51 protein-coding genes, 1 tRNA gene and 2 pseudogenes (1 of these 54 cut by a window edge) are annotated in these 56849 nt (G+C 62.8%); 32 read left to right on the top strand and 22 right to left on the bottom strand.

The annotated features are described in order from the left end of the window. Together AC1ROX_RS20165 and AC1ROX_RS20160 are read right to left on the bottom strand one after the other, a co-directional pair. A protein-coding gene (locus tag AC1ROX_RS20165) for a zinc-binding dehydrogenase (protein WP_493128402.1) crosses the window boundary here: on the bottom strand, positions 1-569 show its 5' portion. 403 nt of this gene lie to the left of the window's left edge; only the first 569 of its 972 coding nucleotides appear in the window; its start codon is at positions 567-569; its stop codon lies beyond the left edge, outside the window. A 59-nt stretch (positions 570-628) separates the two neighbouring features. After that, positions 629-2170 (bottom strand): AMP-binding protein, encoded by a 1542-nt coding sequence (locus tag AC1ROX_RS20160; protein WP_493128400.1) that lies wholly within the window; start codon positions 2168-2170, stop codon positions 629-631. A 201-nt stretch (positions 2171-2371) separates the two neighbouring features. On the opposite strand from AC1ROX_RS20160, the gene AC1ROX_RS20155 reads away from it, so the two are divergent. Continuing rightward, a complete protein-coding gene (locus tag AC1ROX_RS20155) occupies positions 2372-3202 on the top strand; it encodes an alpha/beta fold hydrolase (RefSeq protein ID WP_493128398.1) in 831 nt (276 codons plus the stop codon). Between the two features lie 70 nt (positions 3203-3272). Here AC1ROX_RS20155 and AC1ROX_RS20150 read toward each other — a convergent pair whose 3' ends face one another. Continuing rightward, positions 3273-3977 (bottom strand): carbonic anhydrase, encoded by a 705-nt coding sequence (locus AC1ROX_RS20150; protein WP_493128396.1) that lies wholly within the window; start codon positions 3975-3977, stop codon positions 3273-3275. Between the two features lie 104 nt (positions 3978-4081). On the opposite strand from AC1ROX_RS20150, the gene AC1ROX_RS20145 reads away from it, so the two are divergent. The 3 genes from AC1ROX_RS20145 to AC1ROX_RS20135 are packed head-to-tail and all read left to right on the top strand — an operon-like array spanning position 4082 to position 6967. Continuing rightward, positions 4082-4858, top strand: a complete 777-nt coding sequence (locus AC1ROX_RS20145; RefSeq protein ID WP_493128394.1) for an SDR family NAD(P)-dependent oxidoreductase — start codon at positions 4082-4084, stop codon at positions 4856-4858. Positions 4859-4887: 29 nt separating this feature from the next. After that, positions 4888-5361, top strand: a complete 474-nt coding sequence (locus AC1ROX_RS20140; RefSeq protein WP_493128392.1) for a hypothetical protein — start codon at positions 4888-4890, stop codon at positions 5359-5361. 1 nt (position 5362) lies between these two features. Then, positions 5363-6967 carry a GMC family oxidoreductase gene (locus AC1ROX_RS20135; RefSeq protein ID WP_493128390.1) on the top strand — a complete coding sequence of 535 codons (1605 nt, stop codon included), beginning with the start codon at positions 5363-5365 and terminating at the stop codon, positions 6965-6967. 104 nt (positions 6968-7071) lie between these two features. On the opposite strand, the gene AC1ROX_RS20130 is transcribed toward AC1ROX_RS20135, so the two are convergent. Next, positions 7072-7536 carry an Lrp/AsnC family transcriptional regulator gene (locus AC1ROX_RS20130; protein ID WP_493128388.1) on the bottom strand — a complete coding sequence of 155 codons (465 nt, stop codon included), beginning with the start codon at positions 7534-7536 and terminating at the stop codon, positions 7072-7074. A 163-nt stretch (positions 7537-7699) separates the two neighbouring features. On the opposite strand from AC1ROX_RS20130, the gene AC1ROX_RS20125 reads away from it, so the two are divergent. From AC1ROX_RS20125 to AC1ROX_RS20115, 3 genes are read left to right on the top strand one after another with little or no spacing between them, the layout of a single operon-like run. Further along, on the top strand, positions 7700-8713 hold the full coding sequence (locus AC1ROX_RS20125) for a 1-aminocyclopropane-1-carboxylate deaminase (RefSeq protein WP_493128386.1): 1014 nt from the start codon (positions 7700-7702) through the stop codon (positions 8711-8713). Between the two features lie 6 nt (positions 8714-8719). Then, positions 8720-9025, top strand: coding sequence for a hypothetical protein (locus AC1ROX_RS20120; protein ID WP_493128384.1), 306 nt, complete (start codon positions 8720-8722; stop codon positions 9023-9025). Between the two features lie 22 nt (positions 9026-9047). Beyond that, positions 9048-10022 (top strand): succinylglutamate desuccinylase/aspartoacylase family protein, encoded by a 975-nt coding sequence (locus AC1ROX_RS20115; RefSeq protein ID WP_493128382.1) that lies wholly within the window; start codon positions 9048-9050, stop codon positions 10020-10022. A gap of 16 nt (positions 10023-10038) precedes the next feature. Here AC1ROX_RS20115 and AC1ROX_RS20110 read toward each other — a convergent pair whose 3' ends face one another. Beyond that, entirely contained in the window at positions 10039-10410 is a 372-nt protein-coding gene (locus tag AC1ROX_RS20110) for a hypothetical protein (RefSeq protein ID WP_493128380.1), read from the bottom strand. 219 nt (positions 10411-10629) lie between these two features. On the opposite strand from AC1ROX_RS20110, the gene AC1ROX_RS20105 reads away from it, so the two are divergent. Then, entirely contained in the window at positions 10630-12324 is a 1695-nt protein-coding gene (locus AC1ROX_RS20105; protein WP_493128378.1) for a patatin-like phospholipase family protein, read from the top strand. 24 nt (positions 12325-12348) lie between these two features. Here the strand turns inward: AC1ROX_RS20105 and AC1ROX_RS20100 are convergent, their stop codons facing one another. After that, complete coding sequence (locus tag AC1ROX_RS20100) at positions 12349-13719, bottom strand: tetratricopeptide repeat protein (RefSeq protein ID WP_493128376.1); 1371 nt, start codon at positions 13717-13719, stop codon at positions 12349-12351. 124 nt (positions 13720-13843) lie between these two features. Between AC1ROX_RS20100 and AC1ROX_RS20095 the strand changes: the two genes are divergently transcribed. The 6 genes from AC1ROX_RS20095 (at position 13844) to AC1ROX_RS20070 (ending at position 19567) form a co-directional block, all read left to right on the top strand. Next, on the top strand, positions 13844-14488 hold the full coding sequence (locus tag AC1ROX_RS20095) for a TetR/AcrR family transcriptional regulator (protein ID WP_493128374.1): 645 nt from the start codon (positions 13844-13846) through the stop codon (positions 14486-14488). A 93-nt stretch (positions 14489-14581) separates the two neighbouring features. Further along, entirely contained in the window at positions 14582-15820 is a 1239-nt protein-coding gene (locus tag AC1ROX_RS20090; RefSeq protein WP_493128372.1) for a branched-chain amino acid ABC transporter substrate-binding protein, read from the top strand. Positions 15821-15887: 67 nt separating this feature from the next. Continuing rightward, positions 15888-16835: a branched-chain amino acid ABC transporter permease gene (locus AC1ROX_RS20085; RefSeq protein ID WP_493128370.1), complete on the top strand. Its 948-nt coding sequence runs from the start codon at positions 15888-15890 to the stop codon at positions 16833-16835. Continuing rightward, on the top strand, positions 16832-18109 hold the full coding sequence (locus tag AC1ROX_RS20080; RefSeq protein WP_493128368.1) for a branched-chain amino acid ABC transporter permease: 1278 nt from the start codon (positions 16832-16834) through the stop codon (positions 18107-18109). Before AC1ROX_RS20085 ends, AC1ROX_RS20080 begins: the two co-directional genes overlap by 4 nt. Continuing rightward, positions 18106-18858: an ABC transporter ATP-binding protein gene (locus AC1ROX_RS20075; protein ID WP_493128366.1), complete on the top strand. Its 753-nt coding sequence runs from the start codon at positions 18106-18108 to the stop codon at positions 18856-18858. The genes AC1ROX_RS20080 and AC1ROX_RS20075 overlap by 4 nt, the downstream gene beginning before the upstream one ends. Before the next feature lie 13 nt (positions 18859-18871). Next, positions 18872-19567 (top strand): ABC transporter ATP-binding protein, encoded by a 696-nt coding sequence (locus AC1ROX_RS20070; protein ID WP_493128761.1) that lies wholly within the window; start codon positions 18872-18874, stop codon positions 19565-19567. A 10-nt stretch (positions 19568-19577) separates the two neighbouring features. Here the strand turns inward: AC1ROX_RS20070 and AC1ROX_RS20065 are convergent, their stop codons facing one another. Genes AC1ROX_RS20065 through AC1ROX_RS20050 form a run of 4 tightly spaced genes read right to left on the bottom strand, consistent with a single transcriptional unit; the run spans position 19578 to position 24644 of the window. Continuing rightward, positions 19578-21176 (bottom strand): ABC transporter ATP-binding protein, encoded by a 1599-nt coding sequence (locus tag AC1ROX_RS20065; protein WP_493128364.1) that lies wholly within the window; start codon positions 21174-21176, stop codon positions 19578-19580. Between the two features lie 10 nt (positions 21177-21186). Then, positions 21187-22032 carry an ABC transporter permease gene (locus AC1ROX_RS20060; RefSeq protein ID WP_493128362.1) on the bottom strand — a complete coding sequence of 282 codons (846 nt, stop codon included), beginning with the start codon at positions 22030-22032 and terminating at the stop codon, positions 21187-21189. Further along, positions 22029-23012 carry an ABC transporter permease gene (locus tag AC1ROX_RS20055; protein WP_493128360.1) on the bottom strand — a complete coding sequence of 328 codons (984 nt, stop codon included), beginning with the start codon at positions 23010-23012 and terminating at the stop codon, positions 22029-22031. The genes AC1ROX_RS20060 and AC1ROX_RS20055 overlap by 4 nt, the downstream gene beginning before the upstream one ends. A gap of 9 nt (positions 23013-23021) precedes the next feature. Continuing rightward, positions 23022-24644, bottom strand: coding sequence for an ABC transporter substrate-binding protein (locus AC1ROX_RS20050; protein ID WP_493128358.1), 1623 nt, complete (start codon positions 24642-24644; stop codon positions 23022-23024). A gap of 261 nt (positions 24645-24905) precedes the next feature. Between AC1ROX_RS20050 and AC1ROX_RS20045 the strand changes: the two genes are divergently transcribed. Continuing rightward, positions 24906-25352, top strand: coding sequence for a GNAT family N-acetyltransferase (locus tag AC1ROX_RS20045; RefSeq protein WP_493128356.1), 447 nt, complete (start codon positions 24906-24908; stop codon positions 25350-25352). Positions 25353-25386: 34 nt separating this feature from the next. Beyond that, complete coding sequence (locus tag AC1ROX_RS20040; protein WP_493128354.1) at positions 25387-26550, top strand: MFS transporter; 1164 nt, start codon at positions 25387-25389, stop codon at positions 26548-26550. Here AC1ROX_RS20040 and AC1ROX_RS20035 read toward each other — a convergent pair. Next, positions 26547-27119 carry a hypothetical protein gene (locus AC1ROX_RS20035; protein WP_493128352.1) on the bottom strand — a complete coding sequence of 191 codons (573 nt, stop codon included), beginning with the start codon at positions 27117-27119 and terminating at the stop codon, positions 26547-26549. The genes AC1ROX_RS20040 and AC1ROX_RS20035 overlap by 4 nt on opposite strands. Before the next feature lie 80 nt (positions 27120-27199). Beyond that, a pseudogene (locus AC1ROX_RS20030) lies at positions 27200-27462 on the bottom strand (GMC oxidoreductase); the annotation flags it as partial. A gap of 206 nt (positions 27463-27668) precedes the next feature. Here AC1ROX_RS20030 and AC1ROX_RS20025 point away from each other — a divergent pair. After that, positions 27669-30977 carry an AAA domain-containing protein gene (locus AC1ROX_RS20025; protein ID WP_493128350.1) on the top strand — a complete coding sequence of 1103 codons (3309 nt, stop codon included), beginning with the start codon at positions 27669-27671 and terminating at the stop codon, positions 30975-30977. Here AC1ROX_RS20025 and AC1ROX_RS20020 read toward each other — a convergent pair. Beyond that, positions 30974-32602, bottom strand: a complete 1629-nt coding sequence (locus tag AC1ROX_RS20020; RefSeq protein WP_493128348.1) for a GMC family oxidoreductase — start codon at positions 32600-32602, stop codon at positions 30974-30976. The two genes, AC1ROX_RS20025 and AC1ROX_RS20020, sit on opposite strands and share 4 nt — an antisense overlap. Positions 32603-32779: 177 nt before the next feature. On the opposite strand from AC1ROX_RS20020, the pseudogene AC1ROX_RS20015 reads away from it, so the two are divergent. The 5 genes and pseudogenes from AC1ROX_RS20015 to AC1ROX_RS19995 all read left to right on the top strand — a co-directional run bounded on the left by AC1ROX_RS20015 (position 32780) and on the right by AC1ROX_RS19995 (position 37482). Beyond that, a pseudogene (locus AC1ROX_RS20015) lies at positions 32780-33159 on the top strand (nuclear transport factor 2 family protein). Positions 33160-33162: 3 nt separating this feature from the next. Then, positions 33163-33777, top strand: a complete 615-nt coding sequence (locus tag AC1ROX_RS20010) for a DNA-3-methyladenine glycosylase (protein WP_493128346.1) — start codon at positions 33163-33165, stop codon at positions 33775-33777. Between the two features lie 80 nt (positions 33778-33857). After that, on the top strand, positions 33858-35630 hold the full coding sequence (locus AC1ROX_RS20005; RefSeq protein ID WP_493128344.1) for a M14 family metallopeptidase: 1773 nt from the start codon (positions 33858-33860) through the stop codon (positions 35628-35630). Between the two features lie 31 nt (positions 35631-35661). Beyond that, positions 35662-36948, top strand: coding sequence for an OprD family outer membrane porin (locus AC1ROX_RS20000; RefSeq protein WP_493128342.1), 1287 nt, complete (start codon positions 35662-35664; stop codon positions 36946-36948). 60 nt (positions 36949-37008) lie between these two features. Then, the gene (locus AC1ROX_RS19995; protein WP_493128340.1) at positions 37009-37482 is read left to right on the top strand and encodes a hypothetical protein; all 474 of its coding nucleotides are present in this window, start codon (positions 37009-37011) and stop codon (positions 37480-37482) included. 6 nt (positions 37483-37488) lie between these two features. Here AC1ROX_RS19995 and AC1ROX_RS19990 read toward each other — a convergent pair whose 3' ends face one another. From AC1ROX_RS19990 to AC1ROX_RS19980, 3 genes are all read right to left on the bottom strand, one after another. Next, positions 37489-38385 (bottom strand): oxygenase MpaB family protein, encoded by an 897-nt coding sequence (locus tag AC1ROX_RS19990; RefSeq protein ID WP_493128338.1) that lies wholly within the window; start codon positions 38383-38385, stop codon positions 37489-37491. A 20-nt stretch (positions 38386-38405) separates the two neighbouring features. Then, positions 38406-39365: an alpha/beta hydrolase gene (locus AC1ROX_RS19985; protein ID WP_493128337.1), complete on the bottom strand. Its 960-nt coding sequence runs from the start codon at positions 39363-39365 to the stop codon at positions 38406-38408. A gap of 81 nt (positions 39366-39446) precedes the next feature. After that, positions 39447-40373 (bottom strand): AEC family transporter, encoded by a 927-nt coding sequence (locus tag AC1ROX_RS19980; protein ID WP_493128335.1) that lies wholly within the window; start codon positions 40371-40373, stop codon positions 39447-39449. A gap of 83 nt (positions 40374-40456) precedes the next feature. Between AC1ROX_RS19980 and AC1ROX_RS19975 the strand changes: the two genes are divergently transcribed. After that, on the top strand, positions 40457-41416 hold the full coding sequence (locus tag AC1ROX_RS19975) for a LysR family transcriptional regulator (protein ID WP_493128334.1): 960 nt from the start codon (positions 40457-40459) through the stop codon (positions 41414-41416). Here the strand turns inward: AC1ROX_RS19975 and AC1ROX_RS19970 are convergent. After that, positions 41337-41654 (bottom strand): ATP-binding protein, encoded by a 318-nt coding sequence (locus AC1ROX_RS19970; protein WP_493128332.1) that lies wholly within the window; start codon positions 41652-41654, stop codon positions 41337-41339. The two genes, AC1ROX_RS19975 and AC1ROX_RS19970, sit on opposite strands and share 80 nt — an antisense overlap. A gap of 131 nt (positions 41655-41785) precedes the next feature. Here AC1ROX_RS19970 and AC1ROX_RS19965 point away from each other — a divergent pair, with 131 nt between their 5' ends. Both AC1ROX_RS19965 and AC1ROX_RS19960 read left to right on the top strand, forming a co-directional pair. After that, positions 41786-43861, top strand: coding sequence for a DUF4114 domain-containing protein (locus AC1ROX_RS19965; protein ID WP_493128330.1), 2076 nt, complete (start codon positions 41786-41788; stop codon positions 43859-43861). Between the two features lie 307 nt (positions 43862-44168). Next, the gene (locus AC1ROX_RS19960; RefSeq protein ID WP_493128328.1) at positions 44169-45392 is read left to right on the top strand and encodes a tyrosine-type recombinase/integrase; all 1224 of its coding nucleotides are present in this window, start codon (positions 44169-44171) and stop codon (positions 45390-45392) included. Between the two features lie 11 nt (positions 45393-45403). Here the strand turns inward: AC1ROX_RS19960 and AC1ROX_RS19955 are convergent, their stop codons facing one another. Both AC1ROX_RS19955 and AC1ROX_RS19950 read right to left on the bottom strand, forming a co-directional pair. Then, the gene (locus tag AC1ROX_RS19955) at positions 45404-46147 is read right to left on the bottom strand and encodes a hypothetical protein (RefSeq protein WP_493128326.1); all 744 of its coding nucleotides are present in this window, start codon (positions 46145-46147) and stop codon (positions 45404-45406) included. Positions 46148-46172: 25 nt separating this feature from the next. Further along, positions 46173-46703, bottom strand: coding sequence for a hypothetical protein (locus AC1ROX_RS19950; RefSeq protein WP_493128325.1), 531 nt, complete (start codon positions 46701-46703; stop codon positions 46173-46175). Positions 46704-46839: 136 nt separating this feature from the next. On the opposite strand from AC1ROX_RS19950, the gene AC1ROX_RS19945 reads away from it, so the two are divergent. From AC1ROX_RS19945 to AC1ROX_RS19930, 4 genes are all read left to right on the top strand, one after another. Continuing rightward, positions 46840-48099, top strand: a complete 1260-nt coding sequence (locus tag AC1ROX_RS19945) for a site-specific integrase (protein WP_493128323.1) — start codon at positions 46840-46842, stop codon at positions 48097-48099. A 53-nt stretch (positions 48100-48152) separates the two neighbouring features. Then, positions 48153-48237 (top strand) — tRNA-Leu (locus tag AC1ROX_RS19940). 86 nt (positions 48238-48323) lie between these two features. After that, positions 48324-51311, top strand: a complete 2988-nt coding sequence (locus AC1ROX_RS19935) for a TrlF family AAA-like ATPase (RefSeq protein ID WP_493128321.1) — start codon at positions 48324-48326, stop codon at positions 51309-51311. A gap of 32 nt (positions 51312-51343) precedes the next feature. Further along, positions 51344-52288: a S1 family peptidase gene (locus tag AC1ROX_RS19930; RefSeq protein ID WP_493128319.1), complete on the top strand. Its 945-nt coding sequence runs from the start codon at positions 51344-51346 to the stop codon at positions 52286-52288. Positions 52289-52384: 96 nt separating this feature from the next. On the opposite strand, the gene AC1ROX_RS19925 is transcribed toward AC1ROX_RS19930, so the two are convergent. Next, positions 52385-53122: a reverse transcriptase domain-containing protein gene (locus AC1ROX_RS19925; protein WP_493128317.1), complete on the bottom strand. Its 738-nt coding sequence runs from the start codon at positions 53120-53122 to the stop codon at positions 52385-52387. After that, positions 53082-53240 (bottom strand): hypothetical protein, encoded by a 159-nt coding sequence (locus tag AC1ROX_RS19920; protein ID WP_493128315.1) that lies wholly within the window; start codon positions 53238-53240, stop codon positions 53082-53084. The genes AC1ROX_RS19925 and AC1ROX_RS19920 overlap by 41 nt, the downstream gene beginning before the upstream one ends. A 646-nt stretch (positions 53241-53886) precedes the next feature. Between AC1ROX_RS19920 and AC1ROX_RS19915 the strand changes: the two genes are divergently transcribed. Then, positions 53887-54534, top strand: a complete 648-nt coding sequence (locus AC1ROX_RS19915; RefSeq protein ID WP_493128313.1) for a hypothetical protein — start codon at positions 53887-53889, stop codon at positions 54532-54534. Here AC1ROX_RS19915 and AC1ROX_RS19910 read toward each other — a convergent pair. Continuing rightward, complete coding sequence (locus tag AC1ROX_RS19910) at positions 54531-55157, bottom strand: hypothetical protein (protein WP_493128311.1); 627 nt, start codon at positions 55155-55157, stop codon at positions 54531-54533. The genes AC1ROX_RS19915 and AC1ROX_RS19910 overlap by 4 nt on opposite strands. Before the next feature lie 443 nt (positions 55158-55600). Here AC1ROX_RS19910 and AC1ROX_RS19905 point away from each other — a divergent pair, with 443 nt between their 5' ends. Both AC1ROX_RS19905 and AC1ROX_RS19900 read left to right on the top strand, forming a co-directional pair. Next, on the top strand, positions 55601-56251 hold the full coding sequence (locus AC1ROX_RS19905; protein WP_493128309.1) for a tyrosine-type recombinase/integrase: 651 nt from the start codon (positions 55601-55603) through the stop codon (positions 56249-56251). A gap of 329 nt (positions 56252-56580) precedes the next feature. Then, on the top strand, positions 56581-56796 hold the full coding sequence (locus AC1ROX_RS19900) for a hypothetical protein (RefSeq protein ID WP_493128307.1): 216 nt from the start codon (positions 56581-56583) through the stop codon (positions 56794-56796). Positions 56797-56849 lie beyond the last annotated feature (53 nt).

Here is a 56849-nt window from a genome sequence, read left to right as displayed (position 1 = left end):
CGCGTGTCGATGGCGACGTCGCAGCCGAACTCGCCGAGCCGCGCGCGGCGGGCGTCGTTGGTCGAGCTGCCGAGTACCACCGAGGCGCCCATGAACTTGGCGATCTGCATGCCCAGCAGGCCGACGCCCGAGCTGGCGCCCTGGATCAGCACCGTCTCGCCCTTCTTGAGGCGGCCGGCGCCGACCAGCGCATTGTGCATGGTCTGCACGGCAACCGGCATGCAGGCGGCCTGCTCGTAGCTCATGTTGTTGGCCGGAATCTTGTGCGCGCGGCCGGCGTCGGTGAGCGCATACTCGGCGAAGCCGCCGGCCGCCGAGCTCATGATCCTGTCGCCCGGCTTGAAGTCCTTGACGTCGGGACCGACCGCCTCGACCTCGCCGGCGCATTCCAGACCCACGATCGTGCCGGGGCCGCCGATGCGGCCGTGCGCATGGCCCGAGGCGACGGCAAGGTCGGCGCGGTTGAGCGATGCCGCCTTCACCTTGATCAGGATCTCGTTGCCCTTGGGCGCGGGCTTGGGGGCGTCGGTGTACTGGACGCCCTTCTCGGTGACGACGGCTGCCTTCATGGTGATCTCCCTAAAACTGTTGGACCACCCTTAGCACATCGGCAGAGGGCGGCGACCGTCTACGCGATCCTGCCGGCCATGCCCTGCCAGTAGCGGTCGCGCAGCAGGCGCTTGTAGAGCTTGCCGGTCGGGTGGCGCGGCAGCTCGGCTTCGAAGTCGACGCTGCGCGGGCACTTGAGGGGCGAGAGGTGCTGCTTGCAGTAGGCGATCAGCTCCTCGGCCAGCGCCGGACCGGCGTCGGCCATGTCGCGCGGCTGCACGACGGCCTTCACTTCCTCGCCGAAGTCGGCGTTGGGTACGCCGAACACGGCGCAGTCCATCACCTTGGGGTGGTTGATCAGCAGGTTCTCGCATTCCTGCGGGTAGATGTTGACCCCGCCGGAGATGATCATGAAGGCCTTGCGGTCGGTGAGGTGCAGGAAGCCGTCGGCATCTACGTAACCCACGTCGCCCAGCGTGCTCCATCCCTTGGGGTGGCGCGACTCGGCGGTCTTCTTCGGATCGTTGTGGTATTCGAACTGCCGCCCCTCGGCGAAGTACACCGTGCCGGGCTCGCCCGTGGGCAGCTCGTTGCCTTCATCGTCGCAGATCTTGAGCTTGCCGACGACGGGCCGGCCGACCGTGCCCTTGTGCGCCATCCATTCCTGGGAATTGCACATGGTGAGGCCGTTGCCTTCGGTGCCGCCGTAATATTCCCAGACGATCGGCCCCCACCACTCGATCATCGCTTCCTTGGTCGGGATGGGGCAGGGCGCGGCAGCGTGGATCGCGCATTTCAGCGACGAGACGTCGTACTGTGCCCGCACTTCTTCGGGCAGCTTGAGGAAGCGCACGAACATGGTCGGCACGACCTGGGTGTGCGTGATCCTGTGCTTCTGGATCAGCGACAGATAGTCCTCGGCGTCGAACTGCTCCATGATCACCGTGGTACCGCCCAGCCGCATGACGCTCATGTTGAAGCGCAGCGGAGCCGCATGATAGAGCGGCGCCGGCGACAAATAGACGGTGTTGCTGTCGATGCCGTAGAGCTTGCGGCTGATCGCCAGCAAGGGATTGTCGAAGTCGATAGGCTGCTTCTCGACGACCGGCATCACGCCCTTGGGCCGTCCCGTCGTTCCCGACGAATAGAGCATGTCGTGGCCCGCCGTCTCGTCGGCGATCGGCGTCGCGGGAAAGCGCGCGACCGCTTCCTCCCAGGACTCGTAGCCCGGGATCGTGCCGCCGATCATGAAGCGGTGCGGGGCACCCTTCATCAGCGGCGCCAGCTCGGCGGCCTTGTCGGCCAGATACTTCGAGGTGACGAACAGCCGGGCGCCGCAATCGGTCACGATGTAGTCGACCTCGGCGGCGGTGAGACGCGAGCTGATGGCGGTGTAGATCAGGCCCGAACGCTGGGCGCCCCAGCAGATCTCGAAGAAGCGCGGGTTGTTCTCGAGGAAGATCGCGACATGGTCGCCGGCCTTGAGGCCGAGCGAGCGGAAGAGTTGCGCGATGCGGTTGGACTGCTCGTCGAGCTGTCGATAGGTCACCGTCGCGCCGCTGCCGGCCATGATGTAGGCAGGCTTGTCGGGATGGGTGCGAGCGTGATGGTAAGGATGCATGGCGGCGCATAAGAGCGGACCGTAAGGACGCTCGCAAGCGTTGTGCCCCGTTCCGCTCTTCGGCTTTGGCCGCGCTGCGCTGTCCCTGACTGAGAGGCCCACTGTACTTTGGTATAGGGCGCCGCCTGCTCATGTACGATGGCGGCGGCCAGCCTTCTGGGCCAACCTCCTGCGGCGTTCACAATCGCAATGGGACTTCACATGGCTTTCATCACGACCAAGGACGGAACCCAGATCTTCTTCAAGGATTGGGGGCCCAAGGATGCGCAGCCCATCGTATTCCATCATGGCTGGCCGCTCAGCGCGGACGACTGGGATGCCCAGATGCTCTTCTTCCTGGACAAGGGCTACCGGGTGATCGCCCATGATCGCCGCGGCCATGGCCGCTCGACGCAGACCGACACCGGCAACGAGATGGACACCTATGCCGCCGACGTCATCGAACTCGCCGACCACCTCGATCTGAAGACGGCCGTCCATATCGGCCATTCGACGGGCGGCGGCGAGGTGGCCCGCTATGTCGCGCGCTCGAAGCCGGGGCGTGTCGCCAAGGCGGTCCTGGTCAGCGCCGTGCCACCGATCATGGTGAAGTCGGACAAGAACCCGAAGGGCCTGCCCCTCGAAGTGTTCGACGGCTTGCGGGCTTCCCTCGCGGCGAACCGCGCGCAGTTCTATCTCGATGTCGCCAGCGGTCCGTTTTACGGCTTCAACCGCGAGGGCGCAAAGGTCCTGCCGGGCACGATCCAGAACTGGTGGCGGCAGGGCATGATCGGCGGCGCCAAGGCCCACTATGATTGCATCGCGGCCTTCTCGGCGACCGATTTCACCGAAGATCTGAAAGCGATCGCGGTGCCGACGCTCGTCATGCATGGTGACGATGACCAGATCGTCCCGATCGTCGCGGCGGCCGAGCTTTCGATCAAGCTTCTGAAGCACGGCACGCTCAAGGTCTACAAGGGTTACCCACACGGCATGCTGACCACGCATGCCGATGTGCTCAACCCGGACCTGCTCGCTTTCATCAAGGGCTAGAGTCGGTCGACCGGCATCGATGCAGGAGCCTTTCCCGCATCGATGCCACGACCCGGCCCTGAGCCGATCGTCAGACCATGACCACCTTGCCGGTGGGCAGGTCGTAGTAGGCGCCGACGACCTTGAGCTTACCGGCCGCGACCATGTCGTTCAGGATCGGCTTCTCGGTCTGCAGGCGGCGGACATTGGCCTGCACGTTGGCGACCACGGCGCGCTGGCGGAGGTCGTCGCCCGGCTTCGCGAGGACCGGCTCGATGCCGGGCTTCATGGCCCGGACCAGATCGGCAATGTGGCCGGGCAGGGTGTTGCCCTTCTGCAGTGCCTCGACAGTGGCATTCACCGCGCCGCAACTCGTGTGGCCCAGCACCATGATCACTTTGGTGCCCAGAACGGCGGCACCGTATTCGAGGCTGCCCAGCCCGTCGGGCGTGACGAAGTTGCCGGCGACGCGGACGGTGAAGATCTCGCCCGGCGCCTGGTCGAACGCCAGCTCCGGCGCGACACGCGAGTCCGCACAGCCGAGGATGGCGGCAAAGGGCGCCTGCCCTTGTGCGCGCGCGGCGCGGCCGGCCGAGAAATCACGCTCCGACATCTGGCCGGAGACATAGCGTGTGTTGCCTTCCATCAGCAGCGCGAGCGCCGCATCAGGTGTCGCGGCCGACCGCGACGGCTGGGCCATGGCCGCGCCCACCGACGCCGCGCCGATCGCGGCCGTGACCGCGAGGCCGCCCATTCCCGAAAACAGACCACGACGTGACAGACAGATGTTGCACATGACCCTCTCCCCCCAGATAGGCGATCAGCATACGTTCAACTTGATGGCGAGCAACCGGACTCGCTGCATAGCTCGGCGGGATGACGATGGCCTCTGGAGTTTCCATGTCTGCAAACGCGCTCGACCTTTTTCGCCTGACAAACCGTACCGCGCTGGTCACCGGGGCCCGCCGCGAGATCGGCCGGGCCATTGCACTCGCACTGAGCAGCGCCGGCGCGCGGCTGGCGATCCACCACGCCGACACCGGCGAGGAGCGGTCCGATGCCGCCGCGGTGGTGCGCGAGATCGAGCAGGCCGGCGGAACGGCGCGGGCCTTCGGGCAGGACTTTGCTCGGGATGACTCAGGCCATCTTCTGGCGGAAGCGGTCTCGGCCTGGTCGCCGGTCGATATCCTGGTGCTGAACGCCTCGATCGAACTGCCGGAGGCCTACGATGCGATCACGCGCGAGCGGTTCGACCGGCAGATCGCCGTCAACCTGCGCAGCCCGCTGGAACTGCTGCAGGACCTCGTCCCGCCCATGGGCCAACGCGGCTGGGGCCGCGTCGTCACCATCGGCAGCGTGCAGCAGGTCCGGCCGCATCCCCAGATGATGGTCTATGCCGGCACCAAGGCGGCGCAACTGAACTGGGCGTGGAATCTCGCGCGGCAGTTCGGCGGGCAGGGCGTCACGGTGAACAACCTGGCGCCCGGCGCCATCCTGACGGCGCGCAACCGCGCGCAGATGGCGACGGAAGGCGAGACGTTGGTGCAACGCATTCCGACCGGCCGGCTCGGCCAGCCGGGCGATCTCGTGGGCGCGGCCCTGCTGCTCTGCTCGGACGCTGGCGCCTACATCAACGGCGTCAATCTTTACGTCGATGGTGGCCGCTCGATCGCCTAGGATCGATGCTGCATGTCAGCAGGGTTCACATGGCCGCCGCTTTAGAAACTCTTTCAGCCGCTGAGATCAAAGACCTCGGAAAGATCGCCGGGACGATGGTTCCCGCAGACGCTACGCTCGGCATGCCGGGCGCCGACGATCCTGCCATCCTGGACGATATCGTGCGATCGGTGGGCCGGGACCTTCCTCTGGTTCGCGAAGCGTTGGCCGAGATCGTAGAAAAGTCGGGCGGTGCGTTCGCCGAGATGGACCGGGACGGCAGGGAAGCGCTGATCAACGAGTGGTACGCGAGCGGTGGCGTGCCGGCCGTCGCCCTCGGGCGGGTGATCGCGGGCGCCTACTATCGTGACCATCGAGTCCTGCTGGCCCTCGGGCATGAGGCCCGCGCGCCTTTTCCGAAAGGCTATGTGCTGGAGCAGGGGGACTGGACCCTGCTCGATGCCGTGCGCAGCCGGCCGCCCTTCTGGCGCGACGATCGCGTCGCCTCGACGGGAGAGCGCTGACATGGCCGGCAACGAGAAGGTCGATGTCCTGATCATCGGCTCCGGTGCTTCGGGCGCGGCCGTGGCCTGGAGCCTCGCGGAAACCAGGATGCGCATCCTGTGCCTGGAGCAGGGCGACTGGATGAAGCCGACCGACTTTCCCAGCAACGGCCGCGACTGGGAAGCAAGGCGCTACACCGATTTCGAGATCAGCCCCAACCGGCGCGGGCGGGATACCGACTATCCGATCAACGACGACAATTCGCTGATGAAGATCGCCAACTTCAACGGTGTCGGCGGCGGCACGATCATCTACACGGCACACTGGCCGCGCATGCATCCCTCGGACTTCAAGGTGAAGTCGCTGGATGGCGTGGCCGACGACTGGCCCGTCGACTACTGGGCGCTCGAGAAGTTCTACGAGGAGAACGACCGGATGATGGGCGTCTCCGGCCTCGCCGGCGATCCCGGCGTGCCGCCGCGCCATCCACCGATGCCGCCGATCGGGCTCGGCAAAACCGGCACCCGCTATGGCCAGGCGATGAACCGGCTGGGCTGGCACTGGTGGCCGTCCGACAGCAGCATCGCCACCACCGACTATGAAGGCCGGGCGGGCTGCATCAACCTCGGCCACTGCACGCCGGGTTGCGCCCAGGGTGCCAAGGCCAGCACCGACATCACCTACTGGCCGCTCGCGATCCGCGCCGGTGTCGAGCTGCGCACGCGCTGCCGGGTGCGTGAGATCACGACCGACGAGAACGGCATGGCGGCCGGCGCGATCTACTACGATGCCGACGGTGTCGAGCATTTCCAGCCGGCCGAGGTCGTCATCCTGGCCTGCAACGGTGTCGGCACGCCGCGCCTGCTGTTGAACTCGGCCTCCGCGAAGTTTCCCAATGGTCTCGCCAACTCGTCCGGCCTGGTCGGCAAGAACCTGATGCTGCATCCCTGGCCGATGGTGTCCGGCTATGTCGACGAGCCGCTGGACGGCGGACGCGGGCCCATCAACACGATCTGGAGCAAGCAGTTCTACGAGACCGATCCGTCGCGTGATTTCGTGCGCGGCTACACCTTGCAGTTCAGCCGCGGCACCGGTCCGGCCAACCAGGCAATGCTCGGCGCGGTCACCGGCCTCGTGCCGTGGGGCCGCGATCATCATCGCCAGTACCGGCAGCTGCTCGATCACCGGCTGAACATCGGCGTCGCCTGCGAGGACCTTCCCGAGGAACACAATCGGGTCACCCTCGATCCCGTGCTGAAGGACAGCAACGGCATCCCGGCGCCGAAGATCGACTACGCGATCAGCGAGAACACGCGCCGCATGATGGAGCACGGCATTGCCCGCGCCGAGGAGATCCTGACGGAAGCCGGCGCCACCCGGATCTATGCCTCGCGCACGGCGCTGAACTATCCGGGTCATCTGCTCGGCACGGCGCGGATGGGCACCGATCCCGGGCGCTCGGTGGTGAACGAATGGGGCCGCAGCCACGACGTGAAGAACCTGTTCATCGTCGACGGCAGCATCTGGGTTACCTCGGGCGGCGTGAACCCGACCTCGACCATCCAGGCCCTGGCGCTCTACATCGCCGATCAGATGAAGCAGCGGCTGGCGACGCTGTTCGACTGAGTCACGCCTGCAGCGACCAAACGGGGTGGTTCGGGACGCCGGACGCCCGTGGTTGCGGCGTCATCCTGTTCGGATCCGGCGGGGTCCTGTCCGACGCCACACCGTCAAAAATCAAGAGGTGCATTGTCGATGACCTCTTTCATGACGAAGAACGTTCTTGTCTGCCGAACGCCGGGCAGGGCGATCAACTTCTCCCCGTGAATGCGGTTGAAGCCCTCGATATCCTTCACCCGGATCTTCAGGAAATAATCGAAATCCCCCGCCACCAGATGGCAGTCGAGGACAAACTTGAGTTTGGCGATGGCTTTCTCGAAATCGCCAAAGCTTTGAGGAGTCGAGCGGTCGAGCACGACTCCGACGATTACCAGCGCTCCCCTGTCGATCTTCTTGGGCGCCACCGCCGCCCGGACGCCGCCGATATAGCCTTTGTCGAAGAGGCGCTGTGTTCGGCGGTGACACGTTGCGGGGCTGACGGAGACCAGTTTCGCCAACTCGGCATTGGACAGTCGCCCGTTACCCTGCAGGAGGCGCAACATGCGGACATCGATTCGGTCGAGATTTTCTGACATGGAATAATCTTCCCCGTATAGGCCTGATCATGAAAGTATTGGTCGATCTGAATATCAGTGATCTTTCATGGAGCCAAGGTTGGTCCCGTCGTTAGAGAGCACCTTCCAGATGGAGTTCGGTACGATCCAGCCAGATTGAATCGCCTCAGCGGAAGGAACTTCCATGCTGTCCAAGTTCGAGCGGTATCCCCTCACATTCGGGCCAACTCAAATAGAAAAACTCGACCGGTTGTCGGAGCATCTCGGCGGCAAGGTCGAGATCTATGCCAAGCGAGAGGATTGCAATTCCGGTCTTGCCTTCGGTGGCAATAAGCTGCGCAAGCTCGAGTACATCATCCCCGACGCGATCGCGTCGAACGCCGACACGCTGGTTTCCATCGGTGGTGTGCAATCCAACCACACCCGCATGATTGCCGCGGTCGCCGCCAAAATCGGATTCAAATGCCGGCTGGTTCAGGAGAGCTGGGTGCCGCACGAGGACGCGGTCTACGATCGCGTCGGCAATATCATGCTCAGCCGCATAATGGGCGCCGACGTGCAGATGGTCGACGAAGGTTTCGATATCGGTATCCGGCGGAGCTGGGAGGAGGCCATTGCGGACGTCAAGGCCAAGGGCGGCAAACCCTATGCGATCCCCGCCGGGGCTTCGGTCCACAAATACGGCGGCCTGGGCTATGTCGGCTTTGCCGAAGAGGTACGAGAGCAAGAGAAGGAACTCGGCTTCGCCTTCGACCACATCGTGGTCTGCACTGTCACCGGCTCGACGCATGCGGGCATGTTGGTGGGCTTCGCCAAGGACGGACGCGAGCGCAAGGTCATCGGCATCGATGCGTCCTTCACGCCGGCGCAGACCAGAGCGCAGGTCCTCGAGATCGCGCGCAACACCGCCAGGCTGGTCGAACTGGGCAAGGACATTGTCGAGGACGACGTCGTGCTCGTCGAAGACTATGCCTATCCCGTCTATGGCGTACCATCCGAAGAAACCAAGGAAGCCATCCGTCTTTGCGCACGCCTCGAAGGGATGATCACGGATCCCGTCTACGAGGGAAAATCGATGCAAGGCATGATCGACCTCGTCCGGAAAGGCTACTTCCCCAAGGGCTCAAAGGTTCTCTATGCGCACCTGGGTGGCGCCCCGGCTCTCAATGGATACGGGTATGCGTTCAGAAATGGATAGTCCCCCGTGGGCGCATTGATCCTCTGCACATTCCCTGCGGACAGAGCCGATTTCCGAACGTGGATACTCGACCGCGTCGTCTTGTTGGCAACCAGCACCGAAGCCTGCATCAAGTTCGTGGGAACGGAGCAGGGCGAGGGAGCTGGATCGGCCCTGAGTACCGTCGGCGTTCAGATTGCGAGTGTGACGCGCGCCAGGTCGATCTTTTCTGAATGGCGATCGGAGAAGAGTCACATCCGTTCGGCCGAAGTCAGGCTGCTGCTGATGGAGGTGGTTGATGGTAGCGAATATGCCGGCGCCCTGTTCCCTTGAAGAGTCCAGGAGTCGGCTTTCGGTGGACATCGATCTGCAGGCCGAGGGCAAGGCAACGGGCTTTGTCCGGGTGCCGCACTCGGTTCACCGCTCCGCGTACGGTTGGATCCCGGTCCCGATCGTGCAGATCCGAAATGGCGAAGGCCCGAATGTCCTGCTGGTGGCGGGCAATCACGGCGACGAATGGGAAGGGCAGATCGGACTGGGAAACTTGATCCGGAACATCGAAGCTAAAGATGTCCGGGGGCGCCTGATAATCCTTCCCTCCGCCAATTTTCCTGCCGCACTGGAGGGTCGACGCACGTCTCCGATCGACCAGGGCAATCTCAATCGCGCCTTTCCCGGGGATGCCGAAGGTACCATCACGCAACAGATCGCCTATTGGATCGAACATGCACTGCTGCCTGGCTTCGACTATGCCTGCGACTTTCATTCGGGTGGCAGCTCTCTGATCTACATTCCGAGTGCGCTGGTCGCACACCATCCAGAGCCCGCAATTCTGGAAAAGACCATCGGTCTGGCAAAGGCCTTTGGTGCACCCGTGACCTTCATCTCGAAGGCCCCTGGAGGCGATCGTGCGTTTACGTCTGCCGCGTCCCGCCAGGGCGTCGTTGCGCTAACGACCGAACTCGGCGGTGGAGGCTTCGTTACGGCGGAGTCTCTCTCAATTGGCGAGCAAGGCATGCGTCGCGTGCTGGCTCACGTCGGACTGTTGCAGGGCGCGGTACCTCCGCTCGCCTCCACGCGCCTGACGGAAACCGTTGGCGACGACTACTACGTCTATGCCTCCGAAGGCGGCCTGTTCGAGCCTCTGGCCGAGTTGGGCGACGAGGTGAGCGCGCGTCAACCCGCAGGTCGAATCCATTTCCACCACACGCCATGGCGTGAACCGGAGGTTGTCGCTTTCCAGCGGCCGGGGCTTGTGATCGCCAAGCGAGTGCCGGCGCGTTGCGAGCGCGGCGACTGTCTGTTCCAGTTGGCGACGCTGTTCGACTGATCTACCCGCCGGTGGGTCAGCGGGGCGCCTTCATGATCCATCGCCGCGCCGGATCGATTTTGCGGAACAGCCGCATCGGCCGCCTGGCGGTGGCCAGGAAGCCGAGAAACCGCCTGAGTTCCGGCGTTTCGATCTCCGGCAGGACGAAGGCCATGGGGCCGACCACCTGCACGGTGGCCGCTTCCCGGATGCGCACACCGAGTTCGTTGACATCCTGGTCCGTGAAGATCGCACGTCCATTGCGCGCATCGAAGAGTCTGCGCCAGTCGACGATGTTCGCGCCGATGACCATGTCGAGATAGGCCTCGACATCGCTTCGCGTGACATCGCCTTCAGCGACGACGGTCACCAGCTGGAGGTGGGATTGGACGGTCCAGTGAAGTGCCATGCCCGCGTGTAAATCACCATATGATCTATGTATTTTTTGATTTTAGCCGGCACGTCTGAACCTTGAAATACGACCTTCGTTGGTCGTGCTTCGGCGGGACGCGCTCTTCTACGGTGTAAAAGGAATAAACGACCACTACTGCAGGTAGATTGACGGAACTTGTGATGCTATCCTCCGAGGCGATCGCGCTCGAAAACTGAAGAAACATCGGGGGAGCCCATGGGTAGCGATTCGCAGAACAACACGTTTGAGCTTGGTCTCGTGCTCGCCGGTGCTATCTCGGCGGGTGCGTACTCTGCCGGCGTGATTGACTTCCTTATCCAAGCTCTCGACTGCTGGGAGGCGGAGAAAGCGGACCAGACGGCGAGAGTGCCCCGGCATAGGGTTTCCATTCGCGTTATTTCAGGAGCCTCGGCCGGTGCAATGACGGCAGCGCTTGCCGCAGTCTCGCTGGACTCCGAAATCGATCCCGTCGTGGATTCAGAGAATCCACCCGAAGCCAAACGTAATCGGCTCTACGATGCCTGGGTGCGCCAGATCGATATTGCCCGGCTGCTTTCGACCTCCGACGTCGACGGCGAATCTGGCAAGGTGAAGAGCCTGCTGAATGCAATTCCTTTGAAGGAGATTGCGACAGAAGCGCTGGAAACACAGAAGCGTTCCCAAAGACGGTCTTACGTCAGCGACCCTCTCGCGGTCATGCTGACCGTAGCGAATCTACGGGGCGTTCCCTATGGATTCGATTTGCCTGGTTCGGTCCCGGCCAGGCGCTACGGCATGTTCGAACATATGGACCATGCAAGATTTTCCCTGAGCGAGACGGGAAAGAATCTGAAAGGCGCCAGGCTGCTCGTGCCTCCCTCCCGTGGGAACGACGCTGCATGGGCCGAACTGGTTTCCACGGCACTGGCGAGCGGTGCATTTCCGGTGGGACTGGCACCTCAAATACTTAATCGACCCCTTGAGGATTACGAAGATCGTTACGGCCAGGGCCCGCGATGGCCCGAGAAATGGAAGGAATGGACCAAGGATGAGAAATATTCCTTTCTCTGTGTGGATGGCGGCTTGATGAACAACGAGCCGCTTGAGCTTGCGCGGCAATATCTGGCCGGTGGGCGCGAGAAGAAGAATCCGACGGGTGGAGAAGTTGCTCATCGTGCCGTCGTTCTTGTCGATCCATTTCCGAATGAAGCGACTCTGACGGAACCGTATGGACCCGACGATGGGCTCGCCAAACTCGTCCTTTCGATGTTTTCAGCTCTCAAGAACCAGGCGCGCTTCAAGCCCGAGGAACTTCAGCTGGCGCTCGAACCTGACGTCTTCAGTCGCTTCATGATCTCACCGTCTCGAAGCGACGCATCGGGAAATCCCATCGAACCGGCCATCGCCTCCAGCGTCATGGACGGGTTTGGAGGGTTCTTCCATGAGTCCTTTCGCCGACACGACTTTCATCTCGGGCGGCGCAATTGCCAGGCCTTCCTCAAGTGGCGTTTCTGTGTTCCGGAGACCAATGGCATCGTGGCCGGCACAGACCCGGAAGTGCTCAGCGATTTCCATGTCAAAGAGCGCAATGGCTCGGTTCAGATGTTTACCCGGGCCGATGGTACCAAGGTGCCTTACGTTCCGATCATCCCGCTCGTTGGCAAGGCCGCGGTCGAAGTTCCGGAATATCCAATTCCCTCGGGAGCCGGTATTCCGACCCAGCAGTTGGATGGCCTCGTGTTCAGGAGAATCGACGCCGTCGGGCGCACCGCAATTCGAACCGAACTGAGCAGGGGGCTGGGACGTCCGGTCGCGATGCTCGCGGAAAAAGCATGGGCATGGCACTACGCCCGCAAAGCGGCCGACACGGCAATGGTGGCTGTCAGGAAACAACTTGGTCGCGTTGGCCAGGTATCTGGGAATCGCACATAAGTCCGACGGTCCCAGCGGATCTTTTCAGCCGGAGGCTTGCCCGAGACCTATGACGGGAAGACTTGGCGGGCCGGGACGCCGACCTCCCATCAGGCGCCGGGCCTCAGCGTCGCGTCCGGCGGCCAGGTAGGCCCGCAACAAGGTCGCTTCCACCAGGTCGCCCTGCGCGCGGCTGCCGCCGATCCGTTCCCGTTCGGACAGCATCGGCTCGATCAGGTCGATGGCGGCTGCATAGTCGCGGCGCTGGTAGGCCGCGAAGGCGCGCGCCACGGCGGGGATGAGGGATCCGGAGGGATAGCGGCCGGCGCTCGCCAGTTCCTCGATGGCCTCGACCCAACCTTCGAGCGCTTCGTCATCGCCGGTGGCGGCGTAGGTGAGCCCCACATGCCAGTCGGCGAGCGACATGCCCGGGCGTGGAAGTTTCTCGCGCGCATAGTCCTTGAGCTTCGCCCAGCGCGCGGGATCGCGCGGATGGCCCGCCAGCTCCGAGCGCCACAGGAACGCCGCGGAATCCGAGAGCTTCTGGTGAATGGCGCCGCGATGATCGTCGGCGCAGAAGGCGTCGTTGTAGAGGCGCAGCCCGCCTTCCAGGTTCCCGGCATGCAGTTCGAACAGGCCGAGATGCCAGTTCAGATGGCCAAACAGGCCGCCGCCGCGATCGTAGAGCGGCAGCCAGTCGCGCAGGAAGACGATGCCCTGGTCCTGTTCGCCGGTCTCGTAGCAGAGATGGGCGAAGGCATGGGCGCCATAGGCGTTGCGCCGGTATTGGGCCAGCGAGCGTTCGATCATCGGGCGCGCCTCGTCGTGCCGGCCGATCTCCGACAGCGCCATCCCGCGATGGGCCTCGAACCACCAATCCGCGCCATAGTGCGGGGCGAGCCCATCGAGGAAGTCGGTGAGGTCCTGTTCCCGGCCCGACAGGCCCGACATCCCGATCAATCCACCCTGGTTGGCGGCCAGGCTCAGCACCAGCGCGTCGCGCGGCCATGTCCGCACATGGGTGCGGAGTGCCGCCAACGCCGCAACGGCCTGGCCGGCAAACAGGTGGCGGAAGACCCCGATGTGGCTCTGCTCGCGCGCCGGGCCTCCTTCGCCGAGCAACACCGCTTTGGCCAGGTCCTCGCGCATGGAATCGAGCTTGCCGGCGAGCTGTGAGGCGCGAGCCCTGCCGATATGGGCGAGGGTAAATGCGGGATCAGCCGCGATCGCCCGATCGAAAGAAGCGGCCGCGCCCGGATAGACCGTCAAAAGCAGATCGACGCCCTCGACATAGGCATCGCGCGCGGCAGCGCTCGTCGTGGAGAGGGGCAGGTCGTAGCGGTCCGTCAGCATGTCATCACCGTCAAGACAGTGCGCCAGCGGCAGGGCGCTTTCAAGCTGGGGCGTCTGCCGCATTTGTCCATATGGGTTCGAAGCGGTAACCATGAGCTTTGATGATGGATCGAAAGGCCCCAGTTTGTCCGCAGCAGTGAAACCCCGGCGCAAGAGTTCGGCCAAGGCAGAGCGACGTGCCGAGACAATGGATCAGATTCTCGACACCGCGGAGTACCTGTTCGCGAAGCACGGCTTCTATGGCGTGACCCTGAAGGATGTCGCCAAAAGCATCGGGGTGCACCACACGCTGATCAACTACTACTTCGAGGACAAGAAGAAGCTCTTCGAGGATGTGTTCGCACGCCGGGCCGTGGTGACGAGCGAGCGGCGCATGAAGGTGCTCGACGACTATGCGAGCGAGGTCGGCGATTCTCCGACGGTCGAGGGCGCGCTGCGGGCCTTCCTCGACACCGATCTCGATCTCTATACCGAAGGCGGCGAGGGCTGGCGCAACTACGGCGCGCTGGGGGCTCAGGTGGCGAGCACGCCCGAATGGGGCGCCAGGATGATGGACGAGCATTTCGATCCGGTCGTCCTGCGCCTCATCGGCCTGCTCAAGAAGGCCCTTCCGGAGTGCGCCGAGGAGGACATCTTCTGGGGCTACCACTTCGTGACCGGGGCCCTGATGCTGACGCTCGCGCAGACCGGCCGCATCGACAAGCTCTCCGGCGGCCTGTGCCGGTCCGGCGACTACGCAGCGGTGAAGGAGCGTATGGCCACCTTCATGGCGGCCGGTTTCATGGCCGTCTGCTCACGCAAAAAGAGCGGGTCACGGAAGATCGGCGGGTAGGTCGGACTTGCCTTGCGCGCTCTAATTCACTAGTGAGTGAATGAACAAGTGAATCAATAAAAAACCGAAAAATACTAGGGAAGGAATCAGACCATGCGCATACGCAACTGGATTTCTGTGCTTCTTGGCCTGCTGCTGACGATTGGCGGCGCAGCTACGGGTTGGGCGCAGCAGACCATCAAGGTCGCCTACACCGATCCGCTGTCGGGCCCGTTCGCCCAGGTCGGCGACGCCAACCTGAAGCAGATGCAGTACATCATCGACTTCATCAACGCCAAGGGCGGCGCGCTCGGCAAGAAGTTCGAGCTGGTCCCCTTCGACAACAAATCGCAACCGTCCGATGCGCTGATTGCCCTGAAGAGCGCAACCGACCAGAACATGCCGTTCATCATGCAGTGCAGCGGATCGAACATCGCCGCCGCCCTGATCGACGCCGTGAACAAGCACAACGATCGCAATCCCGACAACCGCATCATCTACCTGAATTGCGGCGCGGTCGCTCCCGAGCTGACCAACGAACAGTGCAGCTTCTGGCATTTCCGCTTCGACCTGCACGCCGCCATGAAGGCGGAGGTGATGGTCCGCGCGCTGCCCAAGGAGACGACCAAGGTCTACCTGATCAACCAGGACTATCTGTTCGGCCAGTCGGTGCAGCGCGAGGTGAAGAACTTTCTCACCAAGCTGCGGCCTGACGTGCAGGTCGTCGGCGACGAACTGATCCCGCTCGGCAAGATCAAGGACTTCTCGCCCTACATCACCAAGATCAAGGCGTCGGGCGCACAGGCGCTGATGACGGGCAACTGGGGTCCCGACATGAACCTGCTGATCAAGGCGGGCGTCGATGCCGGCGCCGACCTGCGCTACTACACCTTCTATGCCCATCTGGCCGGTGGGCCGACGGCGATCGGCGCGGGCGGCGAGAACCGCGTGCTGTCGGTGATGCCGTTCAGCGAGAACGTGGCGACGGAAATCGGCAATGCCGAAGCCGAGGCCTTCATCAAGGGCTTCCGCGAGAAGCACAAGTTCGAGTTCACCTCGGCCGGCTACCGCACCATCTTCGAGTATCTCCAGGCGGCGGTGAACAAGGCGGGAGCGGTCGACGCGACCAAGATCGCCTATGCGCTGGAAGGCATGTCGATCAAGGACTTCCTCGGCTTCGAGACCACGATGCGCAAGGCCGACCACCAGCTGGTCGGCGAGTACTTCGTCGGCCTCTTCAAGAAGGGCGTGAAGTACGACGCCGAGAACACCGGCCTCGGCTGGGCCACCGAGGTGACCGTCCTTGCCAAGGACATCGACCAGCCCAACACCTGCAAGATGAAGCGGCCCTAGGCTTTGAACCGGGATGCCCGCTTTCCGGAAGGGAAGCGGGCATCGCCCCTTGTGGCGGACAGGTTCGATGGAAGTTTTCGTCGTCTCGCTCCTCAATGGCCTCGTCTACGGCATGCTCCTGTTCATGCTGGCGAGCGGGCTCACGCTCATCCTCAGCATGATGGGCGTGCTCAATTTCGCCCATGCCAGCGCCTACATGCTGGGCGCCTACTTTGCCTACACGATCAGCCTCTATGTCGGGTTCTGGCCCGCCCTCATCGTGGCGCCTATTCTGTGCGGCCTGGTCGGCGCCGCCCTCGAGATGTGGGGCCTGCGGCGCGTCCATCGCCACGGCCATGTCGCCGAGCTGCTCTTCACCTTCGGCGTCGCGCTCATCATCGAGAAGGTCGTGCAGATGACCTGGGGTCTCCTGCCGGTGCCCTACCGGATACCGGAGCTGCTCGATTTCCCGCTGTTCCGCATCTACGGCACGCAGTTCCCGGCGTACCGCGCCTTCATGCTGCTGATCTCGGCGCTGATGTTCGGGGCGATCTGGCTCGGGCTCACGCGCACGCGCGTCGGGCTGGTCATCCAGGCCGCGCTCACGCACCCCGAAATGGCGTCGGCGCTGGGCCATAACGTGCCGCGCATCTTCACCCTCGTCTTTGCGGCCGGCACCGCGCTTGCCGGGCTCGCCGGCGTGATCGGCGGCAATTACCAGGTCACCGAGCCCGCCATGGCTTTCACCATGGGACCGATCGTCTTTGTCGTCGTGGTGTTCGGCGGCCTGGGCTCGCTGACCGGCTGCTTCATCGCGGCGATCCTCATGGGCCTCATCCAGACCTTTGCCGTCGTCTTCGACGTATCGCTGGCCGACCTGCTGGCGAAGTTCGGGATCACCGTCACCGCCAGCACACCCTTCGCGGAGCTTCTCACCGTCACGCTGCCGCGCATCGGTGCGCTGCTGCCGTTCCTGATGATGGTGCTGATCCTCGTGTTCCGCCCGCGCGGCCTGATGGGAACGCGCGACACATGAGCCTGCTGCGTCGCAACTGGCCGTGGCTACTGGCGCTGGCGGTCCTGCTGGCGTTTCCGTTCCTGTTCTACGACTGGACGAAGGGCCGCCATTCCGGCTTCGTGTTGACGCTGATGAGCGAGATCGGCGTCATGGCGATCTTCGCACTGTCCTACAACATGCTGATGGGCCAGGCCGGGCTGCTCTCGTTCGGCCATGCCGTGCTGTTCGGCCTGGGCGCCTATTGCGCGGCGCATACGGTCAACCTGGTCAAGGCGGGGACGATCTGGCTGCCGACCGAGCTGGTGCCGCTGGCGGGCGGACTGGGCGGACTCTTCTTCGGCTTCGTCCTGGGTTGGCTGGTGACCAAGCAGCGGGCCACCGCCTTCGCCATGATCACCATGGGGCTGGGAGAGCTCGTCACCGCGGCAGCCCTGATGTTCATGGGCTTCTTCGGCGGCGAGGGCGGCATCACCATCGACCGCGTCATGGACACCAGCCTGCTCGGCGTTCGCTACACCTCGCCCTGGCAGGTCTATTGCCTCGTCCTCGCCTGGGCCTTCATTGCCGCCGCCCTGATGAGACTGCAGACCCATACGCCGCTCGGCCGGATGGCAAACGCCACGCGCGACAATTTCGAGCGCGCGCAGTTCGTCGGATACGACCCGCGGCGGGTGCGCCTGCTGCAGTTCACGCTGGCGGGGTTCTTCGCCGGCATCGGCGGCGGGCTCTACGTGCTGATCTACGAGATCGTCACCTTCGACACGGTTTCGGCGGCCAAGTCGGCCAACGCCCTGCTGGCGGTCTATATCGGCGGCGCCGGCGGGTTCTTCGGGCCAATCCTGGGCACCATCGTGGTGGTTCTGCTGCAGAGCGGCGTCAGCCTGCTCAGCAACGCCTGGCTGCTCTATGTCGGCGTGCTGTTCATCGTCATGGTGATGTTCGCGCCGGTCGGGCTCGGCGGGCTGATCGCCATGCATGCGCCGATCTGGCGAATGGGCCGGCTGCGCGAGTTGCTGCTGCCCTACCTGCGTGCCCTGCCGCCGGCCTTGATGGTCCTGCTGGGCTTCGTGCTGCTGGTCGAGCTCACCTCCTTCACCACGATCGGGGCGGCGCAGGGCAAGCGGTTCGCGGTCGCCGGCCACGTAATCGATACCACATCGCCAGTACCCTGGGTGATCGCGTTCGCGGCCCTGGGGCTGGGCGGGCTCTGGCTGCGTCGCGAGGCGCGCGCGTTCCGCCTGCGCTGGGATGCCCTGATGGAAGATGCCAAGCGACAGGTGGGTGCATCGTGAGCGCGCCGGCTATCGAGCTACGCGACGTCCGCAAGAGCTTCGGCGCCACCGAGATCATCCGGAGCGTCAATCTCAGCATCGCCAGGGGCGAGCGGCACGCGATCATCGGCCCGAACGGTGCCGGCAAGACGACGCTGTTCAACCTGATCTCCGGCCGATTCCCGATCAGTGCCGGCACCATCACGGTCAACGGCAAGTCCACCGCCGGCCTGCCGCCACAGGAGATCAACCGGCTCGGCCTGTCGCGGAGCTTCCAGATTACCTCGATCTTCCCACGCATGACGGTGTTCGAGAACATCCGCTGCGGCCTCCTGTGGTCGCGCGGCTACCGCTACTCTTTCTGGCACCTGCTGGCCGGCCAGAAGGCGCTGAACGAAGAGGCCGACCGGCTGCTCGACCGGCTGAAGCTTGGCGGCCGCCGGAACCTGCCGGCCGGGCTGCTGTCCTATGCCGAGCAGCGGGCCCTCGAGATCGGCATCACCATCGCGGGCGGCGCCGATATCATCCTGCTCGACGAGCCGACCGCCGGCATGAGCCACAGCGAGACGGACGCCGCCGTCGAGCTGATCCGCGGCGTGTCGGAGGGCAAGACCCTGCTCATGGTCGAGCACGACATGAGCGTGGTGTTCGGCCTCGCCGACCGCATCACCGTGCTGGTCTACGGCGAGGTCATTGCCTCGGACGCGCCGGCCGCCATCCGCGGCAACGCCGCCGTGCAAGAGGCCTATCTCGGGACGATTGCGGCATGAGGTCGGCATCATGATGCTCGAGATCCGCGACCTGCATGCCCTGTACGGCAAGAGCCACATCCTGCAGGGCGTCGATCTCGCGGTCGACGAAGGCGAGATCGTGAGCCTGCTGGGCCGCAACGGCGTCGGCCGCTCGACGTGCTGCAAGGCGATCATGGGGCTGGTGCCGCCGGTCGGACAAATCAGCTTCAAGGGCCGGCCGATCGCGGGCCTGCGGCCCGACCAGATCGCCCATGCCGGCGTGGGCTACGTCCCCGAGGACCGGCAGGTGTTTCCCGGCCTGACGGTGAAGCAAAATCTCGAGCTCGGACTGAAGCGCGCCGGCGTGTTCGGGCGCTGGAAGTTCGACGACGTCTTCTCGCTGTTCCCCAATCTCGGCGCGCGGCAGGACAATCCGGCCGGAGTCCTGTCGGGCGGCGAGCAGCAGATGCTCACCATGTGCCGGACGCTGATGGGCGACCCCGACCTGGTCATCATCGACGAGCCGACGGAAGGGCTGGCGCCCCGTCTGGTCGAGCAGGTCGGCCGGCTGCTCGACGAGATCGCCCGGCGCGGCACGGCGATCCTTCTGGTCGAGCAGAAGCTCACCATCGCGCTCAAGATCTCCCACCGCCTTTACGTCATGGGACACGGCCGCATCGTGTTCGCCGGCTCGCCCGCCGAACTGATGGCCAATGCCGCCGTTCGCAAGGAGTGGCTGGAAGTCTGACCGGCCTGGACTAGTTGACGGGCGGTAGCCAGTGGCGTCCCGGAATCGAGTCGAGAAGACTCCTTGTGTAGGGATGCCGTGGCGCCGCGAAGACTTCGGCTGTCTGCCCTTGCTCGACGATGACGCCGCGCTGCATCACGGCCACTCGTCCGCAGACTTGTGCGGCGACCCGCAGGTCGTGCGTGATGAACAGCATCGTGAGGCCCAATCGCTGCCGGAGGTCCTCGAGCAGCGCCAGGATCTGTGCCTGGACGGAAACGTCCAGGGCGGAAACGGGCTCGTCGGCGATCAGCAGCTCCGGTTCCAGCGCCAGCGCACGGGCAATGCCGATGCGCTGGCGTTGGCCGCCGCTGAATTCGTGGGGAAACCGTTCGGAGGCACTGGGATCGAGTTGGACCAGCGCCAGCAGGTCTCCAGCCTGACGCAACGCCGCCGCCCGGGTCACACCATGCGCCATGGGGCCTTCGGCGATGATCTCGCCCACGCGCCGGCGGGGATTGAGGGAGGCGTGGGGATCCTGAAACACCATCTGGATGCGCTTGCGAAAAGGCTTCCAGCTACGGCGCATCAGGCGCCGCAGATCGGTGTCGTGGAAGCGGATGGCGCCTTCCTCGGGTTTCACGAGGTTGACGATGCAGCGCGCCAACGTGGATTTGCCCGAGCCGCTTTCACCCACCAACCCCAGCGTCTCGCCCTTGCGAAGCGCGATATCGGCGTCCTGCACCGCCGACACCTTCACCTTGGGCGAGAGGAGGCCGCCGCTGCGCCAGTAACTCTTGCGCAAGCCGATCAGCTCCAGCACGGGCCGTCCTGTCGGCGGTTCTTCGATGGCGCGGGCACGATGCGGTACGGCGGCGATCAGCGCCTTCGTATAGGAATGCCGGGGTTCGTTCAGAACCTGTGCCGCGGGTCCGCTTTCGACGATATGGCCCTGCTGCATCACCGCGACTCGGTCGGCGATCTCGGCGACCACGCCGAAATCGTGCGTGATGAACAAGACGCCCATGCCGCGCCGCGACTGGATTTCCTTGATCAATCCCAGGATCTGCATCTGCGTCGTGACATCGAGCGCCGTCGTCGGCTCGTCGGCGATCAGCACGGCCGGTTCCAGGGCCAGCGCCATGGCGATCATCACGCGCTGGCGCTGGCCGCCCGACAGAAGATGCGGATAAGAGCGGGCGATACGGTCGGGATCGGGCAGATGCACCGCCTCGATCAATTCCTGCACACGCTTGGCCGAGCCCGCGACGCCGTGCACTTTCAGCACCTCGGCGATCTGGTCGCCGACCCGCATCAGCGGATTGAGCGCGGTCATCGGCTCCTGGAAGATCATGCCGATGCGGCTACCGCGCAGCAGGCGCATCTCCGCCGGCTTCAATCCGAGGAGGGGCCGGCCCTCGAAGTCGATGCCGCCGTCCATGACTTTCAGGGCCGGCGGCAGCAGGCCCATGATGGCGCCGGCCGAGACCGACTTGCCGGATCCGCTTTCCCCCACGATGCAGAGGATCTCACCGGCATTGAGCGTGAACGAGACATTCTCGATGGCGTGCGGGCGGTCCGCGCCCGGTGGCAGGGCGACGGTGAGGTTGCGGACGTCGAGCAGGCTCATCGCCCGGCTCTCATCGACGCCGCGCCAGGCGGGGATTGAGTGCGTCGCTCAGCCCTTCGCCCACGAGGTTGAGCGCCAGCACGGTCAGGAAGATCGCGACACCGGGAAACACGCTCATCCACCAGGCGATGCGGATCACGCTTCGGCCTGCGCCGATCATGAATCCCCAGGAGATCATGTTGGGGTCGCCCAGGCCCAGGAACGAAAGGCCGCTCTCCAGCAGGATGGCGCTCGCGACCATGAGGCTCGCCAGCACGATTATCGGCGACAGGGCATTGGGCAGGATTTCGCGGAACACGATCGCGGTGCGCGAGCGGCCCAGCACCTCGGCGGCCTGCACGAACTCGCGGCTGCGCAGCGACAGGAACTCGGCGCGAATGACCCGGGCGACCGGCGGCCAGGAGACGATGGCGATCGCCGCGACGATCGAGCCCAGGCTCGGCGAAAAGATCGCCACCAGCACGACCGCCAGCAGGAAGCTCGGCACGGTCTGGAAGAACTCCGTGAAACGCATGATGGCATCGTCGACCACGCCGCCGGCATAGCCCGCGACGGCGCCCAGGGTGATGCCGACCAGCACCGCGACCGCGGTCGATACCGCGCCGATCAGCAGCGACACGCGGGCGCCGTAGGCGATGCCGGCGGCGACGTCGCGTCCCAGACTGTCGGAGCCCAGCAGAAGATCCATTTCGCCGGGCCGCATGAAGGGCCCGCCCCGCATGTCCCAGGGAGAGAAGGGAAACACCATATCGGCCGTCGCGGCGGCCAGGCCCACGAGCGCGAGGACGATGAGACCGACTGCCGCCCCGCGATTGCGCAGGAAAGTACCGACAAACTCGCCGAGCAATTGCTTCACATGACCTCCACGCGCGGATCGATCAACGCATAGAGGAGGTCGGTCAGCAGGTTGAAGAGCAGCACCATCACCGAGGTGACCAGGAACACGCCGAGCAGGATCTGGTAGTCGCGCGCGAGCAGGGCATCGAAAGCGAGACGGCCGATCCCCGGCCAGGCGAACACGGTCTCGACCAGGATCGAACCGCCGATGAGCTGGCCGAGCTGCATGCCGGCGACGGTGATCACCGGCAGCAGGGCGTTGCGCAGGACGTGGCGGCGCTGCACGGCCCCTTCCGGGACGCCCTTGGCGCGCGCCGTCCGCACGAAGTCCTGCGATGCCACTTCGAGCATTGCCGCCCGTGTCAGCCGGGCATAGACCGCCATGTAGAAGAGGCCGAGTGTGAGAGCTGGCAGGAGCAGATAGCGCGCCGTATCCAGGACGGCGGCGAAGCCGGTCAGGTTGGCGCCCACGGTGTTCATCCCGAAGCTCGGCAACCAGTCCAGCCAGACACTGAAGACGAGCACCAGCATCAGCCCGACCCAGAAGAGCGGCGTGGCGTAGAGGCCGAGGGCCAGGACCGTGATCAGGCTGTCCGAGGTTCGCCCGACCCGCCGGGCGGCGAGCGCCCCCAGGGTCACGCCCAGGAGGACCGCCAGGACGAAGGCCGTCCCGGTCAGCAACAGCGTCGCCGACAGACGCTCCGCGATCAGCCCGGCCACGGGGCGTTGCTGGCGATAGGACATTCCGAGATCGCCGTGCGCCACGTGGCTCACATAGAGCCAGAGCTGCGTCGACAGCGGCTGGTCGAGCCCGAACTGGGTGCGCAATTGAGCCAGGAACTGCGGATCCGCCGCGCCGGCCTCGCCGGCCATCACGCTGGCGGGATCGCCCGGCGCCGCGTGGACCAACAGGAAGTTGGCGGTGATGATGGCGAATACCATCACCACCATCTTGATCACGCGCTGAGCAAGGAAGCGGGCGAAGTGCACGCCGCCCATGTCGGCCGCCTACGACAGAAAGACGTTGTCGAACGAAGAGTTCGGTCCTGTCGCGGTCTTGATCACGTTGTGCAGTTTCTTGTCATGGATGGTCGGCCACGCCAATTCGAGGAACCAGATCTGCGGAACTTCCTCGCACAGGATCTTCTGCACCGCGCTGAAGGCCTCCTGGCGCACTTTCGGATCGTTGGCATCGCGCGCCGTCGTGAACAGCTCGTCGACCTTCGGATTGGCGTAGCCGCCGGTATTGGTGAAGGTGACCTTCTTGATGTTGGTCGAGACGTAGCTGCGCTCGACGCCCAGCGTCGGATCGCCGAACTGCGACAGGAAGTTGACGCTGGTCTCGTAGTCCCAGTCGCCGACGCGACGCGCCCAGGCGCCGGCATCGACGGTTTCAAGGACGACCTCGATGCCGATCTGGCGCAGCGACGTGCGGAAGTACTCCGAGAAACGCGTCCAGACTTCGCCGTAGGGCAACGGCATGTGCTTGATCGTGAAGCGGATGCCCTTGGCGTCGGGTTTCAGCCCGGCCTCGTCGAGCAGTGCCATCGCAGCCTTCGGATTATAACCCGACAGCTTGGCCGCCGCGGGGTCGTAGAACTTCGTGGTCGAGCAGATCGGTCCCGTCGCCTGCTTGCCGATGCCGAACCACAGCCGGTCACGGATGAAGTTGCGATCGATCGCCATGTTGATCGCCTGGCGCACGCGCACGTCGCCCAGCGGTTTGACCCGATGGTTGATCTCGATCCAGGCGAGCTGCGAGGAATATTCCCAGCCGATGAGCTGGACCTCGAGATTGGGCATCGCCTTGAAGCGCGGCACGTCGAACGGCTCGATGTCGTTGGCCTGGGTGAGCTGGACCTGGCCGGTCTGCAGGGCGAGGGCGCGGCTCTGGCTGTCGGGAATGATGCGGTAGATGATTTCGTCAAGGTACGGCTGGTCCTTCCCCCAGTAGTCGGCGAAGCGCTTCATGCGGATGAAGTTGCCGCGCTGCCATTCGACGAACTGGAACGGACCGGTGCCGATCGGCTTCTGATTCGCCGGATTGGTCCGGTAATCGGTGCCGTCGTAGATGTGCTTGGGGACGATGGCCGAGGCGGTGGCGTCGAACATCAACAGGAACGGCTCGAACGGCCTCTTGAGCGTGAGCACCACCGTGAGAGGGTCCGGCGCCGTTGCGCTCTCGATGTTGGCAAAGATCGGCTTGGCGCGCGGCGAGAGTTCGGTGTGGAACTTCATGATCGAGAAGATCACGTCGTCGGCCGTCATCGGATGGCCGTCGTGGAATTTCACATTTTCCTGGAGCTTGAACGTGTAGGTCTTCTTGTCGTCCGAGAGCGTCCAGCTCTTGGCGAGCTGGGGCAGCGGTTCGAGTTTGAAGGAATACTGCAACAGGCCCTGGTACAGCTTGCTCGCGGCGAGTTGCGTCGGGCCCTGGTTGTTGACGCCGAGGACGAGCACGGGCGGCTCGGGCGTCAGGATCGTGTTCAGCGTGCCGCCTTTTTTTGGCGTCATGGCGGGAGTCTGGGCGCCGGCCGATCGGGAGGTCAGTGCCTGGCTGCTCAATCCCGCTGCCAACGTGCCGGCCACCAGACCCTGCTGGGCAAGCGCCCGCCGCGTCAATTTACGCATTTTCGTCTCCTGTTGAGTGCAGTTGCGCCCGACTTGCGGCGCGATGGCACTGATCAAAGTCCTGACGATTTGCGGAGAACGCAGCAATTCATGTGCCAGCCATGCCGCGCTCCAACTAACGACTCTGCGGCGTGGTGGCCTTGCGTGTGGATTCGAGGCGCTGCCCCGGCGCGTTGCAGAACCGGTCAGGACGCAACTGTCGGCTTTCAAGAAGCGTTTCCCTTAGTCAGTATCGCCGCACCCGCGATGGACGAGAGCGACATGATCCGGCAGGCCGTGCCCAGCGATGAACCCGAGGTGAGGACCTGTGCCGAGCAGGCCTATGCGCGCTACGTGCCGGCGATGGGCCGTAAACCCGCGCCGATGGTTGCCGACTTCGCCGCACAGATCGCCGACGGCCATGTCTATGTCGCGACCGACGACCAGGGCGTCTTCGAGGGTTTCATCGTCTTCTATGCCGAGGACGGGCATGTGATGCTGGAGAATGTCGCCGTGTTGCCCAGCGCCGCCGGACGCGGCGTCGGCAAGAAGCTGATCGCCTTCTGTGAAGACACGGCGCGGCAGCGCGGCTTCGGCGCCGTGCACCTCTATACCAACGAGAAGATGATCGAGAACCTCTCGATCTATCCAAGGCTCGGCTATGTCGAGGTCGGACGGCGTACCGAATCGGGCTTCAACCGCGTCTACTTCGAGAAGTCACTGGCCTGAAGGCAAGCCTTCGTCCGATCGCCGACGACGAACGATGCGCCGCCATCTCCGGGTACTGCTCATCCTCGCGCTGACCCAGATCACCGGCTGGGGCACGATCGGCGTGCTGCCCGTGATCGCGCCACCGGTGGCGGCGTCTTTCGGCAGCGATTTGCCGTCGATCTTCCTCGGCACTTCGGTGATGTTCATGGCCATGGGACTCGCCGCACCGTGGGCCGGCCGTGCCTTCCGCCGCTTCGGCGCGCAGAGCGCGATGGTCGCGGGCGCCGCCGGAATCGGCCTGGGGCAGGGGCTGCTCGCGCTGTCGCCGAACCTGGCGGTCTTCTGGATGGCGTGGGCGTTGGTCGGTGCGGCAGGTGCCTTGTTCCTGACCACCGCGGCCTATGCCTACATCGCCGACCATGCCGAAGAGAGAGCGCGCAGCCTGATCGGCACGCTGATGCTGGTGACGGGTCTCGCGGGCAGCGTCTTCTGGCCCATCACCGCCTTCCTCGAACATCTGGTGGGCTGGCGCGGCGTTGGTGCGGCCTATGCAGCCGTGATGCTCCTCATCGTCTGCCCGCTGGTGCGCTTTGGCCTGCCGGCGATACACGCAGCGACGGACGCGACGCCGGCCGCTGGACACCTGCGCAAGGGACCGGTCTTCCGGCTGATGGTGGCCGCCATCGCGCTCAACAGCTTCGTGACCTTCGGGATCGATGCGTTGGGCATCCAGCTCCTGCAGGCAATGGGCATGGACCTGGCCGGCGCCGTCGCGATCGCGTCGCTCCTCGGGATCTGCAAGGTCGGCGGCCGCATTGTCGATCTGGTGGGCGGCCGGCGCTGGGACGGTCTCTCCACCGGGCTGGTCGCGGGTGCGATGATCCCGCTCGGTCTCGCGCTCCTCTGGCTCGGTGGCGCGGGTGCCTTGTCCGTGGCGGGATATCTCGCGCTGTTCGGGCTGGGCAGCGGTGCCTTTGCCGTGGCACGCGCCACCCTGCCGCTCGTCTTCTTCAAGAAGGCCGACTATGCGGCGGCAATGGCGACCATCGCCCTTCCCATCAACCTGATCAACGCGCTGGCGCCGCCGGTGCTGGCGGGGTTGATGACCGGCATCGGCGCGCAGGCGACCTTCGCTGTCCTCGCTGAGTTGAGCGTGACGGCGCTCGCGATCCTGTCGCTGCTGAACCGGACGAGGTCGGTTCCCCAATCCAACTAGTGGCAAACCGGCCGTTTGACGGTCATGCACAACGAACGACTAATGCGCCCCGTCGTGCCGGGTTTGAGCAGTGACTTGTAGATGCAGAGACAATCCTCGATCTCTGCTGCTGAAAGGCAGCGAAATGCCGGAGGGAAGTCGCTCGTCGGAATGGCGTCACCTTCCAGGTTCAGGGCATGTGCCCCGACTCGCGTCCCGGCATGGAGATAGACGAGGTCAGGCGCAAGTTCGAGGAATGCGCCAATTCGGTGCGAGAAATCGTAGATCGCAAGTTCGCCAATCCCGCGCAATGATCCTATCTCATTTGTAACTAGGTAATGCACTTCGTCGAACGACCTTGCTTTGCCAAGGCTCACCGAAACGCCTTGTAGGCGCTGCTCGGCGGTCTTCAACACATGCCCGGGAATCCGGCGCTGATGTGCATGGCGTTTGCCGTGGGTCGTACGTGATAGTGCTGCCAATCGGATGGCCTCGCTCAAGGAGGGTTGCTCCTTGTAGTAAGTCATCTCGGCGATGGCGGGGGCACGAAAGCGCGCAATGTAGTCACTTGCGATGATCTCAAGGGTCATGGCTCACCGTCCTCGATCTCCGGCATGTCGAAACCTTCGCTAGCAAAGCGCGAGGTTCGCAGAACCTACGGTATCCACGTCTAGGCCGCGCGCGCCACCGCTGCTGCTGCCAGCACCATCGAAGCGCACTTCTCGCCGATCATGATCGTGGGCGCGTTGGTGTTGCCCGAGGTGAGCGTGGGCATGATCGAGGCGTCGGCGACCCGCAGGCCGGTCAGGCCATGGACGCGCAGCTCGGAATCGCCACGGCGCGAGGGTCGTTGCCCATCTTGCAGGTGCCGACCGGGTGATAGGTCGTCTCGGCATTGTTGCGCACCCAATCGAGCAGTTCGGCGTCGCTCTGGAGGTAGATCCAATCGGTTGGCTACTGCTGAAATGACAGTCAGTATAGGCGTCGATGACGTGCAAGACCTCACACCTAACCTGGTGGTCACTCCCTAGGCTCAGCCGGCCATCCTGGTCGTCTCCTTGCTGGCGCCGCGGAAAGTTGTTCCACTCCTCGGCGGCAGGCTTCGTCACCTTCTCCCGTGGAATCGTGTGAGCACAACCGTGGCCGAGGATCTAGAGAGTCGCATTCTGGAACATCTGCGCGATCGCGGGCGGATGAAGGCAAAAGATCTTGCAGACTCGCTGGGTGTCGATCGGACCGCAATCAATCAGCTCCTGCACGGATCGCTGCGGGGCAAAGTGAAACAGGACAAGAAGTACGCTTGGTCGATCAGCTCCGACGAGCTGCCACAGTCGGAGGCTTCCATCCAGCCTGAAACTGGGGGCAACGCCTTGCACTCGCTCTTCGGCTATTACCTCGACTGCCTCGCGCAAGACGACGACAGTGGCGTAAGCGTGTTCGCGGATTCCCGCTACGATCTAGACTACGTCGAATTGCCATCTTGGCCACTGGATGGCCTTTCACCGGAAGGCCACTCGGATTCGCTGCGTAAGCTGGTCGGCCGGCAGCGACGCGACTCTCGTAAGAAAATCTTGTGGCTCGGATACCCAGTAGTGCTGCGGCAAGTACGTGGCCGCGGCGGCTGGGAGGGCAAGATGGTCGAGCCGCTGCTGCTTTGGCCACAGGGCCCCGACGCAAACGAACTTTCCTTTCTGCCCGAACCCATCGTGAATACGAGGGCCGTTCGCAGCACTGGCGCGGCGGAGAATATTCTCGAAGAGGTGGCGCTTCTAGCCGAGGAACTGGGGCTCGACGTTGGCGACCAACCGCCGCTGGACGAATTGGTTGCCCGGTTGCGCGATCTTCGTCCCGAGTGGCCGTGGAAGGAGGCGTTGGTGCCCGCGCCGTTGCGACCGGTAGGAGCCCTTCGCAGTCTTGTGGAGCCAGGAGTTTACAATGCTGCGATAGCCGTTATCGTGGACAGGTCACCGTTCACTGTTGGACTTGAACGGGACCTCTCCGATCTTCAGCGGGTCAGTGACAGCGAGATAGAAAAATCAAGTCTAGGTGTACTGCTTGGCAAGACACCGTCGCGGCTTGTTGACGATGAACTGCTGCTAGAGCCGGCTCCGCTCAACGCAGAGCAACGGAACGCAGTGCGCGATGCCCTCACCGAGCCTCTGACCGTCATCACCGGCCCACCTGGGACCGGCAAGTCCCAAGTCGTATCAGCGATACTCGTCAACGCGGCATGGCGTGGGCAGCGTGTGCTGTTCTCCAGCAAGAACAACAAGGCGGTGGACGTGGTGCTCGATCGGGTCAACGGTCTGGCTCCCAGGCCCACCGTCTTGAGACTTGGAACGCGAGCGCTGCAAGAGGAATTGGCGCAACACCTGAGTGCGATCTTATCCTTTAAGCCGACAGCAGATGATCGGCACGTCTACGATCAGACGCTAGCGCGGCTCAGGCTGCAAGGTGAGGTGTTTAATAGCAAGCTGCGTGCTTACGAGAATTTGGTCGCGCTACGTAATCGCGTTGATGGGCTCGAACGACTCGCCGAAGGCAGCCGCGCGGTCCTAAACGATAAGCAGTTTTCGAGCCCTGCGGATGTACTCGATTCAAACTTGCCACACTATGTACAAGTTCTGGCGGAAGCACTCCATCGAGCGAAGCGCGAAGGGGTGCCGTTGATCGACCGGCTGCTTTGGCCGATGCGAAAAGGCGCGCTGAGGCGCCGGGTGGACGAAGCGGCAATGGCGGTCCGCGAGGTGCTCATCCGCTTTGATCGCTGGCCGGGCGGCGCGGAAGAGCCGGAAAATATTTGGCGATTGGGTGAGGCATTCATTAGGGCGGCGCAAGATGCAGCTAGCTATCGCTCGGCCCTCACTGAGCTGTCGAACGGAAGTGATTCGGGCAAGCTTGCGATCGATATTGCTCGTGAAGTCGAAGGAATTGCCGCCCTGTCCTTAGAGGCTTGGCGATCATGGTCGACGCTTCTACCGGACCGTTTGAACAAGGATGACCGGTCAGCTGTAGGAGAGTATGCGGCACTCTTGCGGCTCATCGCCAAGACAGACGAACAGGGCGGGACAATCGACCGCAAGGTCTGGCGCCGCTTTTACGAGCTTGCTGGTAAGACAAACAAGGCTCTGCCTTGCTGGGCTGTCACGTCTCTTTCAGCGCGCGGCCGAATTCCGCTGACAGCAGGGGCGTTTGATCTCGTGGTTATCGACGAGGCAAGCCAGTGCGATATTGCGTCGGCAATCCCACTTCTCTATCGAGCCAAGCGGGCGGTAATCATCGGAGATCCGCAACAGCTTCGCCACATAACACGTCTGTCACAGCAGCGTGAGCAGGCGTTGATGGTGAAGCATGACATTCTTTCGGCGCCGGGGGCGAACTGGAGCTATCGAGCGAACGCGCTCTACGATCTCGCGGCTGCTAAGGTGTCTTCAGGGTCGATCGTGGCCTTACGCGACCATCATCGTAGCCACGAGTCGATCATTCGGTTTTCCAACGAATTCTTCTATGGCGGTCGCCTGCGTGTGGCGACCGACTACAAGCGGTTGAAACGCCCTGACGGACCAGCGGTGCGGTGGGTGGACGTCAAAGGACGCACCGGGCGCCCTCTTGCTGGCGGCGCATTCAACCACGAAGAGGCGACCGCGGTTGTAGCCGAACTGCGGCGGCTTGCCCTTGATCAGCGCTTTTTAGGCGAGATGGGCGTTGTCACTCCATTCAGGGCGCAAGCTAACTTGATCGAAGAGCTCATAGCGCGAGATGCCGCACTGGCTGCGGTCCTATCGTCTCGCAACTTTATCTGTGAAACCGCGCACCGGTTCCAAGGCGACGAGCGCGACCTTATCCTGTTTTCACCGGTGATTTCCTGCGATGCACCCGACACGGCCTCCGGGTTCTTGAAGAGTCAGGGTAATATCTTCAATGTCGGTATTACGCGCGCTCGCGGCGCGCTGGTCGTTGTAGGCGACGCCGTCGCTTGTCAGGTTAGCGAAGTCGAGTATCTCAGTGCTTTCGCCAAATATGTAGCCGGGCTGAGGCACCCAGCTGAATTGAGCACGACGACAGGATCCCTCTCCCAGGGCACAGACTACCCCACGGTCGCGCAGCCGAATCTTGTTTCCGACTGGGAAAAGGTACTCTGGACGGCCCTGGTGAAAGCCGGTTTGCGGCCTGTGCCTCAATACGATGTCGATTCCTACATTCTCGACTTTGCTCTGATTCGGCCAAATGGACGCCGGCTCAATATCGAGGTCGACGGCGAGCACTATCACCGGGACTGGGACGGTGAACTCATACGGCGCGATCAGCTTCGAAACTTGCGCATGATTGAGATGGGCTGGGATGTCATGCGCTTCTGGGTCTATCAGGTTCGCGATGATCTGCCAGCATGTGTAAGCAAGGTGGCCGCGTGGGCGGAGAATGCGGATCGGCGGCCGGCCGTAATCTAGGCGGCGCGCGCCACGTCAGCTGCTGCCAGCACCATCGCGGCGCACTTCTCGCCGATCATGATGGTGGGGGCGTTGGTATTGCCCGAGGTGAGCGTCGGCATGATCGAAGCATCGGCGATCCGAAGGCCGGTCAGGCCGTGGATGCGCAGCTCGGGATCGACCACGGCGCGCGGGTCGTTGCCCATCTTGCAGGTGCCGACCGGGTGATAGGTCGTCTCGGCGTTGTTGCGCACCCATTCGAGCAGCTCGGCGTCGCTCTGGAGATGGGCGCCGGGCGCGATCTCCTTGCCGGCGACTTCCCTGAGGGGCGAGGTCGCCATCAGCTCGCGGCCCTTGCGCAGCACGTTCACGATGCCGGTGCGGTCGTGCTCGGTCGACAGGAAGTTGAAGCGGATCGCCGGCGGCTCGTTTGGATCGGCAGACTTGATATGGACCGAGCCCGCGCTCTCGGAGCGCAGCACGTTCACGTTCATGGTGATGCCCTTCTGGGCCGAGACACGCCGCTCCTTGCCGACCATCTCGTAGAGGAAGGGCGCGATCGAGATGGTGGCGTCGGGCGAGTCGAGGCCGACGCGCGTGCGGAAGTAGAGCCGGATCGGCACCGAGGTCGAGGCCAGGAACCCCTCGCGGAACATCGCGTATTTCAGCGCCTCGCGGGCCAGTCGCCAGCCGCGCGCATTGTCGTTGAAGGTGAGATTCTTGCCGGTGATCTCGAACTTCATGCGCGGCGAATAGTGGTCGCGCAGGTTCTCGCCGACGCCTTGCAGCTCGTGCACCGGCGCGATGCCGAGCGACCGCAGCCGGTCGCCCTGACCGATGCCGGAGAGTTCGAGCAGCTTCGGCGAATTGATCGAGCCGCCGGAGACGATGACCTCGCGCGTGGCCCGCGCCTCGCGCGTCTCGCCATTGACTGAGTAACGCACCCCGACGCAACGCTTGCCTTCGAGGATGAGAGACTCGGCAATCGCGCCTTGGTCGATCTGCAAGTTCGGGCGTGAGCGCGCCGGATCGAGATAGCAGAAGGCGGTGCTCTGGCGGCGGCCCTTGGTGATCGTCACCTGGGACATGCCGATGCCTTCCTGCGAGGCGCCGTTCTGGTCGGGATTGTAGGGCAGGCCCATCTTCTCGGCCGCCTCGATCATCTTCTCCAGCAGCGGGACCTTGTTGCGCGGCGTATGGGTGACGGGGAGGATGCCGTCGCGGCCGCGGAACTCGTCGGAGCCGCCCTCGAAGCGTTCCATGCGCTTGAAGATCGGCAGTACGTCCTGGTAGCTCCAGCCGCGATTGCCGAGCTGTGCCCAGTGATCGTAGTCCTGCGCCTGGCCGCGGATATAGACCATGCCGTTGATCGAGCTGGAGCCGCCCAGCATGCGGCCGCGCGGCACGGCGATGCGGCGTCCACCCGAGCCTTCGTCGGGCTCCGACGAGTAGCACCAGTTGACGGCCGGATCGTCGATCATCTTGGCGACGCCGACCGGCACCTTCGACCAGAAGAAGTTCGAGCCCTGGGTGCCCGCCTCGAGCAGGAGGACGCGATGGGTGCCGCTCTCGCTCAGCCGGCTGGCGACGACCGCGCCCGCGGACCCGGCACCGACGACGATGTAGTCATAGGTCGCGCCTTGCATTTTGTGTTCTCCCTTGGCGAAGGGGAGCAGCCCTCACGCGCGCTGGCAAGCCTCGGCGCGCACGAACCGCCTCCCGGTTTCGCCAACGGGAATGCCGAAGCGACTTCTCATGTATCATTGACGCCGGACAAGAGTGGCACGCCGACAGGCTTTTCGTGTGAAGCAGGGAGCGACGGAATGCAGGACGAGGATATGCGCGCCGCGTTGCTGCGGCATTGGGAGGCCTCCGACGCCGACGATTTCGTGGCGGAGCATGAAATCACAGCGAGCACGCGGTGCTCGAATATCCTCAGTCGGGCGAGCGGATGCGCGGGGTGCACAGAATCCAGGCGTCGCGGATGGCTCAGCCGAGCCGCAAGCGGTTCAGCGTGCGGCGTATACTCGGCGGTGGCACGCTTTGGGTCAGCGAACTCATTCTTACCTACGACGAGGAACCGTTCCACGTGGTGAGCATCATGGAGTTCGAGGACGGCAAGGTGGTTCGCGAGACGCAATATTTCGGCGAGCCGTTCGAGCCCGGCCCCTCGCGCGCCCAATGGGTCGAGCGGATGGTCTAGTCCGTGCCGAGGGCGCCGGACCACGGCTATCGCGTGCTCAATCGGTCGGAGCTGCCCGTCGATACCGTCGAGCTTGCCCGATACCTGATCGGTAAGCTCCTGGTGCGGTCGACGCCTGCAGGTATCCTCAGCGGACGTATCGTCGAGACGGAGGCCTATCCCGTCGGGGACGCCGCAGGTCATACCTATCGCGGTGAGACGGCTCGCACTCATGCACTCTTCCTGCGACCCGGCCATGCCTATGTGTACCTGGCCTATGGCGTGTCCTACATGCTCAACGTCTCGAGCGAGCCCGCCGGTGTGGGGGCCGGAGTCCTGATCCGGGCGGTGGCGCCGCTCGAGGGCATTGCAGCGATGCAGCGAAACCGGGGAGTCGAGAGCCTGCGCGATCTGGCCCGGGGCCCGGGACGTCTTTCCGCCGCCTTTGACATCGATCGGCGCCTCGACGGTATCGACCTGTGTCGCAAAGGGCCTCTATGGCTTGCACGGGACCTTGGCGACGGTACCGAAATCGGAACAAGCACACGGATCGGCCTCTCGAAGGAGGCCGATCGTCTTCTGCGCTTTTATGCCCGAGGCGATCGATTTGTCAGCGGTTCGAAAGCGCTGAACCGTTGAGCGGGAGGTCGGCCCTCACGCGCCCGGAAGGGGCTCAGTAAAGATTTACCGGACCTAAGCGTGAAGTAATTTCAAGAGGCGTGGGTCCGATTGGGCTTATTGTAAAGGCACTGCGGGGCAAACAGAAAGATCGGTCGAGGATGGATAAGGGTGTGATTTTTCAACGGACCATCTCCCGGACCCTGGACACGCTCGTCCAGCAGGCCGGCGGCACTTTCCGGGCCTGGCTGTTCGAGGATCGCGAATCGCGCCACGAGGCGGAGAGCCAATTGGCGGCGCGGGGAATCGGCGCGCGGATCCGCAGCGCCTACAAGCCCCTTCTGCATTTCTTCCTCGAGGAGGTCGAGCTGTCGGGCCTCTCTGGCGTCAGGATCGAGACGCCGAACCATGTACTCGCGGCACCGCAGCGCTTCCGACTGGAAGCCTATCCGCTGGCAGGCCTGCTGCGCGAAGTGCCGATCGTTTTTGCCGAGGGAAGCAAACCACTGCATTACGTCGTGACGCTGCAATACGGTTCGAGGACCGTGGTCCACGAGATCTTTGCGCCCAACCGCGAGCGGCGCACGCCTTTCGGCGATCCCGCGCTGGCGCCGTGCGGCTGGGTCGGCGATGCCGAAACGGGTCATCCCGTGGAAACCGAGTACGAGCTGGCATTCCTTGAGATCATGAAGGCGGTAAAGGACCATGCGTGGCCTCCGCCGCCGCATTTCGACGTGCTGCGGATGAGTGTCCGCACCGGCGGCATCGAGCAGCCACTCCCCTATGGCGACGAGTGCATCAGCACGCGCGAAGCCCTGCATGAAGACCTGTATTTCTCGGCCCTGGAGTATTTCCAGTTCCTCAACGGCCGGGTCGCCGGCGACCGCACCCTGCAGCCGGGGCAGATCGTGCCGGACATAAGGCGCGGGACGGGCCCCACTGAGCTGCTCCTGGAAATCCGGTCGGCGATCGAGCCGCCCTTTGCCATCGATGAATCGCCGCGGGAGCTGGAGGACGCGCAAAGCCCGTTGACGCCGGAGCGTATTGCCGAAGAGGTCGATCGCCTTGGCGGTGTCCGGTTCGACGGCGCCTCGAAGCGGGGCGCCCCGGTACTTGCCACCCTCGTCGACGGCAAGGATCTCGGCCTGGTGCTTTCTGCGGGCCAGCATGCGAACGAAACGTCCGGCGTTGTCGGCGTCCTGCGGGCGGCGGCGTCCCTCAAGGCGCGCGGCGTGAAGTTCGCCTTGTTCCCGCAGGAGAACCCGGACGGCTATGCGCTGCATCGCGCGCTGCGGCTGCACAATCCGCGGCACATGCATCATGCCGCGCGCTACTCAGCGCTGGGAGATGATATCGCCTATCGCGACAGCGAGCCGTTGCACGAGCTTGCCGTGAGGCAGGAGGCCTACCGCCGCGGCAACGTCCGCCTGCACGTCAATCTTCATGGCTACCCGGCACACGAATGGACGCGTCCCCATACGGGCTACGTTCCGCGCGACTCGCTCCTGTGGATGGTGCCGCGCGGCTTTTTCCTGATCATGCGTTATCATGCTGCTTTCCAGGAGGCCGCCGAGCGGTTCGTGCACGAGCTGGCGGGACGGGTGAGCGAGACGCCGGGCCTCCGCGAGTTCAACGAATCGCATCTGAAGACCTTCGAGGCGCATGTCGGCAACCTGCCCTTCAAGGTCCACCGCGGCGTTCCGTACGTTTCGTCGATGACCGATCAGTATGCGCCGCCTTTCACCATCGTCGGCGAATATCCCGACGAGACAATCTATGGCGATGCCTTCCAGCTCGCGCACACGGTGGGGATGAGGACCGTGCTCGAAGCGACCTGGATGCTGGAAGAAGGGTTGTTGAACGGGGACAAGTAGGCTTCTCTGCGCCGCAGGGGAGAGGAATGACGTGAAGGCATCCAGGATTCTGTCGGCCGCGATCCTGTCGACGATGGTTGCCGCACCGACCGTCGCGCAGGACATGGGATCGGCGCTGAAGCGTGGCCTCTATGACGACGCCACGATCACGGTCCATGTCCGCAGCTATTTTCTCGATCGTCTCAACCCGGCGCCGCCGAACAACATGGGTTGGGCGGGGGGTGGCTGGATCGGCTACGAGACGGGATGGTTCTACGATGCCGTCCGCTTCGGCGTCGTGGGCTACACCTCCCAACCGCTCGCAGCACCCACGGATACGGAGGGCACGCTCCTGCTGCGGCCCGGCCAGCTCGGCTACACGGTGCTGGGACAGGCCTGGGGCCAGCTGAGACTCTGGGGACAGGAGTTCACCGCCTTTCGCCAACTCATCAACCAGCCGGAGGTCAATCCGCAGGACAACCGGATGACGCCCAATACATTCGAGGCCTATACGCTGGCCGGCCGGCTGGGCGACTTCAGCTACTTCGCGGGCTACGTGGCGAACGAGAAGCCGCGCAACAGCGTGGAGTTCATCGACATGGCGAAGGTGGCGGGAGCCCCCGCCGGCGTGAGCGAGGGGATGGGCCTTCTCGGCCTCACCTTTGCGCCGGACGACAGCTTCAAGGCGCGCCTGTCGGGCTATCACGTCCCCAACGTCTTGAGTTCGGCATATGCCGACTTCTCCAAGATGGTCTCGCTGACCGACGACATCGACCTGCGCATCAGCGGCCAGGTCATGGTCCAGGGCAGCAATGGGATCCACGCGCTGACCGGTCGCGCCTTCAGCACCTGGTCGGGAGGCCTCGATCTGGACTTTACCTGGGGCCCGGTGACCCTGTCGGCGACCTACACGCAGACCGGCAGCGCCGCCGCCTATCGTTCGCCGTACGGGACCTGGGCCGGCTACACCAGCATGATCGTCAAGGACTTCAACCGTGCGAACGAGGGCGCCGCCCTGATCGGCATGAAGCTCGACCTGGCCGTGGTGAAGTTGCCGGGCTTCGCGCTCACCTCCAACGTCGTGTTCGGCAACGGCGCCATGGATGCGCTGACGCGGCGGGCGCTGTCGACCAACAACGAATACGATTTCACGCTCGACTATCTCGTCGCCAACAGCGTGCTCGACTGGCCCGACTGGATGCGGCCTCTCTGGCTGCGCGGCCGTATCGGTCTGCTGGACCAGTATCAGGACGGCGCCCTGACGACGATCCGGGACTATCGTGTCATCCTGAATTACGAGTGGAAGTTCGGCGCCAACGGCAACGCCAAGAAACGGTGAAGGGGGCTTGGGGATCGGATGCAGGAGCATGACCGCCGAAGGATCGGACACCGTACAGGATTGGCGCTGATCGGATGCACCCTGGGTTTCGTTGCCGCCTGCACGACGACGGGCGCGAGTCCGGGCCCGGGCTCGGGAAGGGGCGGCAGCCAGACGGCGCGTGAAGTGAGTGCCGCGGTCGGCCGTGCCGACGAGGGCGTGACCGCCGGCCCGACCGGTGGGGCGCCGGTCGGCACCCGCCAGTATCGGGGCCTCGACGACCAGGAACGCCGCCGCCTTCTCGAGGCGGCCCGGCTGGCCTTCGTCGCCACGACCGACCAGATGTTCGCCTTTACCGTGGTGCCCGAGAACATCGATGCCGAGCCGACCGGTGTCAGCGCGGCGGCAGCCGGCGCGCCAGAAGTGCGGGCCGACGGCAGCACCTGCCGGCCGCTCAAGCTCTCCGTGACCAAGAACGGCCACACCACGATCGGCGCCCTGACCTTCTGCCGCCCGTCCGGCGGCGGTGACATCAAGCCCGCGACGACGATTTAGGGCCGGTCACGTCCGGTAAAGCGTGTCGTCGGGGAGGCCGAGGCGGCGGCAGGACTGAACCGCGGGGCTCGAGCGCAGCAGGATGCGGTCCGACAGCGAACCGGCCTTGCGCACCAGCGCCCTCTGCCATGGCGACAGGCCGTATCCGGGGCCGAGGCCCAGCCGTTCGCGCACCCAATCCGGCACCATCTCGACGGCGGCGTGCACGAGCAGGCGCTGTAGCGGCCGCAGCGGGGGCGGGAACACGGGTGCTGTGCGGATGATGTCGAGAAATTCGAAGACGATCGGCGAGGATTCGAGCCGGGAACGTTTCCGCTCGAACAGGGCGAGCTGTTCGGCCTTACTGGCCGGTGCATCGAGCGCGCCGTAGAGACGGGCGGCCGGCGCGCCCTCGGCGTGGTAGCGGTCGAGCTCTTCCGGGCTCAGCTTGCGAACGTAGCGATGATAAGCCTCGGAGAAGCCGAAGGCCGCGGTCGCCTGTACCCAGGTGAGAAGATTCACGTCGTTGGCGCGATAGGCTTCGCCTGCAGGCGTATGGCCTTCGACTCTTTGATGCATCCGCACGACACCCGCGATCATCGCCTCGGCCTGGCTCTTCGCGCCATAGACCGTAACCATGGCCGCGAGGCCGGTGCGCTGCAGGCGTCGCCTCGGATCGGTACGGAAGGATGAATGCTCCCACACACCGGTACGCACGGCGGGGTCGGCCAGTTCGAGAATCACGGCCGCCACGCCGCCGATGAACAGCGCGACGGGATTCTTGAAGACGCGCCACGACACCGAACTCGCGGGCACCAGCGCCTTTTCGCCGGCCGGCTGCGTGAAGTCGACGGAAGGACCGCCGGCCGGCCGCACCAGCTCGCGCGCAAGGGAGTCGAGATAGGGCAGGTCCAGGACTCGCATGGACCCGATATGGGGACGCGTTACCGCTCCAGGAATGCCTGGACGGTGTCGAACAGTCGCATCCGGCCCGTCTCCATCATCATGGAGTGCGTGCCGCCGCCCAGGAGGGCGAGATCGCTCCTGCAATCGGCGGGAAGCAGCGGATAGAGCTCCTTCGCCATATAGGGCGGCGTGTCGACATCGCGGTCACCGACCACGAGGAGCGTGGGGGCCGCGATCTTCGCAGGATCGTAGTAGGGGATGCCGGCGCTCCAGTATTCGAGCCCATCCAGGATCACGCCGTTGGGCGCCCGCACGACCGGCGGGTTCATCGCCAGCCCCTCGGGATCGCCCGCGAACAGCACGTCGGCGAAGTGTTCGAACCAGCCCGGCGGAATGAAGGCCTCGCGCTCGCCCTCCGCGAGGCCGGTGGTCCAGCGCGCCAGGCATTGCTCGCGCGTCACGCCGCGCCAGGCGCCGAGCGGGTCGGGACCCGCCTGCACAAGGCTCGGCGTACGCCGGATCCAGACCGGCGCGAACAGCACGACCTTCTCCACGAGATCGGGATTGTCGGCCGAGAAACGCCCGACTAGGGCCGTTCCCCAGGAATGGCCCATCATCGTGAGGCGCGGCAGGCCGCGCTTTTCACGGATGAACGCACCGGCTGCCCCGATGTCGCGCTGGGCGACATCGCCGCGCGCGATCGGGCCGTTCTCCTGCGACGGCCTCGACATCTCCGGTGGGCGCGAGGAATGGCCGTGGCCGCGCAGATCGAGGCACCAGACATCGAAACCATGCTCGGCGATGAAGCTCATCCACGACAGGCCGTCGAGTTCGAGATCGAAGGTCGCGCTCGACGGATAGGTCGCGCCGTGGATGAAGAGCAGTGTCCGCTCTGGTCCTTGAGGGCCCAGGTCCGCACGTCTGCGATTGCGCAGATAAAGCGTGATGCCGGGATCACCGCCGGGAAGGCGGTGATGTTCAGTCAGGATCTCGGCCATCGCTATCACTCACGCTTGTTCGATCGGCGCGGAGTGTGGCGTCTTTCAGGACGGGCCGCCACGGGTTCGTCCGTCAAGGCGTCAGGCGGTGATCGCTCCGATGCCGGCGGCTGCGATTGGCAAGGCGACGAGGGCAAAGAGAGTCTGCGTCGCCGTGATACCGGCCATCAGCGGTGCATCGCCGCCGAGCTGGCGCGCCATGATGTAGGCGGAGGAAGCCGTGGGCAGGGCCTGAAAGAGAAGCGCGGTGACGAGCGCCGGGCCCGTCAGGCCCATGAGCGAGGCCACCACGACGGTCACCACCGGCATGGCCAGGAACTTGATCGCCGAGGAGGCGGCGACCGGCGCGATCCAGCGGCGCACCGATCCGAACTCCAGCGCCGCGCCGACGCAGAGCAGGCCGAGCGGCAGCGACGCCGTGCCCAGCGCCCGCAAGGCCGGCTCGACGCCCGCCGGAACGCTGAGGCCGAGAAGCTGGAAGGCGATGCCGGCGAAGGAGCCGAGCACGAGCGGGTTCGTGGCGAGCTGTTTGGCGATGCCACGGCCGGTCAGCCGGGTGGAGCCGTGGCGCGCGAAGACCAGCACGCAAAGGATGTTGACCGTGGGCACGATCGCGGCGTTGCAGATGGCGGCGAGCGCAATGCCCTTTGCACCGAACAGGCCGGCGGCCAAGGTCACGCCGACATAGTTGTTGAAGCGGATGCCGCCCTGGAAGATCGAAGTGAAGGACGGCCCGTCGACCCTCAGCACCGGCCGCAGCATGACGACCAACGCGGCCACGGTGAGCGTCGAGAGGACCAACGTCGCGGCGAGTTCGCGCGCCGGCAGTGAATCGAGTCGGGCCGTGGCGAGGCTGTGGAAGAACAGGCACGGCACCAGCACGTAGTAGCTGAGGCGTTCCGCTTGCGGCCAGAACCCGTCGGTGAGGAAGCCACGGTGCTTCAGGACCATGCCGAGCGCGATGAGCAGGACGATGGGGAGGAGGGCGAGGATCACGTCGGCGGTCATGCGCGGATATGTACGCCGCCCTCAGTCACAAGAGAAAATTCTTAATATTCAACTGATCGATGATATTTTATCATCGATATCGCATGTCGCTTCGCGCCCTCCGGACCCTGCAGGCCATTGCGCGCCACGGCTCCTTCGCCGCCGCCGGCAAGGCGGTCGGCCTGACCCAGTCGGCCGTCAGCCTGCAGGTGAAGGCGCTGGAGGACGAGTTCGGCGCGCCGCTGTTCGACCGCTCGCGCCGCCTGCCGGTGCTGACGGAGGCCGGCCGGATCGTCGTCGCGCGGTCTGCCGAGGTGCTGGCACTCTACGACGACATTGCCAGCGCGCTGGGCGACGAACGATCGCTCACCGGCCGTCTCAGGGTCGGCGCCGTGCAGACGGCGCTGGCCGGCGTCCTGCCCGATGCGCTGGTCGCCCTCAACCGCGCCCATCCGCGCGCGCGCGTCTCCGTCTCGGTCGGCCTGTCGGCGGAAATGGCCGAGAAAGTCGCGGCCGGCGAACTCGACGCGGCGCTGACCACCGAGCCGGTGCGGCCCTATCCCGCGGGCCTGGCCTGGACGCCGCTCTACCAGGACCGCTTCTGGCTGTTCGCGCCGCCGGGCCAGGAGCGGCGCAGCACCCGCGACCTGCTGGCCGAGCTGCCGTTCATCCGTTTCGACAGCAAGGCCTGGGCGGGCCGCGTGATCGACCGCGAGCTGCGGCGCATGCGGGTCGAGGTCCACGAGGAGATGGTGCTCGACAGCCAGGACGTCATCCTGCGCATGGTCGAGAAGGGGCTGGGCGTCGCCGTGCTGGCCGTGTCGGAGGAAGTCTTTGCCGGCCTGCCGCTGACCTGCCTGCCGTTCGGCGAGCCCCAGCTCATCCGCAACATCGTCCTGCTGGAGCGGCAGGATCGTCGCGGCGGCCGCCTCGCCGCGGCGCTGGCCGACGCCGTGAAGAGTGCGAAGGAAGAGGTCCGGACCGTTACACTTCGAGGTCGGGCAGCCGCTGCGGCAGCTGCAGGACCAGGCGGGCGCCGCACTCAAGCGGCTCGATCGTCATGACGGCCTGCAGCCGCACGGCGCGGCGATGCATGTTGGCGAGACCGCGTCCGCGGCTGTCGACGGCGAACGGCCGGCCGTCATTGTCGACCGTGATGGCGGCCCGACCATCCGCAGCCGCGCCGCCGCGCACGGCGATGCGCCGCGCCGGCCCGTGTTTCAGGGCATTGGTGATGGCTTCCTGGAGGATGCGCAGGACGACCAGCGCATTGCCGGGCGTGACACCGGAAACCTCCAGCACGCTAGGGGCAACTCCTTCTCGCCGATATCGAGCGAGTAGATCACCAGCCGCAGGTCGTTCAGGGCGTCGCGCGCAGCCTGCTCGATCGGCGGCGTCTCGCTCCGTTCCGACAGGGCGATGATCGAGACGAGATGGCCGCTGATGCCGTCGTGCAGGTCGCGGGTCAGGCGTCCCCGTTCCTGCTTGCGCACCAGGCGCGCCGCTTCGATCTTTTCCAGCCGCGACAGCGCCGCGGCCTCGGCCTCACGCTCGGCCAGGCGGGCATTGAGGACCTCGTTGGAGCGGTCGAGCCGTGCCTCTGGCGATGGGGATCAGCGCTCGGCGGACGTCGGCGTCGTGGCCGCCGTCAATCCCAACAGCGACATCGGCCTCTATGTCGGCTCGCGCTACAACGGCAATGCCAACTCCTCGACCTTCACGGCCAGGCCTACTGGCAGCTCTATATCGACGCCGCCCTGCGCAACCAGACGCTGTTCTCCGGGCTCGGCGACGGCGGATCGGGCAACGGGATCGGCAACGGCCTCGCCAACGTCCAGGACAACCTCACCAGCCCCTATGCGGTGACGGTCGGCGGCACCTCGCTCTCGACCCTGGCAGCCGCGGTGGCCGATCCGACGCTGGCCAGTTCCGTCGTCGGTCCGGCGGCGAACGCCAATCTCGCCGTCATCTGGCAGCTGGTCGCCGGCGGACTGACCAACGCGGGCGCGATGCAGAGCTTCGTCGAGACCGTGTGGAACACCTACGAGGTCACCGGCAACACGATCGGAACATCCAGTGACTTCCCGGGCGGCTACCTGCAGGACAACGCAACGTCCGGCGGCGTCGATACGACCCAGCCGGCGCCTTGGTACCAAGCCGCCTTCGGCCTGACCCAACCGGGCCGCGGCGTGCCGGACGTTTCCGCCAACGCCGGCGGCAACCTCCAGTACCTCGTCCCGAACGGCAACCTGACGGGAAACACCGGTCAGGTCGGCACCGGTTCGTCTGCCATGTTGTGGGCGTCGCTTGCGATCCAGCTCAATGCGATCTTCGCCGACCAGGACCTGCCGCAGCTCGGCTACATGAACGACCTGCTCTACACTGCTGCGGCGATCGCGCCGGCCGCGTTCAACGACATCACGATGGGCGGCAACTTCTCGTCTTTCGCGATGGGCGGCCCCTACAGCACGCTGAACGAGGACGGCACCGGATACGTCGACGTGACGCCGACCGGCAACGGCTACTATGCCGGCCCGGGCTACGACCTGGTGACCGGCCTTGGCAGCCCCAACGCGCTGTTGCTGGCGCGGGCGCTCACCACCATCGCCCATTCGCAGATATCGTATTCGACCAGCCCCGACATGCTGGATGCCGACGGCAGCGGCTGGGACAGCGGCACCGACCAGAGCCTGCTGTTCCAGACGATGTCGGGCGCCAATGCCAACATCTCACTCGACCTCGGCTCGGACACCGTGTCCTTCACCAGCGGTGCCAGCGCCGCCTACGCCTGGACGAACCAGCTGGCGCAGCAGTCGATGCAGGCCGACTTCGATCCCAACCTCGTGCGTCTGTTCGACAAGTTCGGCCAAGGTGCGCTGACGCAGGCCTTCGTGTCGACTGGCGAGAGCCTCGGCGTCTCGATCAACGGCATCTCCGCCGATGCCATCCAGGGGGCGCTCAGCAGCCCGTACGGTTTCGCCGACTTCGTCACCGACAGCGGCGTCGTCCGCGTCGCCCGGGCGGTCGCGGTGGCCGAGACCGTGAATGCCCTGGACGACCAGACGGCGATCGTGCGGGTCCGCCAGAACGGCCAGGACAGCCTGGCGGTCAGCTTCTATCGCGTCGACGATCTGTCGGGCTCGATCAACGGCCTGCAGGCCGGCGACGCCGGCTACGCGCAGGCCGCCCAGGCGCGCGCCTACCAGCTGGCGAGCGGCGGTACCGTGCTCAACGGGCCGGGCTACGGCAATTTCACCCAGGCCACGCTGACCGACGTGGACTCCGGCGACTTGATTGCCATGAAGCTGGTCAACAGCAGCAGCGGCAATACCTACTGGGCCTTCTCCTCGGGCAACGAGGCGGTCAACGGCCAGTCGGTCGGCCATCTCTGGAACTACGGGCTGAACACCTGGGGTTGGGAAGACACCCAGAACGGCGGCGATCGCGACTTCAACGACCTGATCGTGCAGTACGATTTCAACAGCACCTACGGCACCCTGCTGCCGTAACCCAGGCAAAAAGCGCGCCCGTCACGGTTTTGCCGCCGACGGACCGCGGGAGGCCGGACAGCCGTGCAAGAGGGTATACTAGTCGCTCTTGCCGGTGCTAAAACGCCCGCCGGCCAGCCTACCCAGGCCGATCGGCGAGACCGGAGCAACCCGGAAAACGCTGGTTTTCGGTGGATGCCCCCGTGGCGGAATTGGTAGACGCGCCTGACTCAAAAGCTAATAAGTGTGTAATTAGTCAATAAAAACAACGACTTAATATTTACACAGCCGTTACACACTTACACAGTTTCCGGCCCGAAAGGGCATTATGTCAGGTGAAACCATCGAGTTGTTCGGCGGAGAACTCCGCCTCTACAAACGCGAAAACAGCGGCCATTGGCAGGCTTCGTCCTTCCTCAACGGAAGGAACCATCGCAAGAGCACCAAAACAGAGAGCCTCGCGCGAGCGCGCGAGGCGGCAGAGGACTGGTACATTGATTTGCGCGGCAAAAGCCGCGCAGGCCTCCTCAAAACCCGTGAAACGACCTTCGACCAAGCGGCCAACCGCTTCGTCGAAGAATACACCGTCATCACTCAGGGCGAGCGAAGCGAGAAATACACCCAGTCCCACAGCGACAGACTTCGGGTCCACCTCCGGCCCTTCTTCGGCAAGAAGGGCCTCTCCGAAATCACGCCCGGCCTTGTGCAGGATTACAGGATGCACCGGGCGAAGACCTCCAGTACAGGCAAGCCGCCGTCGCGGAGTGCCATGCACCACGAGATCGTGACGCTTAGACAGGTCCTGAAAACCGCGATCCGCCACGGCTGGATCCAGCATCTGCCTGATATGTCCATGCCCTACCGGAAGTCCGGCAAGGTGGAGCATCGCGGTTGGTTCTCTCCCGGTGAATACGAACGCCTGAAAGCCGCCGCGCAAGCTCGCATTGAAACCGGCGTCGGCGGCAGGCCGCTTCGCTGGAAATGGGAATACGAGCAGTTCTACGACTACGTCATCCTCCTCGGAAACACGGGTCTGCGGCCCGACGAGGCCGCACAGCTTCAATTCCGAGACGTTCAGATCGTTGAGGATTGGTCGACACAAGAAACAATTCTCGAGATCGAGGTGCGGGGGAAGCGCGGCACTGGGTACTGCAAGAGCACGGCGGACGCCGTGCTCGCCTTCCAAAGACTTCGCGAGCGAAGCCGAGAGGAGGCGAAGCCCAGTGAAACGGATGTTCTGTTTCCAGGCGGCACGCCGCGCGAGCTGATGAATGCCGTACTCGACGAGCTTCGCTTGAAGTTTGACCGCGAAGGACGCCGGCGTAGTTCCTACAGCCTACGGCACACCTATATCTGCATGCGGCTTATGGATGGAGCTGACATCTATCAGATTGCTAAGAACTGCCGTACCAGCGTTGAGATGATCGAGAAATACTATGCGGCTCATCTGAAGACGACGATCGATGCCTCCGCAATCAATGTACGAAAAGGTGCCCGCTCGGCCGACACTAATTCTAGTTCCCTCGCCGAAAAGCAGGTGATCATCCGATGATCCAGCATTCCTTATGATGCGAATGATACGCTCAGATCTTCAGCAACTCTGTAAACCGCCGCCAATGCGGCGAGCGCAGTTGCTTTACTGCATTCCGTGCCAGAACGCGTTGCCTTCCCAGGATGGATCAGATTTCTGGCATCACGTGCGAGATCGGCCTGCCGTTTGGCATCGTCTGTAATCAGCTTGCATTTCACCGCTTCATCAATGAGCTGCTGGAGCATCCAATGATCCGGTGAAGAAGATCGAGACTTCTGGTCGACTTTTTTCTTCACCGCCCACAGAAGCAACGCTTCAAGGCTGTGCCCAGCGAGTACGGTCGCACCCATCCATTCACCTGCATGGAAGTCCTTCCATGCCGCTTGAATGCGATCCTCCAGACCGTTTCGTGCATCATCGTCGGCGATGAAGGGAAGTTCAGGGTCCGGTGCCGGCATAAAATCGCGACAAGCCAACATCAGTCGACGGATACGCTCAACAGGATCACGGCCGCCAACGTCCCGAACCGGAAATATATCACCGACAACCCAGCCCGACAGAGCTACGGCTAGCACGCCACGGCATTGGCAGAACTCTAAGTAATCGTGCGCATTCAAATCGATCAGGGGAGGCGGCACGTCATCGAGCATTTTGAGGAGTGCATGCACTTTCGCTCGAAATGTATGGTTGATCGTACGTCCATCGAGTTCATTCCGGTTCGCTCCGAACATGCTGTCGATGGCATTGACGATATGGCTGGGAAGTACGGAAGCCATGGGGCTCTTGCTCGCAAAAAAATATCTACCGACCAATTGTGCAGTCGTACTCGTCTGACAGTGGGCCAAATAGCATGCCAAGCCTATCTTCCTCAGCGCGACTTATCTCGTGCTTGAATTCGAATAGGATCACTCCGGCTTGAAGCCGCGCATTGGCTCTCGAATACCCATTAAGCGAAATGAATTCGTCAAATCGCTCTTTGATCGCAGAAAATGTCCCTTGGTCGAAGGGCAAGTTGCGTCTCATTCGATACTGCACAGCCTTGCGAGACCTGGGCAGAGAAGCAGGCTGAAGCCAACCCATGTCGACCGCAACCCTTTGCAGAGACGCCAGCAGAGCTAAAGTGCCTTCCTCTGGCAGTTCGATTTCAAGGACAGCGCCCTGCGCCTCATCGATCATCGCACGTTGGCGCTCCTTCGGCAGATCCAGAGAGAGACGGATCCGTGCGCCGCCAGGTATTGGACGGCAAGCCACATTGGGCGCTTCTCCCAATCTGGACACGTACACATTGCGGACCAAGCTGGTGAGATTGGGATGTTCATAAGGTTCGTCCATCTCTTAATTCCTCTTTCAGCGGACGGCGTTGACGGGGCTACGACCCTCGCTGAGCATGCATACAACTCTATGCCCGGCTCAAGAGTCTAGCGAAGCACCCGAATTAGTTGCACACTCCCCGCCGCTGGGGGGCGGTATGTCGGAAGTTCACGAACTGATGGGAGGGAAACTGCGCGTCTACAAACGCGATAACAGCACCTATTGGCAGTGTTCGACATTCCTGAATGGGCGCAACCACCGGAAGTCGACGAAGGAAGACAGCCTATCCCGTGCGAAGGAAATCGCCGAAGACTGGTATCTCGAAATGCGCGGCAAGAGCCGCGCCGGCTTACTGAAGCGCCCTGAGCATACATTCGAAGATGCGGCGGACCGTTTCGAGGTCGAGTACGAAGTCATCACCGAAGGTGAGCGCAGTCCCGACTACGTCAAACAGCTCAAAGAGAATCTTCGCGTTCATCTGCGCCCTTTCTTCGCTGGAAAGGGTGTTTCAGAGATCACCGCGGGCTTGGTTCAGGACTACCGCATCGACCGCATTCAGAATCCGCGCAGTGGCAAACGGCCCGGCCGCAGTCAGCTTCATCACGAGATCATCACGCTTCGTCACGTGATGAAGGCCGCACAGCGCATGGGATGGATCACCGCCATTCCTGATCTCTCGATGCCTTACCGGAAAGCTAACAAGGTTGAGCACCGCGCTTGGTTCTCACCGCAGGAATACCGCACCCTCTACACTGCCACCCGCGCGCGGACGAAGAATCCGCCTGGTCCTTTCATCAAGAGGTGGCAGTGGGTTTACGAGCAGTTTCATGACTACGTGCTGTTCATGGCCAATACTGGTCTGCGGCCGGACGAGGCGGCGCTTCTCGAATTCCGCGACGTGAAGATCGTCAAGGATCGCGCCTCTGGCGAAACGATCTTGGAGATCGAAGTCCGCGGCAAGCGCGGGACTGGATACTGTAAAAGCACGACGGGCGCGGTCGTGCCGTTCAAGCGGATTCGCGATCGCCGCCGCCCAGGCGGTGATCGCGCCCAGCTGACGGATCGGCTGTTCCCGGACGGCACACCCCGCGAGCTGATGAACACTGTTCTGGCAGAGCTGGATCTAAAGCTCGATCGGGAGGGCAAGCGGCGTACCTGCTACAGCCTGCGGCACACCTATATCTGCATCCGGCTCATGGAGGGGGCAGACATCTACCAAATCGCCAAGAATTGCCGGACATCCGTCGAGATGATCGAAAAATACTACGCGGCCCACCTGAAGACGACGCTGGACGCTTCGGCCATCAACGTCAGGAAATCCAAGGCGTTCAAGGAGGGGCAGGCCACTGAGAATATCGCCAATAGGCTGGCAAAACGGACCCCTACAGCCATCGACCCAGAGGGGCAGGCGGCCTAGGTCGATATTCCTGTTGGAAGGAATGGGTCTATCCGTTAGAACTCCTCCCGCCGGCCGGTGTGGCGGAATTGGCAGACGCGCGCGACTCAAAATCGCGTTCCGAAAGGAGTGTCGGTTCGACCCCGACCACCGGCACCAGTACAAGCGTAGTACACAGTACTTTTCCGTCGCGTGTCGCATGACGATGATCGCGGCGTTGACCAACTCCCAAGACTGATACGACCTTGACTGCAAAAGACGATCAAGACCCTCTCAATTCCGGTTCGCGTTGGCACAGGTGGGATCCGCACATCCACGCACCTGGAACTGTGCTCAACGATCAATTCAAGGGTCCTGACGCATGGGGTGACTATCTGAAGGCTGTGGAGACGGCGGTCCCTACCATCTCAGCATTGGGCGTCACCGACTACTACAGCACCGAGGTCTACGAGCAAGTTCTCAAAGAGAAGCGAGATAATGGACGTCTCAAGGAATGTGAGCTCGTATTTCCGAACGTAGAAATGCGGCTCGGGGTAGGAACCGTCAAGGGAAGGTGGGTCAATATCCATTTGTTGGTTAATCCAGCAGACCCTGATCATCTCAGCGAGCTACATCGATTCCTTCAGAGCATCACCTTTGAAGCCCATAATGAAGTTTACAGGTGCAACAAGGCAGACCTGATTAAGCTAGGCATGCGCGCCGACGCAAAGCTGTCGAAAAAGCCGAATGCCGCACTCAGCTTGGGCGTAGAGCAGTTCAAGGTGTCGTTGGATGAGCTCCGAACAGCATTCAAAAGCAGTGCCTGGGCGCGAGACAATATCCTTGTCGCCGTCGCAGGAAGCGAAACAGATGGGGCAGGGGGTGTTCGAGCCGGTGCAGACGCTACGTTGCGGCAGGAGATTGAGCGCTTCGCACATATCATCTTCGCAAGCAGCATCGCACAGCGAGAGTTTTGGCTCGGAAGGAAGGTCCTCACTGAAGCTGAGGTCATTCAACAATACGGCAGTCTTAAACCCTGCATGCACGGGAGCGATGCGCACGCCGCAGACAAGGTTGGAAAGCCTGATGGTGACAGGTTCTCCTGGATCAAAGGCGTTCCCGCCTTCGATACACTCCTCCAAGCCTGCATTGATCCCGCAGGACGCGCATTTGTTGGGGATGAGCCACCAATTGCGGCCACGCCATCGCGCGTTATCGCCGGTGTGGAGATCGCCGGCGCATCTTGGGTCAGTACCCCAACACTTGCACTGAACCCCGGTCTCATCGCCATCATAGGTGCCAGAGGATCTGGCAAAACTGCATTGGCCGATATGATTGCCCGTGGGTGCAGTGCGGCGGAATCGCCGAATGAAAACTCATTTCTAAAGCGCGCAGGCCATCTGTTGGAGGGCTCATCTGTAGCACTTGAATGGCAAGAAGGCGGCAATGTCGTCCGTATGCTGGATGATTCCGATGGGTGGGCGGCCGAGGAACTGCCAAGGGCACGGTATCTATCGCAAAAATTCGTGGAAGAGCTCTGCTCCTCGACCGGTATGACGGATGAGTTGCTCGCTGAAATCGAGCGTGTTGTATTTGAAGCGCATCCGTTTGATGAGCGTGACGGATCAGCAGATTTTGCGGAGCTTAGGGACCTGCGGACCATGCGTTTCGAAGAAGCGCGTGAACATGAAGAGCAAGCTCTGGTCGATCTTTCAGAGCGCATCGGAACAGACATTGAGAAAAGCCGACAAGTCGAAAGCTTGAAGAGGCAGGTTGATGCCAAGGTCAAATCCATCGACGCCTATGAGAAAGATCGCGCTAAGCTCGCGCCAAAAAACAGCGAAGCGAGCATGAAATATCTCAATGACCTGACGAGTGCCGCTGAGACTGTCCGTGGATATCTGAGGTTTTTTGCATTACGCGAACAAGATCTGTTGTCCCTGCAAGGCGAAGTTTTTCGGCTTCGAAAGTTCGGGGCTGTCGAAGAGCTTCGCAAGCTGAGTGATCGCCATAAGGCCAGTGCGCTGAAGCCAGACGACTGGAAAGATTTTATTCTCGACTATAAAGGCGATGTTGACACCACGATCACAAGCGGCCTGAAGGACGCGCGTGATCGAGCAAATGCTTGGAAGGGTGCAACGCCAGCGGCGAAGGGTGACGCAAGCGAACGCTTCATTGCGGAAGGCAGTGTGCTTAACCAGCAACCGCTGAGCTTGCTCCTGGCTGAGACTGAGAGAGCCCAAAAGGCTCTAAACGTCGACCAGGAGACCGCGACGAAGTTTGCAGGGATTTCGAAGCGCATCAGTGAAGAATCCACGATTCATCTTCGTCTCAAGGAGCGCTACGACGACTGCCACGGCGCCTTGGACAGAATGAAAGCCGCACAGACGGAACGCCAGGAGGGATATCGGCGTGTTTTCGACGCGATTGTTTCGAAAGAGACTGTTCTTAAGGAACTCTACAATCCCCTGATGAAGCGCCTCGAGCACGCGGACGGTACTCTCCAGAAACTATCCTTCTCTGTTACTCGTTCGGTCGACGTGAAGAGCTGGGCGGATCAAGGAGAGGCTCTTCTAGATCTGAGACGACAGGGCGCCTTCAGGGGTAAGGGCGCATTGGAATCAGCCGCAGAAGAGATGCTCCGTTCGGCTTGGGAAACGGGCGATTCTAAAACCGTAGCGACAGCGATGACAGATTTTCGCACCAAGCATCAAAAGGAGTTGCTGGAGCATTCTGTGGTACCGCGATCGGAGGAAGCTTCATATCGTGAGTGGGCTAAGAGCTTTGCTAAATGGCTCTTCAGCACTGAGCATATCCAACTGCAATACAGCATCGATTATGACAGGACTGATATTCGCAAGTTATCACCTGGAACACGCGGGATTGTTCTTCTGCTTCTTTACCTTGGCCTTGACGACGCGGACGACCGGCCACTGATCATTGACCAGCCCGAAGAAAATCTCGATCCCAAGTCGATCTATGACGAGCTGGTTGGTCTTTTTCTGAAGGCTAAACGCAAGCGCCAGGTCATCATGGTCACCCACAATGCCAATCTGGTCGTCAACACGGACGCAGATCAGATCATCGTCGCGACTGCGGGTCTCCATGCGGCGGGACAGCTGCCCACAATCACCTACGTCTCGGGCGGACTGGAAACGGCACCTATCCGCGAGGCTGTATGTCAGATCTTGGAAGGCGGAGAGGCGGCATTTAAGGAGCGCGCTCGCCGTCTTCGTGTCGCCTTAGATCGATGATCAATCCGGAGTCAGCGCGCTCAGGATGGTGGATGACAGAGAAAGGACGAGAGGATTGGCGTAATCAAGGCCTGCTTGCGCTCGTGGGCATTGCGCCCATTTACAAACTGTCCTGGGATCTGGAGCCCGAATTCGTTGGCACTGGATTCTGGATAAATCATACAGGTCTTCTGGTTACTGCGGCGCATGTTATCGAAGCAAACTTCGATAAGAGTGAAAACGATGTTGGTTACATCGCGGCATTCCAGACGACGCCAGATCTAGGGCTGTTCAAACGCTTAATAATTCGGTCGCATCGACATTCGGCATTTGATCTAGCGCTCTGTGAGACCGAGCGTTTCGTCGATGAAGATGGGAGGCCAGTTCCAACGCAACCCCTCGGTATGACGACCGAGATACCGCCGGTCGGCTCCCCAATCTTCACACATGCCTTCTCCTCGCGGCATACAGAGTTCGGAGGTGAGAAATTTGAGGGCATTCCTGCCGGGACATACCAGGGCGGCTACTCCAATCCGAAGACAGGAAAGGAGCAGGAACTAGAATTCGTCGCTCGCTTGGGTTTCGGGCAGGTCATGGAGATTTTTAGAGAAGCAAGGGACAAGGTCATGATGCCGTTTCCCTGCTTTCGCTCAGATATACCTGTGTACGGCGGCAACAGCGGGGGGCCAGTTTTTGACTACAAGGGACGCATTTGTGGTGTGAACTGCAGTCAATTTCAGGGGACTGATATTGCCTTTCATGTTCCGCTTGAGGGCATTCTTGGGCTTCGTGCGAAGGATATTCAGCTTATCCCAGAGGATCCCACGCCCAGGAGCCGCACCGTCTTTGAGATGGGCATGGCTCGGCGGATCCCATTCGTGCCAAGCCTTGCCCGAGTCTATCTGCCATTCTGGGCGCGGTTAATCTATGGACCGATTACGTTCGTCAAATATTGGGTATCTTGGATAATCTGGCGTCTGAAAGGGCAAGATCAGTAGTGGGATAGTGGAGCCGCACGCGCGCTGGGAGAGCTAGGGACGACCAGGGGAGCGAAACGGTTCATGCGGCGGTCCATCGACTGCCTGCAACTCCTTCTATGCACCGTTCGCCGATGCGACTAGCTCGCGATAATCTTCAAAGGACTGCATAGATGCCGACGACTTCGTAGGGTCAGCATAAAATTTCTGCACGCGCGCATCCGTTACGCTGGTCTGGCCGCGCATGAGATCGCAATTGAATGCAACGATTGCATCCGTCGGCGGCGTGAGCTTGGCCGCGTTCGGAACGAACTCACCCGCTATGCATGCAAGGCGAATGTCGTCGTAGGTCTCTGTCAGGAGGGCCTTGCTGTCATAGGAGCCGACAATGTCGTCCAGGTAAACGGAGACAGTCACGCCACGCGCGATCGCTCGCTCGATAGCGGCGGTGACGGGCGAATAAAGGAGAACGAGACTTGCCAGCAGAGGCGACTGAACGAACCCAATAGGCAAAACGTATTGTGGGAGGAGTCCAGCAACTGGGTTTCTGACGCAGGACCACTTCGCGTGTGTCTGTGCACCAGGCATACGCCAGCGGCGCAGAGCGCGCGTAACGCGTTCTCGCGCGATAGAATAGTAAAAGCTCTTGATATCGATTTTGAAGAAGAAGCGCTTATCCAGATGGGCATGTAGCGCCGCGACGTGTCCACCTGATCTATAGTGATAGAAATAGTCCGGGAACTGTATCCCGCGGAAGTGTCCGATGATGCGCCGCCCTTTGCGTTCGCCCCGCTCGTTAGGGACGAAGACGTGCTTACCGCGCAATACGAATTTGTGTTTGTAGTTCTCGATCATTGTAGTTGGCGGCCTTGTTCACGATGTCAATCACCAGCTCTATGACCCGCAGGACGGGTATAAGAACCAATGCAACTTCGCGAACAAGGCGCGCCGCGTGCGCGATCTTCTTGCGCATGTGACGCCTCCATAGTTCACCTCCTAGCTACCCGCGACCCATGTTCATGGAGCCGACAACCGAGACAAGTAAGCTATGCTACGTAGCGAAGTGCGTAGCGTAGAACCGCCAAAACGCCGTAGCGCCATATAGCGCCACACCGTGATCGCCAGGTCATTGCCAGGAGATCAGCGCGAAATGGTCATGCTCCATAAATCTTCAAGAGGGCCGCAACCTTTTCTTGTGAGTTCGGTCGCCGTTCACGCATTATTAGAACTATTCTAGGCTTGGAAGTCTGGAAGGGGGAAATGGCGAAGTGGGAGCGTAGCTCTACTTCGGGCACGTCCGCGAAGCCGGACCGGGCTCTACTCGGCCGCCTGGGCGAGCGGCCTCCCGAAGCCGCCCCTCGGCTGAAGCTTAGGGAGGGGCGTCTTCGCCCTTCGGGTGACGATCCCTCGCGCGAAAACAAGCGGACAGCCAGTCTGGCTGGCGTTTGAAAAAATATGAGGGGCCTGCGGCCCCTTGGCGTCAAGGCCAAGCCCTGCCGGGCGGACCGTGTCGGGCCGTGTTGTCCCCCGGCCAGGAGGCCGGGGGCCCGCCCGCACCACCCCTCGCGCTCCGGTCTTGACGCCCAACCCCGCTCATCGCCGCTTGGCTAGTAGGTTGCATGCGCAACCCTTCTTCAAACATAGACCAACTGTCCTTTGATACCCTGCTGACCGATGCAGGGGCCGCTAATCTCCAGCGCAAGCGCGGGAAGCGGTACGCTCATCTTCCTGTGACAATGGAAGAGGCTCTGCCGTATTTCAGGACTCTGCTTACAGAGCATCACGCGTTCATGCGCGAAGGCAACAGCGAACGCGTCTCGGAATGCCGCAAGCGCGCCCACGATCTTGCATTCAAGCTCAATGGCTATGAACGCGGTTTCATTGCTGGCGACAATGCGCCCGGCTCAGTCCTCACCCGGCTGACACGGGCACAGGACGGCACAGTGCCGCTATGGGGACAGACGGGATCATTCGAGATCGAGCACAAATCCATGCGCGTGCGTATTGAGCTGGACGGTGTCTTTGGCATCTGTGCGACGAGCATGGCATGGGTTGGTTTCTCGGCGCATGCCATCGACAGGGACAAGCCTTTTCTCAGTGATACCGGCTACCGCAGTTTCCTCGGCGGCGGCGGGCGATTGCTTGTGGGTTATACGCCCGATACCTTCGCCGCCGAAATGATTGCCGTATACGTAGAGCGGACCCTGCGCGGCAGACTCGAGATCATTGAGCCTCTGCGCGCTCTCGGCGGAATGAACTTAGACTAGAGCGCTCTTCGGGCGCGGAAACTCCGGCCGAATTGCTCAAGAAATCCGGAGATCTTGTCGTACACAGCCTCCGCTTGGTTCGGATTGAGGTCTTTGATGATGCTGACCTCATCGGCTCCATACTCCATGAAGACTTGGCCGCTGAATGTATCGGCGTACTGCACAGCCGCCATTACGGCGGTACCCTGCAAACCGAAACCACCGCCAGAGAGGCCGCTTCCAGAGCGCCAGCCAACCGCTGTGACGTGATCGAGCAGATAGCTATTGCCGTCAAACGTGATCGCATCCTTGTCGAAGGTGATGACCCGCACCTTGTCTGCGTTCACCCACTGGTAGGAACGGCGAATGCCGATCACGGATAGGACGGCGACAGTGGCCCCAATGAGGCCGTAGATGAAATCCCGATCCGGATAATGTTTGCTTGGCGAGAACAAACCGACCAGCCCCGATATCCCTCCACAAAAGGTGAGGATGCACAGCACCAAGACCAGCATGATGTGCGGCACAACGCGGTCCTTGTGCTGGGTTTTCGCTCGGTAGACGAGCTTCTGTCCGTTATCGAGCAGTTCGAAATCAGACTTCGGCGGCACGACATTCGTCGTGCGCGGTTGGACGACAGGCATAGCGATTTCTTCCCAAAGAGAATGATCAACGCGCGGCGAAAAAGCGGAGCGTCGCAAGAAGTGCCGACTACGCCATGCCCTTAATCAGAATGCTGAGCACGACCGTGACCCAAAAAAGCACAAATCCGCCCCCTAGAACGAAGAGGATTGCGAGGCCGCATTTATCTGAGAACGACAGATGATCCATGACCTTTCTCCGATCCGACGTGACGATGACGCTTGGCTGAATGACCCAGAAAGTGCGATGTCCTCTGCAACAGAATTGCCTATTCTGTTGCGCCTTTCGTCATTGCAACCGTTAGTACATTGCGACATGTGCTCAACTGGGCTAAGTTCGCCGAAGCTACGGCGTCCAAATGCAAGCATTTCGGGCGCTCAGGGCACCTCAACAGAATAGGCAAGACTGTCGCGTCCTCGTCGGAGCGCCGACGAAAGGAACGACAATGCGTCACCAAAACCGGGAGGCGGGAAGCCTCTATACGCGCACGGGTTTGCGAAAGTATCTGACGCCGCAGGAGCGCGAGCGCCTTATCGGCATCGCGTGGGCATGTACCCGCGCAGAGCTGAAAGCCTTTTGTCTTACGCTCGCCCTCACAGGCTGTCGTATATCCGAGGCATTAGAACTCTGCGGGCATTCGATAGAGCCAGAGGCAGGCTTTATTGCAGTCCGAAGCCTCAAGCGGCGAAAGCGCGAGATCGTCATGCGCGAGATCCCGATCCCCGCCGCCTTAATGGAACTGCTATTAGAAGCGCGACGCTCTTCGATGGATGCCCGCTTGTGGACCTGGTCCCGCAGTCAGGCATGGCGGCTGATCAAGCGCTTGATGACAGATGCGGACGTGGTGCCTGGACCGCATGCGACACCGCGCGGCCTGCGGCACGGCTTTGGCATCCATGCTGTCCGCAGTGGAGTGCCGCTTAATCTCGTTCAGCGCTGGCTGGGACATGCCAGCATGCTGACGACTGCTATCTATCTTCAGGCGATGGGCGAGGAGGAGCGGGAGCTCGCCGCCCGCATGTGGGCCGTGCCGCTTGTGAGTGCCGGTTTGCCGCAAACTGAATGCGCTGACCGCCGTGCGCCATATCACTGTTAATCGGATGGAATGCGAAGAGGTTTTCTATCCCGTTTCACTGAAGCCAGGTCATCGTGTCTGCTGTGCCTACCGCCGCGGCATTGCCAAGTCGTGGCGAACAAGGGCGGCGTTTTACGAGGCTCAAGGGTCTCCTTCAGCCGCATTCCATCCCGCTCTGTGGCCTTTGGGTATGGGGTCTACCCCGGATCGCTCGCTATGGGTCAACAGGCCGCCCGCTCCATTCGCTTCGCTCCCGTGTTGCCTGTATGACCCGCTCACTGTCTCCGTGGTTTCACGTCCCCATAAGGCCAAGCGCGGTGCTGAGCCGATCTGAAATAAGGAGACTGACTATGAGCAACACAAACACCACCAAGAAACGTCCTACCCACGCTGTCTGGCAAGTGCTGGGCGAAGGCGACAAAGCACGCTGGATGCGCATCGGCGCTGGCTGGGCCAATCGGGACGGGAAAGGTCTCACGCTTAAATTCGATGCCTATCCCATCTCCGGCCGCACAGTTGTCCGTGAGTTCAGCGAGCAGGAGCCGGACTCAAAACAGCGTGACTGACGCTCGAGGCGGGGGGGGGTGTCAGGGAACGGCCCGAAATTTTCTTAAGTGGT

The organism is Reyranella sp. GW821-FHT14A01 (assembly GCF_058803965.1).
Note: the sequence above shows the minus strand (reverse complement) of the source record. Positions and strands in the feature narration are given on the sequence as shown.

Excerpts from the sequence above, each read along its gene's own strand:
- AC1ROX_RS20160 (WP_493128400.1), bottom strand. The coding sequence starts at position 2,170 with ATGCATCCTTACCATCACGCTCGCACCCATCCCGACAAGCCTGCCTAC.
- AC1ROX_RS20155 (WP_493128398.1), top strand. The coding sequence starts at position 2,372 with ATGGCTTTCATCACGACCAAGGACGGAACCCAGATCTTCTTCAAGGAT.
- AC1ROX_RS20150 (WP_493128396.1), bottom strand. The coding sequence starts at position 3,977 with ATGTGCAACATCTGTCTGTCACGTCGTGGTCTGTTTTCGGGAATGGGC.
- AC1ROX_RS20145 (WP_493128394.1), top strand. The coding sequence starts at position 4,082 with ATGTCTGCAAACGCGCTCGACCTTTTTCGCCTGACAAACCGTACCGCG.
- AC1ROX_RS20140 (WP_493128392.1), top strand. The coding sequence starts at position 4,888 with ATGGCCGCCGCTTTAGAAACTCTTTCAGCCGCTGAGATCAAAGACCTC.
- AC1ROX_RS20135 (WP_493128390.1), top strand. The coding sequence starts at position 5,363 with ATGGCCGGCAACGAGAAGGTCGATGTCCTGATCATCGGCTCCGGTGCT.
- AC1ROX_RS20130 (WP_493128388.1), bottom strand. The coding sequence starts at position 7,536 with ATGTCAGAAAATCTCGACCGAATCGATGTCCGCATGTTGCGCCTCCTG.
- AC1ROX_RS20125 (WP_493128386.1), top strand. The coding sequence starts at position 7,700 with ATGCTGTCCAAGTTCGAGCGGTATCCCCTCACATTCGGGCCAACTCAA.
- AC1ROX_RS20110 (WP_493128380.1), bottom strand. The coding sequence starts at position 10,410 with ATGGCACTTCACTGGACCGTCCAATCCCACCTCCAGCTGGTGACCGTC.
- AC1ROX_RS20105 (WP_493128378.1), top strand. The coding sequence starts at position 10,630 with ATGGGTAGCGATTCGCAGAACAACACGTTTGAGCTTGGTCTCGTGCTC.
- AC1ROX_RS20100 (WP_493128376.1), bottom strand. The coding sequence starts at position 13,719 with ATGCGGCAGACGCCCCAGCTTGAAAGCGCCCTGCCGCTGGCGCACTGT.
- AC1ROX_RS20095 (WP_493128374.1), top strand. The coding sequence starts at position 13,844 with ATGGATCAGATTCTCGACACCGCGGAGTACCTGTTCGCGAAGCACGGC.
- AC1ROX_RS20090 (WP_493128372.1), top strand. The coding sequence starts at position 14,582 with ATGCGCATACGCAACTGGATTTCTGTGCTTCTTGGCCTGCTGCTGACG.
- AC1ROX_RS20085 (WP_493128370.1), top strand. The coding sequence starts at position 15,888 with ATGGAAGTTTTCGTCGTCTCGCTCCTCAATGGCCTCGTCTACGGCATG.
- AC1ROX_RS20080 (WP_493128368.1), top strand. The coding sequence starts at position 16,832 with ATGAGCCTGCTGCGTCGCAACTGGCCGTGGCTACTGGCGCTGGCGGTC.
- AC1ROX_RS20070 (WP_493128761.1), top strand. The coding sequence starts at position 18,872 with ATGCTCGAGATCCGCGACCTGCATGCCCTGTACGGCAAGAGCCACATC.
- AC1ROX_RS20065 (WP_493128364.1), bottom strand. The coding sequence starts at position 21,176 with ATGAGCCTGCTCGACGTCCGCAACCTCACCGTCGCCCTGCCACCGGGC.
- AC1ROX_RS20055 (WP_493128360.1), bottom strand. The coding sequence starts at position 23,012 with ATGGGCGGCGTGCACTTCGCCCGCTTCCTTGCTCAGCGCGTGATCAAG.
- AC1ROX_RS20050 (WP_493128358.1), bottom strand. The coding sequence starts at position 24,644 with ATGCGTAAATTGACGCGGCGGGCGCTTGCCCAGCAGGGTCTGGTGGCC.
- AC1ROX_RS20045 (WP_493128356.1), top strand. The coding sequence starts at position 24,906 with ATGATCCGGCAGGCCGTGCCCAGCGATGAACCCGAGGTGAGGACCTGT.
- AC1ROX_RS20040 (WP_493128354.1), top strand. The coding sequence starts at position 25,387 with ATGCGCCGCCATCTCCGGGTACTGCTCATCCTCGCGCTGACCCAGATC.
- AC1ROX_RS20035 (WP_493128352.1), bottom strand. The coding sequence starts at position 27,119 with ATGACCCTTGAGATCATCGCAAGTGACTACATTGCGCGCTTTCGTGCC.
- AC1ROX_RS20020 (WP_493128348.1), bottom strand. The coding sequence starts at position 32,602 with ATGCAAGGCGCGACCTATGACTACATCGTCGTCGGTGCCGGGTCCGCG.
- AC1ROX_RS19990 (WP_493128338.1), bottom strand. The coding sequence starts at position 38,385 with ATGCGAGTCCTGGACCTGCCCTATCTCGACTCCCTTGCGCGCGAGCTG.
- AC1ROX_RS19985 (WP_493128337.1), bottom strand. The coding sequence starts at position 39,365 with ATGGCCGAGATCCTGACTGAACATCACCGCCTTCCCGGCGGTGATCCC.
- AC1ROX_RS19980 (WP_493128335.1), bottom strand. The coding sequence starts at position 40,373 with ATGACCGCCGACGTGATCCTCGCCCTCCTCCCCATCGTCCTGCTCATC.
- AC1ROX_RS19975 (WP_493128334.1), top strand. The coding sequence starts at position 40,457 with ATGTCGCTTCGCGCCCTCCGGACCCTGCAGGCCATTGCGCGCCACGGC.
- AC1ROX_RS19965 (WP_493128330.1), top strand. The coding sequence starts at position 41,786 with ATGGCCGCTGATGCCGTCGTGCAGGTCGCGGGTCAGGCGTCCCCGTTC.
- AC1ROX_RS19960 (WP_493128328.1), top strand. The coding sequence starts at position 44,169 with ATGTCAGGTGAAACCATCGAGTTGTTCGGCGGAGAACTCCGCCTCTAC.
- AC1ROX_RS19955 (WP_493128326.1), bottom strand. The coding sequence starts at position 46,147 with ATGGCTTCCGTACTTCCCAGCCATATCGTCAATGCCATCGACAGCATG.
- AC1ROX_RS19950 (WP_493128325.1), bottom strand. The coding sequence starts at position 46,703 with ATGGACGAACCTTATGAACATCCCAATCTCACCAGCTTGGTCCGCAAT.
- AC1ROX_RS19945 (WP_493128323.1), top strand. The coding sequence starts at position 46,840 with ATGTCGGAAGTTCACGAACTGATGGGAGGGAAACTGCGCGTCTACAAA.
- AC1ROX_RS19930 (WP_493128319.1), top strand. The coding sequence starts at position 51,344 with ATGACAGAGAAAGGACGAGAGGATTGGCGTAATCAAGGCCTGCTTGCG.
- AC1ROX_RS19925 (WP_493128317.1), bottom strand. The coding sequence starts at position 53,122 with ATGATCGAGAACTACAAACACAAATTCGTATTGCGCGGTAAGCACGTC.
- AC1ROX_RS19920 (WP_493128315.1), bottom strand. The coding sequence starts at position 53,240 with ATGCGCAAGAAGATCGCGCACGCGGCGCGCCTTGTTCGCGAAGTTGCA.
- AC1ROX_RS19915 (WP_493128313.1), top strand. The coding sequence starts at position 53,887 with ATGCGCAACCCTTCTTCAAACATAGACCAACTGTCCTTTGATACCCTG.
- AC1ROX_RS19910 (WP_493128311.1), bottom strand. The coding sequence starts at position 55,157 with ATGCCTGTCGTCCAACCGCGCACGACGAATGTCGTGCCGCCGAAGTCT.
- AC1ROX_RS19905 (WP_493128309.1), top strand. The coding sequence starts at position 55,601 with ATGCGTCACCAAAACCGGGAGGCGGGAAGCCTCTATACGCGCACGGGT.
- AC1ROX_RS19900 (WP_493128307.1), top strand. The coding sequence starts at position 56,581 with ATGAGCAACACAAACACCACCAAGAAACGTCCTACCCACGCTGTCTGG.